Origin of the sequence: Parahaliea mediterranea (genome assembly GCF_003402235.1) — a bacterium.
Classification (GTDB): domain Bacteria; phylum Pseudomonadota; class Gammaproteobacteria; order Pseudomonadales; family Halieaceae; genus Parahaliea; species Parahaliea mediterranea.
The window spans coordinates 1,198,223-1,255,893 of record NZ_QEWO01000001.1 but is presented as its reverse complement, the minus strand read 5'-3'; the positions used below and the strand labels follow the sequence as shown (position 1 = coordinate 1,255,893).

Here is a 57,671-nt window from a genome sequence, read left to right as displayed (position 1 = left end):
GGTCTGCCGCGAAGGCCCAGAACACCGCCAGCATCATCACCGAGGCAATGCCGAGCCACACATAGAAGGCAACCGCAACGCCGAGGCTGGCGCTCCAGGCGGCGGCAAACAGCAGCAGGTTGAGGGCGAAAAACAGCATCGTGCTGCGGTAAAGAAAGTGTTTTTCGCCACTGTCGCGCACCCGACGGTAGACGGCGGCGAACAGCGGCACAATCAGCATCAGCAGCACGGCCTGCACGGCGGTGGAGTAGGTTTTCAGTTCCGCCGAGCCCTCCGCCAGGATCATCGGTTCGCGGATGACTTTCAGCAGGTAGTAGGCGAACATGATGGCAAACGACTGCAGGCACAGACGCTTGGCGGCATAGCCCTCACCCGGCCGCAGGATGGTGAACAGCGAGAAAAACCGTTCTGTGCGTGTAAATCGGCGGGGCATGCAGTGCGTCAGGTGGCCGGGCGTTGTCTGGCAGTATAACGCGATTCCCCCGGGTTGCAGGGCGCGCCACCGCGCATGCCAACCGTCACATTCCCCCGATAACAGGAGCAAGCAATGACCAGAGCAGTACGCATCACCGCCGCCGGCGGACCGGAGGCAATGACCCTGGCAGACATCGAACTGGAAGCACCCGGCCCCGGCATGGTGCAGGTGGAAAACCGCGCCATTGGCCTTAACTTTATCGACACCTACCACCGCAACGGGCTCTATCCGCTGGCGCTGCCCACCGGGCTTGGCACCGAGGGTGCGGGTGTGGTCACCGCCGTGGGCGAAGGCGCAGACCTCGCGGTGGGCGACCGGGTAGCGTACTGCTCCGCTGGTATCGGCAGTTATGCCGATGCCCTCAACCTGCCTGCGGCCCGCCTGGTCAGGATTCCCGAAGGCGTGGATTTTGATACCGCCGCCGCCGTGATGCTGAAGGGCCAGACGGTGGAGTATCTGCTGCAGCGCTGCCGGCCCCTGGCGCGTGGCGACACCTGCCTGTTTCACGCCGCCGCTGGCGGCGTCGGCCTGCTGTTTGGCCAGTGGGCCAGCGCGCTCGGGGCAACGGTCATCGGCACCGTCAGTTCCGCCGCCAAGGCCGAACTGGCCCGGGCCAATGGCTATGCCCATGTCATTAACTACAGCGAGCAGGACGTGGCCGAAGCGGTGGCGGAGATCACCGGCGGGGCCGGTGTGCCGGTGGTGTACGACGGGGTGGGGCGCGATACCTTTGCCGCCTCCCTCGCCAGCCTGCAGCCCCGTGGGCTGCTGGTCAGCTTCGGCAATGCCTCGGGCGCGCCGGAGCCGGTGGACCTGCAGCAACTGGCCCTGGGGGGCTCCCTCTATGTAACCCGCCCGACCCTGGTGACCTACACCGGCACCACCGAGGAGCTGCGCGACTCTGCCGCCGCTGTCTTCGAGCGGGTACTGGACGGCCGCCTGCGGGTGGAAATCCAGCAGCGCTACCCGCTGGCGAATATCGCCGACGCCCACCGGGACCTGGAGGCCCGCCGCACCACGGGCTCCACGGTCATCGTGCCGTGAACCGCTGGCGCGAGCCGGTCACCCTGCAGGGCGATCTGGTGCGGCTCGAGCCCCTGTCGCAGGGCCATGCCGAAGCCCTGTTTGACCAGGGGCGCAGCGAGGCGGACTGGGCCTACATGCCCCGGGGGCCGTTTACCGACCTGGCCGATACCCGGCGCTGGATTGACGAGGCGCTCGGCAATCCCGGCAATCCCGGCAGCCCCAGCGGCTCCAGCTACCTGCCCTTCGCTATTGTTGATGTTGCCAGCGGCCGCGCGGTGGGCAGCTCGCGCTACCTGAATATGCGCCCGGAGCACCGCGGCCTGGAAATCGGCTGGACCTGGCTGGGCGCCGACTGGCAGCGCACCGGCGTGAATACCCAAGCCAAGTTCCTGCTGCTGGAATACGCCTTCGAGGGCCTGGGTTGTATACGGGTGGAGTTCAAGACTGACGAGCGCAACCTGCGCTCACAGCGGGCGCTGGCGCGCATTGGCGCCGTGCGCGAGGGGGTGCTGCGCCAGCACATGGTGGTGCAGCAGGGCTACCGGCGCAATTCGGTGTACTTCAGCGTGCTGGACGACGAATGGCCCGCCACCCGGGCGCATTTGCTGGCCCTGCGCGGCAGGGCCGGTTGAGCCAGGGGCCTACTGCACCAGTTCGTTGTCGCTGAACATGCCCTCGAACAGGGGGCCGCTCAGGTAGCGCTCGCCCGAATCCGGCAGGATGGCAACAATGGTCTTGCCGGCGTTTTCCGGCCGCCGGGCCAGGCGGTCCGCCACCGCCATGGCGGCGCCAGAAGAGACCCCGGCGAGGATGCCCTCCTGCTGCATCAGCTTGTGGGCCCATTCAAAGGCCGCCTCGTTGCTCACCTGCTCCACCACATCCACCATGTCCAGATCCAGGTTGGCGGGCAGGATGCCAGCGCCAATGCCCTGGATTTTGTGGGGGCCGTGGCTGGGCTCCTGGCCTGCCTTGGCGGCGCTGATAATGGTGGAGCTGTCTGGCTCGACCGCCACTGTGGTGATCGCCTTGCCGCGGGTGTGCTTGATGTAGCGCGAGATGCCGGTGAGGGTGCCGCCGGTGCCAACCCCGGAGACAAGAATGTCGATACCGCCGTCGGTGTCGTCCCAGATTTCCGGGCCGGTGGTGGCCTCGTGGATGGCCGGGTTGGCGGGGTTTTCAAACTGGTGGGGGCCCCAGTATTTGGCCGGGTCCGAGGCGAGGATTTCCTCGGCCTTGGCGATGGCGGCGGGAATGCCCTTGGCGCCCTCGGTGAGGATGATGTCCGCCCCCAGGGCCTTCATCAGCTTGCGGCGCTCCAGGCTCATGGTGCTTGGCATGATCAGGGTGCAGCCGTAACCCCGGGCGGCGGCCACAAAGGCCAGGGCAATGCCGGTATTGCCGCTGGTGGGTTCGACAATGGTCATGCCGGGCTTCAGGCTGCCGTCCTGCTCGGCGGCGTTGATCATGGCCGCGCCGATACGGCACTTGACCGACATCGCCGGGTTGCGGTTCTCCAGTTTGACGAAAATATTGCCCTCGCTGATGCGGTTGATGCGCACCAGCGGTGTCCTGCCGATGGTGCCTGCGTTGTCCTGGTAGATATTGGCCATGTGTCGTCCTCCTGGTGAGCGCCGGGCGCCGCAGGGCGCCGTGAGAGCTGCAAGGGTAGACCCGGGCGGGGGGCATGTCCACGCCCCGGGCCGGGTGCAGCGCCCGCTGAAAAAAATTGTGAAGGATGGTGGAACTTCCCCTGCCGGGGTGCGTCTGAGTAGACAGTGGTAAGACGGTAACCCTCTGCCGGCCAGGGTCAGACAGCCCCGCCAGCACGCAGAGGCCCCATCAGGTCCAAACCCCCTGGAGATAGTTTCTATCTCTGTTCCAACCGGCCCCCTGGGCCGGTTTTTTTATGGCTGGCGATTCATCGCGGCAAGAATCGACGCGCCCGTCTGCGGCCCCACCAGGGTGGCAATGAGCGCGCCCCGGGTATCCAGAATCAGGGTGGTGGGCAGCACCACCGGGCGCGGTGTGCCGAGTTCGGCGGCGGGGTCGGGGATGATGGGAAAGTCCACCCCGAGTTCGGCCACCTGGGCCGCCAGTGCCTCGCCGGTCAGGCCGTCGTAGTTCACGCCCAGCACCTGGATGTCGCCGTGCTCCCGGTCCAGGCGGTTCAGCTCGGGGATTTCCTCAATGCAGGGTTTGCACCACTTGGCCCAGTAGTTCACCACCACCCACTGGCCGCTGTAGCTGGCAACGCCAGCTGGCGCGGCCGAGTCGCCCTTGCCGCAGGCGGCCAGCAGGGTGACGAGCAGGGCAATAACGCAGGTTCTCATTCTTCAAACAGCTCCACGAGGTTCATGTTCATGTTTTCGCGCTGGTGGCTGCGCTCATTGCGCAGCAGGTGATAGGCCCGCTGTTGCCAGTCCAGTTGGGCGTCGATGGCCTCCCGGTCCAGGGCGCGCTCGTCGTTGACCCACTCCTTGACCTGCCAGAAGCTGATGGTGTGCAGGTCGCGGCACAGGAAGTAATTGCCCCGGTGGTTCTGGGCAATCAGCTTGTGCTGCATGAAGATTTCCCGCAGGAAGCGCCAGGTTTCGCTGTCGAGCCCCTGCACCACTTTTATGCGCCCGCTCAGCAGTTCCAGCTCGCGCACCGGGCGGCCGCTGCGCTGGCGGGTCCAGAACAGGTACAGCACATCCAGGGCCTTGAGCACCGTGGGCCGGGCGGCCTGGTCAGAGTTCTGGTAGGAGGACAGGCTGTGCACAAAAATCGCCCCCAGCAGCACGATGTTCCAGGACAGGTAGATCCACATCAAAAACAGCGGCACCGCGGCAAAAGCGCCGTAGATAAAGGTGATGCTGGAGCCCGCCACCAGTTTGGCAAACAGGGTGCGGGCGAGGTTAAAGCCAAGGGCGGCCAGAAAGCCCCCGGCCAGCGCATGGCGAAAGGGCACCCGGCAGTTGGGAACGGTGACGTAGAGCAGGGTAAAGCCCGCGCCGGTCAGCAGCAAAGGGGTCAGGCGCAGCAGCAGGTCGGCCACGCCGATAACGTCGTAGTCCTCCACGAACAGGGCGGCGGCGGCCACCATGCCGGGAATGCCCAGGGCCAGGCCGATGGTGATGGGCGCCAGGCTCAGCACCGCCCAGTAAATGAGGAAGCTGGACAGGGCGCTGCGGTTCTCCCCGGTGCGCCAGATCAGGTTGAAGGCGCGCTCAATATTGCGCAGCATCAGCACCGCCGTAATCACCAGGAACACAATACCGAAGCCGGTGAGGTTCTTGGCCTGGCGGGAGAAGTCCTCCAGGTAGCCTTCCAGCTCGGTGCTGGTGTCGGGCAGCAGGTGCTCGAACATCAGGTCCTGCATGCGCGTTTCCAGGCCGTCGAAGGCCGGCACCGCCGAGGCCATGGTGTAGAGCACCGTCATCAGCGGCACCAGGGCGAACAGGCTCATGTAGGTCAGGGCCGCGGCGTTGTCGGTACAGCGGTCGGCACCGAAGCGCTCCACCAGGTAGGGGATGCGCGGCCAGAGTTTTTTGATTTTTGCTTTGAGTGCGTCCATGGGCCGCATTATGGCACGGGGCACGCGGGGCAACGAGGGCGGGTTGCGCACGGGGTTACAGAGGGGGTTATAGAGGGGGTTATAGAGGGCGAGATAGAGGATGCTGTAGAGCGCACGGCCGCCAGATCGCCCCGCGCCTTTGTTATACTCGCGGCCTTTCGACCCTGCGGAGACCGACGTGACCGACATCCAGATCTACCACAACCCGCGCTGTTCCAAGTCGCGCAATACCCTGGCCCTGCTCAACGACAAGGGCATCGAGCCGGAGATCATCCTGTACCTGGAAACACCGCCGGATGCCGCCACCCTGCGCACCCTGCTGGGCAAGCTCGGTATGACCCCGGCGCAACTGGTGCGCAAGGGCGAGGATGCCTACAAGGCGCTGGGGCTGGGTGCCGACAGCGGCGACGAGCAGCTGCTGGCGGCCATGGCGAGCCACCCGAAGCTGATCGAGCGGCCCATTGTGGTGCGCGGCGAGCGCGCCGTGCTCGGCCGGCCGCCGGAGAACGTACTGGATTTGCTGGGCTAGCGCCGCATGACGACCCCCTACATTCTGGTGCTGTACTACAGCCGCCACGGCGCCGTGGCGGACATGGCGCGCCAGGTGGCGCGCGGGGTGGCCACGGTGAATGGCATGGAGGCCCGCCTGCGCACGGTGCCGCCGGTGTCCGCCGACTGTGAACAGAGCGGCCCGGAGATTCCCGACGACGGCCCGCTGTACTGCGAACTGAACGACCTGCGCGACTGCGCCGGCCTGTTGCTGGGCAGCCCCACGCGCTTTGGCAACATGGCGGCTCCGCTGAAGTACTTTCTGGATGGCACCTCCGAGCTGTGGCTCAGCGGGGCCATGATCGACAAGCCCGCCGCCGTGTTTACCTCCACCTCCAGCCTGCACGGCGGCCAGGAGAGCACGCTGCTCAGCATGATGCTGCCCCTGCTGCACCACGGCATGGTCATGGCCGGCCTGCCCTACAGCGAGGCGGGCCTGCTCAGCACCGAATCCGGCGGCACGCCCTATGGCGCCTCCCACTGGGCCGGCAACGACAACAGCCGCGCCCTGGATGACACCGAGGCGCACCTGTGCCGCGCCCTGGGGCGGCGGGTGGCAACACTGGCGGCGAGGCTGGCATCGTGAGCGCGGTGGCGCGGTCCGGGCTGTCCAGGGCCAGCTGGCAGATAACCTGGCTGGCCTGGACGGTGCTGTTTGGCCAGCAATTGCTGGATGCCTGGCTGCAGCAGGTGCCCTGGATAATCTGGCTAGGCAAGCTGCTGCCGCTGCTGCTGTTTTTGCCCGGGATGTTGGGCGATAAGCTGCGCAGCTATATCTGGTTGTGCTTTGTGAGCCTGTTGTACTTTATCGCACTGGTGGAGCGCCTTTTCGCAAACCCCGGCAGTGCCCTGGCCATCGTTGGTATGCTGGCGGTGGTCAGCCTGTTCTGCGCCGCCATGCTGTATGTGCGCTGGCGTGCGCGCGAGCTGCGCGGCAGCGGCGCCACACCAGCGCGCCGCTGATGGCCGTTTACCGTCATTGATCGGAGACAGAGAATGAGCAAACCCTCGGCCCTGCGCCGCCTGTTCGGCGGCTTGTGGAACTTCATTACCCGGGTGCGCGTGGCCCTGTCCAACCTCCTGTTCATCGCCGTGCTGGTGCTGCTCTACCTGCTGTTCAGCGGCAGCGGGCCCACACCGCTGCCGGCCAAGGCCGCCCTGCTGCTGAACCCGGTGGGCGTTGTGGTGGACCAGCGCACCCCGGTGGACCCGATGCTGGCACTGGTGGGCGACCCGAGCCCCGCCAGCGACGAGGTGGCGCTGCGCGATATTCTCGATGCCATTCGCTTTGCCGCGGATGACCCGGGCATTACCGCCCTGGTGCTGGAGCTGGACGGCCTGCTGTCGGTGGGCATGAGCAAGACCCTGGAAATCCGCGAGGCGGTGGATGCCTTTCGCAGCAGCGGCAAGCCGGTGATCGCCCGCGGCGACTACTTCACCCAGGACCAGTACCTGCTGGCCAGCCAGGCCGATACCCTGATCCTGCACCCCTTTGGCGCGGTGGCCATGGAGGGCTTTGGCAGCTACCAGAACTATTTCCGCGACGCGCTGGAGAAGCTGTCGGTCAACGTGCATGTGTTCAAGGCCGGCGAGCACAAGTCGATCGCCGAACCCTTCGTGCGCAATGACATGTCCCCCGGCGAGCGCGAAATTACCGCGCGCTGGCTGGGGGATTTGTGGCAGCGCTATACCCGGGAAGTGGAGCAGCGCCGCAGCCTGGAGGCCGGCGCGGTGAACGCCTACGTCAATGGCTATGCCAGCGCCCTCAAGGCCCAGGGCGGCGATACCGCCAAGGCTGCACTGGCGGCGGGGCTGGTGGATGAGCTGATGCCACATCACCAGTCCAACGATTACCTGGCCGGCATTGTGGGCGCGCGCGACGACGAAGAGCGCTTCCAGGCGGTGCCCTTTGAGCACTATGTGGGCCGCAAGCGTGGGCCGGACCTGCCCCAGCCCGATACCGATCACGTGGCGGTCATCACCGCCGAGGGCAACATTCTGCCCGGCGACCAGCCCCCCGGCACCATCGGCGGCGAAAGTCTGTCGCAGCTGATTCGCGACACCGCCGCGGCAGACCGGGTGAAGGCCATTGTGCTGCGCATCAACAGCGGTGGCGGCAGCGTGTTCGCTTCCGAGGTGATCCGCCAGGCGGTGCTGGCCACCCAGGCCGACGGCCTGCCGGTGGTGGTGTCGATGGGGGCCATGGCGGCCTCCGGCGGTTACTACATTGCCGCCAGTGCCGACCGTATCTTTGCCACCCCGGCCACCATCACCGGCAGCATCGGGGTGTTTGCCGCCATTCCCACCTTCGAGGAGCTGATGGGGCGCCTTGGGGTGAACACCGACGGCGTGGGCACCACGGCGCTGGCCGGCTCCCTGCGCGTGGACCGGCCACTGAACGAGCAGGTGGCCAGCGCCCTGACCAGCTCGGTGGAATTTACTTACCGCAACTTCCTGCAGCTGGTGGCGGAAGGCCGCGACATGAGCGTGGAGGAAGTGGACGCGGTAGCCCAGGGCCGGGTGTGGAGCGCCGCCGACGCCAAGGCCAACGGCCTGGTGGATGAGCTGGGCTCCCTGCGCGAGGCCATTGCGGCGGCCGCCGAGCTGGCGGGGCTGGATGCGCCGCGGGTTGAGTACGTGAGCAAGCCATTGTCACCACGGGAGCAGCTGCTGCAGCAACTGGCCGAGCGCAGTGCCGGCCTAAACCTGCGCAGTGCCGCCGGCTTTGCGCCGGCCAGCCGGATGGGCCAGACCAGCGCCGCCCTTGACCTGCTGCTGGCGCCCCTGAACGAGGCGGCGGAGCTGATGGCGTCGCTGCGCGACCCCGGCCACCTGTACATGCGCTGCCTGGCCTGCGCCGCGCCGCTGTAGGGTTGGGTGCTTGCTGGGGATAGGGGCTGGGCGTTAGCCAGGGCTTTTTACAGGGAGTTGGCCGGGACGTTAGCCAGGGCTTTTTCCGGGAGATGGCACGTAAAAAAGCCGCTGGCCGGTAACGGCCAGCGGCAGGATGCACCCCTCAGGGCTGGTATAGCCGGGTGTCGAGGTTGTCGGCACCGCTGATGGTGAGCACCGCACCATCGCCTTCGATGCTGCCCACGGATACCAGCGCCTCCCAGTTCAGGCAGTCGCTGGCCAGGCTCAGGCGGTAGAGGTTCACCGCGCTGTCTGCCGCGCTCAGTTCGCCACTGCCGCTGCAGGGGCTGCTGAGGGTCACACTGCCATCGGCGCCGATGCTCAGTTGTGTCAGGCCGCCAACGCCGTCTTCCCGGGCATAATCGCCCTCGGGCGCGGAGCCGGCAGCGCTGTCTGCCGCCAGCGGCGCACTGGCCTCACCGGACAGGCCATTGACGCGGACGGTGGCGCCAAGCACCTCGTCGTCGATGGCAAAGGTGAGTTCCACGCTGCTGCCATCGCGGCCATCGCGCCCGCTGAAGTGCAGCTCGCCGGCGGATTCGCTGGTGTCACCCCACAGTACGATATCGGCCACTTCGTCGTCGTCGCTGTCGATGGCAACGGCGGTGACGCCATCCCTGGCCAGGTTCACCGTCAGCAGCGCCAGGTTGCCATCATCAGTCACGATCTGCCCGCGGTAGATGCCGGTGCTGTCCAGATCGGTAACCTCCGGCGGCGGTGGTGGCTCCGGTGGCGGCGGGGTGTCCGGGCGGCTGTCACTTGAGTCGCTGCAGGCCCCCAGCAGCGCGCAGGCCGCCAGGGCAGTGATCAAATACCGCATTATTCACCTCCGGCGCTGAGGTCGCGCAGTTTCAGCTGCAGCAGCTCGCGCTTGCGCAGGCCGGCGGTGAAGTCGCCATCCATGGTGGTGATGGTGACGTAGCCAGCGGCAGACATGCTGGTTTCGTCGTTCACATCCAGGCCGGCGGCGGCAAAGTCCTCGATGGTGGCGTCGGGGTTGTTGGCCAGTTCGTTGGCCAGCGCCTCGTCGCCCAGCAGGCTGGCCAGGCTCACCAGGCCATTGAAGGCAATATCCACACCGCCGGCGTCATTGGCGGTGGGGCCGTAGAGGATGTCGGTCCGGGTGCCAAGGGTGGTGTGGGCGATACCGCGCACCGGCCCGGGCGGGTTGTTGATGTTAAGGGCCGTCAGCGGCGGCAGCAGGGCTTCACCGGCTTCGCGCTGTTCTTCCAGTGCAGCCACCACCTCAACCACCAGGTCGGCCAGCTCGGCGACGCTCATACCCGCTTCACCGCTAAAGCGGTTGTGGCTCACGGCAATGGCCGGAATGCCCGACAGTACCGCGCCCACCGCCGCACCCACGGTGCCCGAGGAAGTGGCGGTACTGCCAATATTCTGGCCGTCGTTGATGCCGCTCACCACAAGGTCGATATCGGTACCCTTCAGGCGCTGCAGGCCCACCAGCATGCTGTCCTTGGGAGTGGCGGAGATGGTGATGGTTTCGTCTTCGGCGCCCTCGGCCGGGTTGGCGGAAGGCACCCGCACGCAGTAGCGATTCTCTGCCCCGGTAGGGCCGTGGAAGCCGACGTTGCTGATGTCGTAGCTGCTGCCAATAGCGGTGGAAATGGCGCCACCCCGGCCGCTCTGTTCGCCGGCGGGGGCGTACATGGTCACGGAGTGGCCAGCGGCTTCCAGGGCGTCCATCAGCACATTGATGCCCTCGGCGTTACAGGAGTCGTCGTTGGTCACCATGATATTGAGGGACCAGGCCGGTAGGGCAAGGCCCAGGCCCAGGCCGAGGGCCGCGGTGGCAATCCCGCGCCGCAGGGGGTTGAGGGGAAGTACTGGCATTGTGTTGTCCTCTTTATTGACTGTTATGAGGTGCGGCATCCGGTCGCAAGCGGGCGCAAACAGTACCGCACCCGGCCAACATCCCCCGAATCGGGCTCTGTGGCCTCCGGTTTTGCAAAAAAAGAGAAGAAAAACGTGAAAGAAGCGGGCCTTAGCCCTGCTGCTGGTACTGCCGCGGCGTCTGGCCCACCAGGGCGCGAAACTGTTTGTAGAACACCGATTCGGAATTGAACCCACTGCTGAGTGCGATATCGAGCATGGTGCGCTCGCCGGGCTGGCTGCTGCGCAGCAGGGTTTTGGCGGTCTCTATCCGGTAGCCGTTCAGGAAGCTGGCGAAACTGCAGCCCCCCACCTGGTTGATGGTCTGGCTGAGGTGGCTGGGGGGCACCGCCAGCTGGCGGGCCAGTTCCCCCACCTTGAGCTGGGGTTGCAGGTAGGGCTGGCTGTCCTGCATCAGCGCCTGCAGCTGTTGCCACAATTGTTGTGCCTGCTCGTCGCCCAGGCTGCTGGTTTCGTAGCGGGCCTTGGTGGCCTTGCGGTCGGCCCGGGCACTGCGGCTGGCGTGAAAGACAGAAGGGTCAAGCACCGCGAAGAAGGCGATCAGGTAGCTCATGCCCACCGTAAGGGTGATGGACCACAGCTGCTGCGGCCAGCCAATGGTGCCGGGCAGCCAGCGGCCCATGGCAAACAGCAGCCCCGGCAGGGCCAGGGCGGTGCAGCCCCACAGCAGGCTGGCCAGCCAGCGCAGGGCCGCTGGCGGCAGCTCGGCCTGGCGGCGGGCCCGGCCCAGCAGGCGCAGGCTGATGCCCAGATAGGCCAGCAGATGGAGGTAGCAGAGCACCCCGATGGTGTGCGGATAGCGGGTGGCCAGGGTCGTGCCGGCCACGGCGTCCAGCAACAAAAGGGCAAAGGGCAGGGTGTGCCACAACTGCGCGCGCCGCCACTGGCTGTCGTGGTCAATGCGGGCCCGGGTATACAGGTACAGGCCGGGGCCGAGCAAAAAAATACTCAGGCTCAGGGGCAGCAGGGGGCCCAGCCATTGGATGTCCGGGGCGTGGCGCGCCATGGTGGATAGCTGGTACACCGTTACCAGCCCCATCAGCGCCGCCAGTTGCTGATTGGCGGCGGTGTGCCGGTTGGGCGGCAGGGCCAGCGCCAGGGTGATCAGGGCGCCCAGCAGGGCGCCGCTGGCGGCGATCAGGCTGGCCAGTCCCACGGGCTGTTAGGCCCCCGCGCTGGGGCTCGCCGCGCCAGAGTGCTGGCGGCGCTCGTTCCAGCGCGCCAGGTCGTCGAGGATCATGTACAAACTGGGCACCAGCAGTAGGGTGATCACTGTGGCGAACACAATGCCAAAGGCCAGCGACACTGCCATCGGCACAATTTCCTGGGCCTGGGCGCTGCGCTCCAGCAGCATGGGCGCCAGGCCGAAGAAGGTGGTGAGGGAGGTCAGCAAGATGGCCCGGAAGCGGGTGGTGCCGGCGTCCATGACTGCCTGCAAAGGGGCAACGCCGTCGCGTACCGCCTTGTTGATGTAATCCACCAGAATCAGGCTGTCGTTCACCACCACGCCGGACAGGGCGATAACCCCCATCAGCGACATCATCGACAGGGGGTAGCCGGTGATCCAGTGGCCCACCACGGCGCCGATCACGCCAAAGGGAATCACCCCCATGATGATCAGCGGTTGCAGGTAGGATTTGGTGGGCACCGCCAGCAGGGCGTAGATGCCAAACAGCGCGAGGCTGAAGCCGATCATCATGCTGCGGGCCATTTTCATTTCTTCTTCGGCCATGCCGGAGATGGCCCAGCGCAGGCCGGGGTACTTCTCTATCAGCTCGGGTATGACCCGGGCCTCGATATCGGCCATCACGCGGCCGGGTTCAACCAGATCTTTGTTGGCCTCGGCGGTGACCTCGGCGGCCCGCTGGTAGTTGATGTGGGTGGCCTTCAGCAGGCCCTGTTCCACCCGCAGGCGGGCTACGGTGCCAAAGGGCACCTCGCTGCCGTCCGGGGTGCGGATGAACATGTCGTGCAGGCTGCTCACCGTTTCCCGGTCGGCCCGCGGGTAGCGCACCATCACGCGGATTTCGTCAATGCCGCGCTGGATGCGCTGGGCCTCGGCGCCGTAAAAGGCGTGGCGCACCTGGCTGGCCAGGTCGAAGCGGGTCAGGCCAAGGGCTTCGCCCTCGGGCAGGATGTCGATATGGAATTCGTCCCGCGTATCGCTGGCGCCGTTGCGGATGTCGTACAGGCCCTCGTAGTGGCGCAGGGCTTCCTCCAGTTCCTGGGAGGCGGCGCGCAGGGTGTCGAAGTCGTTGTGCATCAGGTCGAAGGCGATGGTGGGGCCAAACTCCGGGCCGTCGGCGCTGGAGATGGCCAGTACCTCGGTGCCGTGGATGAAGCCGATCTTGTCCCGCCAGCGGCGCTCGATTTCCCGTGTGCTGATCGAGCGTTTGTCTTCCTTGGTCAACTCCACGTCGATGCCGCCGGACACCCGGCTGGCGCCGTAGGCGAAGATGTGTTTCACCAGCTTTTCGCCGCCGTGGCTGCGCTGGTGCTCGGCATCTACGTCCTGCAGGGCGCGGGCCACTTTCTGGATGGCCTCCAGGGTGCGCTCTTCGGGAGTTCCCTCGGACATGGTGACATCGGCGTGCAGGAATTCGCCGGGCACGTCCGGCGCCAGCACGGTGCGCACCACGCCCCCCACCAGCAGGCCGGCGCACAGGATCAGGCCGGCGATAAAGGTGGCCAGGGTCAGGTAGCGGTTGCGCACACAGCGCGCCACAAAGGGCGTGTAGCGCTGGTCGATAAAGGTTTTGAGCCAGCCGTTGATGGCTTCCTGACGGTGGTCGATGTACAGCAGCAGGCGGTTGCGGGTGGGTTTGCTGTGGGCCAGGTGGGAGGGCAGAATCCACTTGGACTCCACCAGCGAGAAGGCCAGGCACAGAATCACCACCCAGCCGCAGGCGGCGGGCATGGCGGCGAACATGCCCTCCATGAACAGGGTGGGGGCAAAGGCCACGATGGTGGTGAGCACGCCAAAGGTGGCGGGAGTGGACACCCGGTACACCCCGCGAATCACGTTGTCCACGCTGTGGCCGTGGCGCTCGGTTTCGGAGTAGGCGCTCTCGCCCATGATAATGGCGTCGTCCACCACAATCCCCAGCACCAGAATAAAACCGAAGATGCTGATCATGTTCAGGCTGGCGTGAATGTAGGGGGTGTTGATCATCGCCATGGCCCCCAGGAAGCACACCGGAATACCCAGCATCACCCAGAAGGCCAGCTTGATTTCCAGGAACAGGGCCAGCACCAGGAACACCAGCAGGGCGCCCATGGCGAGGTTGCTGAACATCATGCCCAGGCGGCCTTCCAGGTAGAAGGTGATGTCGGACCAGGGCTCCAGCACCACGTTGTCGGCCAGGGTGCGGTTTTTCTCTTCCAGATAGGCCTTGGTGACCCGGGCGGTGTCGATGATGTCCTGCTCGCCCATGGCGTACACCTGGATGCCGAGGGAGTAGCGGTTGTTGAACAGGGCAAAGCCCTCGGCTTCCTCGAAGTCGTCCTTCACGGTGGCGATGTCGCCCAGCAGCAGGCGGGTGCCATCGGCGTTGGTGCGCAGCACGATGTTCTCGAAGTCCTGCTGCACGTAGGCCTGGCCCAGGGTGCGCAGGGCGATATCGCCGTGCTCGGTGCGCACCGAGCCGGCGGGCAGATCCAGCGACGAGGCGGAGATGATGTCCGCCACCTCGCCCAGGCTCAGGTGATATTCCCGCAGCAGCTGCTCGGAAATTTCAATGGAGATCTCATACTCGCGGGCCCCCACCACCGTCACCGAGGATACCTCGGGGTAGGTCAGCAGTTCCCGGCGCACTTCCTCTGCCAGGGTCTTCATGCTGCGTTCGCCCAACTCCCCGGAAAGCTGCAGGGTGATGGCCGGAAACTGCAACTCCGGCTGGCTGATAATGGGTTTTTCCGCTTCCTCGGGGAAGAACAGGATGGCGTCGATGCGGTTCTTGACGTCGTCCATGAGCTTGTTGAGGTCGGTGCCTTCCAGCGGCTCGATCATCACCCGGGCGTGGGATTCCAGCGCATCGGACTCCACCCGCTTGATGCCGTCCACATCGTTGATGGCTTCCTCGATCTTCAGCACGATGCCCTGTTCCACTTCCTCCGGCGGTGCGCCGGGGTAGGACATGTTGATGAAAATCACCTCCAGGTCGAAGGCGGGGAACATGGCGCGCTGGATGGTGAATGCGCTGCCAAGGCCCACCACCATGATGATGATCATCAGCAGGTTGGCGGCCACCGGGTTGCGCGCGAACCAGGCGATGATGCCCGTGGGCACGGCGTTTGGGTCCTGCATCAGGCCTCCGCGTCGGGCGCCGCGGCGCTATCTCTGCCGGCGGCACTATCCCGGGCGGCGGCGGGCGTATCGCGCTGGGCGGCTTCCACCGTCGTCGCCTTGGGCAGTGCGTCGGTCTGGTACTGCTGCCGCAGTTGCGCCGAACTGCGGCTGGAGACCACCTCCACCTCGGAGCCCGCCAGGGAGGTGTCCAGGCTGGTGAGGGAGACACGCTCGCCGTCTTCCAGCCCGGCGGACACATACACCAGGTCGCCGCCGGTGCGCAGGATGCTCACCTCGCGGTCGCGCAGGCGGTTGTCGCCATCCACCACCCACAGGTGGTTGCCGGCCCGCATCACATAGCGCGGCAGGGCCACCAGGTCTGGCAGGGCGCGGCCGCGGATGTTGGCGTTGACGAAAGTGCCCACCCGCAGGGGCTCGCGCTGGGGGTCCTGCAGGGCGTAGGGGTCTTCTATGCGGGCGACGGTATAGAGCACCCGGGAGCGCTCGTCGAACACCCCTTCGCTGCGGTGCAGCTGTGCCGCCCAGTGGTTCACCACCCCGCCCACGTCGGTATACAGGTCAATCTCGGCGCCCTGTGGATACACGCCCAGCCCCGGCAGTTCCAGGTACTCCAGCTTGCCCTGGGGAATGGGCAGGCGCACCTCGGCTACATCCACGGAGATGATGTCCGCCAGCGCTGAGCCGGGGCTGACGTACTGGCCGAGTTCCGCCGACTTGGCGTTGATAAGGGCGTCGTAGGGCGCGCGGATCACGCTGCGCTCCAGGTTGTCGCGGGCGGTGCTGAGGTCGGCGCGGGCCGCCAACAGCTCGGCTTCGGCCTGCTCCAGCTGCGGCTGGCGCAGGTACAGGGCCTTGGCCTCGTCGCTGCGCTGGCTGCCGGCGGGCAGTTTCTTCCACTCCCGCTCGGCCACCTGGGCGCGGCCCTTCTCCTGGGCCAGCAGGCTCTCGGCTGAGGCCACCGCGGACTGGGCCCGCAGCAGGGCGGTCTGGTAGTCGCGAGGGTCAATGCGCAGCAGCACGTCGCCGGCGGCAACGAAGCCGCCCACGTTAAAGGCGTCGGAAACTTCGGTAATACGCCCGGCAACCTCGGCCACCAGGCGGGTGCTGCGCAGGGGGGTCACCGTGCCCTGGGCCTGCACGGGAATGCGGATCACCTCCTTCACCGCTGTGGCCACATCCACCGTCACCGGCACGTATTTGGGTTCGGCAATCTCGGTGGAGGGGCGGGAGGCATACAGCAGGAAGGTGACCGCCAGCGCGGCTGCGAGCATGACGAAGGAAAGGAATGCTTGTTTTTTGCTCAGAGCCACTGGGAATCCAATAAGCAAACCCCGCCGTAGCGGGGGTTGAAAAGAAAGATGTTTTATACCACAGGCCGCCGGCGGCGGCTGTGAAAAACTTGTAATGCGGCGCGGCCTGTGCCGCGCACCGGCTCAGGCCGCGCTGGGCGCTTCGTCCTCTTTTTCGGGGCGCGGCATGTGCACATCCATCTGCGGGAAGGGAATGCTGATGCCCTCGGCGTCGAAGCGGGTTTTCACGGCTTCGTTGGTATCCCACAGCACCGCCCAGTAGTCGGCGGATTTCACCCAGGGGCGCACCAGGAAGTTGACCGAGGAATCGGCCAGCGCACCCAGCGCCACCACCGGCTCCGGCTCGGCCAGCACGCGGCTGTCGCTGGCCAGAATGCCTTCGAGAATCTCCTTGGCCTTGCGGATGTCGTCGTCGTAGGAAATGCCGAACACCATGTCCACCCGGCGGGTGTCGCGGGCGGAGTAATTGGTGATGTTGTTGGACAGGATGGAGCCATTGGGCACGATCACTTCTTTGTTGTCCGGGGTGGTCATGGTGGTGGTAAAAATGCTGATGCTTTCAATCACCCCGGTGGCGCCACCGGCTTCCACGAAGTCACCCTTGGTGAAGGGGCGGAACACAATCAGCATCACCCCGGCGGCAAAGTTGGAGAGCGACCCCTGCAGCGCCAGGCCAATGGCGAGGCCAGCGGCGCCGAGCAGGGCAATCAGCGAGGTGGTGTCTACCCCCAGCTGGCTGAGGGCGGCAATCACCACAAACAGCAGCAACACCCAGCGCATGATGGAGGTGAGGAAGCGCACCAGCACCTCGTCCATGCCGCGCCGTTGCATGAAGCGCTCGACCGCGCCCACCAGAATGCCGACAACGATGCGACCTATAATGAATATGATCAGCGCAAGGGCGATTTTGATACCCCAGGGGATCACGTAGGTTTGCAGCAGGGTGGTTGGGTCGATCTTGTCCATGAGTCGGCTCCTGGCGAGGGGTTGGCGAAAACAGTGCCCTGAATATAGCCAATTTGGCCAGTGCTGCCCAACCGCGAACGGTGAAGCGAGTCGCATTGAATGCCATCAGGACTGCAAAAGGCGCAGAAAAACGCGGTTTTTTTGCGTCTGCGCCATTAAAGCCTGTGATCCTAGCGGGTTGCCACCGCTGGCGCCACCGTGGCAACGCGAAGGCCGTCGGTGGCGCGCGGCAGGCTGGTGGCCAGTATCTGGCTGCCGGCGGGCAGGGCGCCGGTCTGCACCAGCACCTCAAGGGTGCCATCGTCGCGGCTGCGCTGGCCTACCGGGGTTACCTCCAGCGCGCGCAGGCGTTCGTTCTCGATCAGGTAGATGCGGCGGCTGTCGTACAGGCTCTGCACCGGCAGCGCCACGGTGTCTGGCACCGGCGGCAGTGCCAGGCGCAGGTTGAGGGCGCGGCCCAGTTCGGGCTGCTCGGCCGCCGCCGGCAGGCGGAACAGCCCGTCGATGCCGCTGTGGCCCTTCTCCACCGCCGCAGCCAGGGTTTCCAGTGGCAGGGCTATGTCGCTACCGCTGCCGACGGTGTAGGCCGCAAGGGGCATGCCGCTGGCCAGGGCCTGCTTGATGGCATCCAACTGGTTGCCGGGCAGGGCGGCCCGCACCCGCAGGGCGTCGGTGTCGTACAGGCTGAGCAGGGCCGAGCCCGGCTCCACCCGGTCGCCGGGGGCGGCGCTCACCGCCGAAATGCGCCCGTCAAAGGGCGCGTGCACCCGGGTGTCGGCCAGGCGCAGGGCGCGGTCATCGCGCTGGGCACGGGCCCGGTTCAGGGCGGCCTGGGCACTGGCCAGGCGCTGGGGGTGTTTTTCCACCCGGGCCTGCTGGCGGGCCAGTTCAATGCCCTGGCGGGCCACCTCCTGCAGGGTGTTCTCCATGTGCTCGGTGGCAATCAGCTGGCGCGCGTTCAGGCCCTTGAGACGCTCGGCCTTGGCGCTGGTGAGGCTGTACAGGTCTTCCATGTGCGCCAGCACCCGCTGTTCGGCGCGGATATCCGCCTGCAGGGACGCCAGGGCAGATTCCGCATCGGCCAGATCCGCCTCGGCCTGTTCCAGGGCCAGTTCGGCGTGGGCCGGGTCCAGGCTCACCAGCAGCTGGCCACGGCTCACCCGCTCGCCCTCGCGCACATGCACAACCAGCACATCGCCGCTGCTGTCGCTGCGCATTTCGGCGTGGTGGGGGCTTTCGACCCGGCCAAACAGCATCAGCTCCGGCGACAGGCTCTCGGTGCGGGCGGTCACGGCGGTCACTGGCCAGGCCTTCTCTTGCACCTCGGGCAGGGGCGGCTGCGGTGCGGTGGCCAGCAGGGCGGCGCTGGCCACGGCGGCGCCGCCCAGGGTGAGCAACAGCAGGCGGTTTTTGCGGCTGATCCGGGCCAGTGCGCCGGCCAGGCGGCCAGGTGCCTGTCGCAGGTGCTGTTTGAAGGCGGTCATTGGGTAACTCCTGCCATATCGGATGAGGGTGGGGTGATCACGGTGCCGCGGCGCCGCTTCAGGCGCTGCGACAGGCTCTCCAGCAGCGACAGCACCGCCGGGATGGTGAACAGAATCAGGGTGGAGCCGTACAGCAGGCCAAAGCAGATGACCACCGCCAGCGGCGCCATCACCTGGCCGATGGGGGAGCTCTCCAGCATCATCGGCGCCAGCCCCAGGGCGGTGGTGAGGGAGGTGAGCAGCACCGGGCGCAGGCGCGAGCGGCAAGCCCGCAGCAGGGCTTCGTTCACCTGCTGGCCGGCGTCGCGCCCGGCCTTGTAGGCGTTGATCAGGATGATGGAGTCGTTGACGATCACCCCGGTCAGTGTGAACAGGCCCATGATGGCCATCGCCCCGAGGTTGAGATCCATCAGCTGCAGGCCGGCCAGGGCGCCGGTAAGGCCCAGGGGAATGGCCAGCATCACCGCCAGTGGCCAGCTCCAGGAGGCAAAAATCCAGGCCAGGATGAGGTAGATCAGCAACAGGCCGATCACCGCCCCCAGCAGCATGTCCTGGAAGGTTTCTGCCTCATCGGCAGAGCGCTCGCCCAGGCCGTAGGTGACGCCGTGGCGGCGGGTGATCTCGGGAATGGCGCTCTCTTCCAGTTCGGCAATCACCGCCATCGGCGTGTTCTGCTTGCGGTCCACATGGCCGTACACGTTGATCACCTGGCGCGCGTCCCGGTGGTTGATGCGTTCGATACCGCGGCGGGTGCTCACCTGGGTCACGCTGGACAGGGGCAGCACCGCGCCGGTGGGGGTGCTGATCGGCAGGCGGTTGATGCTGGCCAGGTCAAAGCGCTCCCGTGCCGGCAGCGACAGACGCACCTCCAACTCGGCCCGGTTCTCGGTGAATATCTGCAGCCGGTAGCCCTCGTAGGCGGCGCGCAGCTGGCGGCCGATGTCGGCGCTGGTCAGCCCGGCGGCGCGGCCTTCGGTGGTGAGGCTGAACACCCACTGCTCCTTGCCGTAGGGCAGGTCGTCGAACACGTTGTTGACCCCGGGCATGCGGTTCAGGTGGCCGGCCAGTTCCTCGGCGGCGGCCTTCAGGCTGCCCACGTCGGCGCCGCTGAAATAAAGCTGCAGGTCGGGCCAGTTGTCCTCGCCGTTGCTGAACTGCAGGGTCTCCACATAGGGGCTGGGTGTGATGCGCTGTTGCCAGGCGGCGGAAAACTCCGCCAGCGACACCGCGCGTTCGTTGGGCGGCACCAGTTCCACCCAGATGGCGGCGTACTGCGGGCCGGTGCGCGTCTGCTGCTCCAGAAAGGCCCAGTTGCGCTGGGGTACGTGGGTAACGATGACGCCGCCGCCGAAGGCCGCGTTGGTGGCCAGCAGGGAGCGCTCCATATCGTCCAGCACTGCCTGCTTGTCGGCTTCGCTGGCGCCGGCGGCAAACTGCAGGTAGGCATCGGCAAACTCAAAGTTCAGGTTGATGTTCAGTTCCGGTTTCACCCGGCCACTGGCCAGCAGGGTGAGCGCCACCACAAAGGCTCCCAGCGACAGGGCAAGCACCGAGCGGCGATTGTTGAGCGCGCGCAGCAGCAGGGGGCTGAACAGGGCATCGCGAAAATGCGCAAAGCGGCGGTCGAAGGCGGCGCGAAAGCGGGACGGCTTGCGTTGCTGCTGCATGGCGGCAAAGCTGTGGCGCAGGTGCCCGGGCATAATCAGGAAGCATTCAATCAGCGAGGCGATAATCACGCAGACCATCAGCAGCGGTATTTCGCGGATGAACGGCTCGTCCATCACAATCAGCGGCAAAAAGGCCGCCAGGGTGGTGAGGGACGAGGCCATCACCGGGGCGAACATGTGCTGGGCGCCCTGGGCGGCGGCCTGTTCGGGGCTGGCGCCGGCCTCAAAGCGCGCCAGGGCGTGCTCGCCCACCACAATGGCGTCGTCCACCACAATGCCCAGGGCCATCACCGCCCCCACCAGGCTGATGAAGTTGATGGACCCGCCTAAAAAGTGGAACACCGCCAGCGCACCCAGAAAGGACACGGGGATGCCCGCCGTCACCCAGCCCGCCACACGGGCATTGAGGAACAGATACAGGGTGGCGATCACCAGCAGCAGGCCGCCGAGGCCGTTGTTGACCACCAGCATCAGGGTCTCCCTGGCGAAGCGCCAGGCCTCCAGCCAGATCACGCTCTGGATGCCCTGCTGCTCCAGCGAGGCGCGGTTTTCGGCATACCACTGATGCAGAATGTCAGCCTCGTCCATGATGTCCGAGCCGGAGGCGCGGCGCAGAATCAGCGTAATGGCGGGCTTGCCCTGGTACTGCAGATGGCGCTGGTGATCGCGCTCGCGGCGCTCGATCTCGGCAATATCACCCAGGCGCACCAGGGTGTCATCGGCCGCGGTGCTGATGGGCAGCTCGGCAAAACCCTGGGCGCTGCGGCGCTGCTCCAGGCTGCGCAGTTTGCGCTCCAGCTGGCCACTGCCGGCGCTGCCGGCGGGCACATCGGCGCTGTTATCCAGAATGCGGCGGGCGATCTCGCCCAGGGGCAGGCCCAGGGTATACAGGGTCTGGCTGTCCACCTGGATGGCGATTTCCTCCTCGGGCACACCGCGGAATTCGATCTGGTCGATGCCCCGGGCCAGCAGCTGGCTCTCGATGTCCCGCGCCAGCGGCGCCAGCTCGCTCAGCGAATCCGTGCCCGCCAGCAACAGGGCGGCCACGGTTTCTAGGCGCTCACTGATGGTCACCACCGGCGTTTCCATATCAGCGGGTAAATCGCGGGTCTGGGCGACCTGCTGCTTCACCCGGTCACTGGCCAGGCCCATATCGGTGCCGCGCTCGAATTCGAGCTGGATACTGCTGTGGCTGTCCACCGTGGTGGAGGTCAGGCTTTTCAGGTGCTGCAGGCTACGCAGCTGGTACTCCACAGGCTGGGTGATCAGCTGCTCCACGTCCTCCGCCGCCGCCCCCGGCCAGCTGATGTCCACCGAAACGCTGTGGCTGGGCTGCGGCGGGTTCAGCTGCACCGTCAACTGGCGCAGGCCCCAGATGCCCGCCAGCACCAGCATCACCATCAACAGGTTGGCGGCCAGCGGATGGCGGGTAAAGGTATCGATCAGGTAATGCGCGCGGGTCTCAGTGCCGGGCGACGAAGGGCTCATGTCGGTTTCCCCTGTAGGTGTTATACCTGAATATATCACCGCATCACTGGCGATCTTCAAGGCGCCTGCGGGGAGTTGAGTGGTTTGTGCGATGAGTGGCGTCTCGCAGGGAAATTGGTGGTCGCGCTACACTGGTGGCCGATACCGGCAGGCTTTCTCAACCTGTCGTGAACTATGTGAGTTCTTATGGTTTTTAATCAGGACATCGTCTTTATCCACATTGGCAAGACAGGGGGCATGAGCTGTGCGCACTACTTGCTGCAGAATCTCTGCCCGCCGGTGTACAACTGTCATGTGGAAGCCGATATTGAGGCTGCCAGGTACGGATACCGCGAGAGCCAGGTTGTTCCGGTGTTGAATGTGAACAGGCACTGCACCCTCGCGGCTGCCGAGCAACACATCCTTCGGCTGACCGGCGTATCGACGGCGGATAGACGAGTCTTGGCGGTGGTGCGAAACCCCTATGATCTTGAATACTCTTTCTATCGCCATCTACAAAAAGATGACGTCATTGAGCGACGGAAAAAAAATGACAGCGAACTGGTAGCGCTCGCCCAGGGAGATTTTGGCGCGTTTGTCAAACATGCCGGCTACCACCGGCCAGGGCTTCGCCAGGAGGACTATTTCATGATGGGCGGGGTTGTACCGCCGAATGTTGAAATTATCCGGTTCGAGAATCTCGAATCAGCGTTTCGACAAGCCGTGCAATCATGTCTGCGCGACGGGGCGTGTGGTGAGTTTCGTCGATTGAATACAACAGCCTACAGCGACAGTGTGGACAAGCATCTCGACCGAGAAACCAAAGCGACTATTTATTTAAAGCATAAGTACATTTTTGACCATTATTACCCCGATGAAACCCCCTAGCCGGAGCCGCATCAGGGCGGCGCTGGGCTGATGTCCCTCTTTTAAGGCTGAGCAATAATGAATATTTTTTTATTAAGGCTGCCTTGTTTGTGTCTTTTGGTGTTATAACTCCGTCTAAGGCTGTTCTCTTCCCCCGTGACGTGTCTTTTTAGTGCTGGCCGCCGGCGGGGGCGGCGCTCTGCCGCGCAGCGACAAGGAGATGGAACTGCAGTGACGAATGATACAAAACACACCCTGGCGCGTCGTCGCCTATTGCAGGTCGGTGGCACTGCGATGATTGGTTTTCCCATGCTCAACTTTGGCTCTTTCCGGGTATTTGCACAGAGCGATACCCGCTACAGCCAGCGGGCGATCGACCTGGTCGCATCCACCCAGGTATTTGACATGCTGTCGGCGCCGTATTCCTACGGCGCAATGATCGAAGCTTCACTGGACGAGCAATCCGGGCGAAGCGATGGCTTCGCAGTGCCGCCTGAACTGATGCAGGACGTGCTGACGTCGGGAGTGGATGTGCTGCATCCCGCGGTCGGCGTCAGTGGTGATCAAGCCATGGCTTTCATTGCCCGTATGAATGCGCTGGTGGCCGAGCACCCGGAACAACTCGCGCGAATTGATGGCATCGCAGACCTTGAGCGGCTGGCCAAGGGGCAACGTGTGGGGCTGATCCTGGGCATACAGAATTCGGATCATTTTCGTAGCCCCGACGATGTAAACGTGTTTTATCACTTGGGACAGCGGATCAGCCAATTGACCTACAACCGGCAGAATCTCCTGGGCAGTGGGGCTACTGATCGCGTGGATGGGGGGGTGAGCTCGCTGGGTGCGCAGGTGATCGAGAGAATGAATGGACTTGGTATGGCTGTGGACGTGTCCCACTGCGGTGACAAGACCGTGTTGGATGCCTGCGATCTCTCTTCCAGGCCTGTCCTGATAACACACTCCAATGCCCGCCAGCTGGCGGGAGGGCATGTACGCGCCAAACCCGACGTTGCCATTAAGGCGATGGCTGGCACCGGCGGTGTAATGGGCATTGCGGCGGTTCGCCAGTTTGTCAGCGCCCGGGAACCCACCACCATCAAGCACTATGTTGATCACATCGAATACGTGGCGAAGCTGGTTGGTGTAGAGCACGTGGGCATTGGGTCCGACCAGGATATGCATGGCTACGACAGTATGTCGGCGCAAGCACAGCAGGCCATTCGAAGTGGCTATTCGTCCAGTTACGCCTTTCGGGAAAAGATAGATGTGGATGGCTTTGACCATCCCCGGCGAGTGTTCGATCTGGTGCAGGAACTGATCAGAAGAAAGCGATCCGACAGCGATATACGCGGAATATTGGGCGACAATTTTAAACGCGTGCTGGGCGAAATATGGAGTGCCTGAAGCGCTGGTGCCGAGGCGTGGCCATCTCGCTATGGTCCGCCGGCGCCGCTGCCGGGGCCGCAATGGCCCCCGATGTCAGTGATCCGGTAGTCGTTGAAGCCTTTGTTGACGGCGCGGTCAGGCAGGCGATGCAGGATTTGCATGCCTCAGCCGGCGTGGTTGCTGTCATGAAAGGCGGCAAGGTTATCCTGCAGAAGGGCTACGGTTATCAGGATATTGACCGGCGTATTCCGGTCAACGGGCGCGACAGTCTGTTCCGCGCGGGCTCCATCTCCAAGCTGTTTACCTGGATTGCAGTTATGCAACTGGTTGAGCAGGGCAGGCTGAGTCTCGACGCCGATGTGAATACGTACCTGCGTACCTTCGTCATACCGGATACCTTTCCCGGTCAGCCGGTTACATTGCGCCACATCATGACGCACACGGCGGGTTTTGAGGATGGCGCGCTGGGTTATCTGATCCTGGATGATCCAGCCGGTATCCGGCCTTTGGCGGCATCGCTGGCACGCTACCAGCCAAGGCGGGTAACGCCACCGGGCGAGCGTGCTGCCTACTCCAACTGGGCGTCGGCGCTGGCTGGACTGATCGTTGCCAACGTTTCGGGGATGACATTCAGTGATTATGTTCAGCGCAATATCTTCGATGCGCTGGGCATGGCCCATGCCAGTTTCCGCGAGCCCTTGCCGCCAGAGCTGGACAAGTTGATGACGCGGGCTTATGCCTTGCGGGCCGGGCGCTATGTGGAGAAGCCATTTGAGATTATTTCCAACTTTGCGCCCGCGGGTGCGGTTTCGGTATCGGCGCATGACATGACCCTGTTTGCGCGTGCCCTGTTGAACGAAGGCAGTTGGGAGGGGCGACGCATCCTGCGGCCAGAGACGTTGCAGCAAATGCTCGACGAAGGCTACGTCAAAGATCCGCGTTTGCGCGGTGTAGGGCTTGGCTTCCTGAAGCGCGAGTTTGGCCCAGACGGCTTTAACAGCTTTGGCCACGATGGCAACACATTTGCTTTCAGCTCCCACTTCTACCTGTCCAAGGCCGAGGACTTCATGCTGTTCTCCTCGTTCGCCGGACCCGGTGGGAGGCAGGTGTCCAAGCATTTTGTGAGCGCCTTCTACAGCTATTTTTACCGCCGTCCTGTGTCGCTGATTGAGTCGCCGATTGAGCCGCCACAGGAGCTCGCCGCACGAGCAAGAGCTTACGCGGGCGTTTATCACAGCTCCCGTAGCAACTATTCAACATTGGAATCTATTTTGCGCTCAATGGGGGGCACAGAGGTGATGACCAGCCCTGATGGCGCGCTGCTGATTGATGGTGAGCGCTACGTTGAAGTGGGGCGCAACCTGTTTCGGGAAGAGCGTGGCCCCGAGCGTATCGCCTTCCAGGCTGATGGAGCCGGTGGCATCGCCGGCTTTGTGCGCGACGGCGACGGTGTGGTCGAGTACTACCGGGCACCCTTCCCGGATACCTGGCGATTCAACATGATGGTGATGGGCTGCCTGGTGCTTGTGGCCTCGTTGGTGCTGGTGCGCGCTGCTTATCGATGCTGGCGGCACCGGTCACCGGGGCTGGCGGAACAGCGAGTAGAGTGGGTGTCATTGGCCGTTGCCGTGTGTGCCTTGTGTTTCTTCCTGTGGGCAGGACTTGGTGTTCGCGGTGGGGTGTCCGCCATGCTTTATGGGTACCCCCTGGCCATCAAACTGGCGCTGTTCTTCCCCCTGTTATTGGTGCCACTGGTGTTGTGCCACTGTTACCTGTCCATCAGGGTTTGGCAAAGCGGGCTACTGGCCAGTGGGTGGGCGCGGCTCTGGCACACGATGGTGTCACTGACGGGCTTGTTGGGTTTGTGGTTCTTCCAGCATTGGAACCTGATTGGATTCAATTACTTTACTTGAGCCACTGGGGTTGGCGGTAGCGGTTGCGGGTGCCGCATCGGGGGATTGGGTGTAACATAACCGGCTCATTGGCAGGGTAATCCACATGGGCCGCACAACCGCTGGCAGCAGTAATGCGACGCGCAAGCGTTCGGAAAAACTCACATTTATCGAGGAGTCGCGGCGACAGCAGTTCCTGGACATTGGCGTGCGCTTGTTCCGAGAACTGGGCTATGAGAAGGCCTCGCTCGCCCGTATTGCGAAAGAGGCCGGGGTCAGCAAAGGCGTGGTGTTGTACCACTTCAGCAGCAAGGCCGAACTCGGCAAAGCGGTGCTTTCCAGGGTCTTGAGGGGGTATAGCGAATTTTTGTGGGCGCGCGTGGATATTGAACAACGCGCTAAAGCCAAGCTGCTACAGATACCCATCGCCAGCCTTGAGTATGTGGCGGCGCATCGGGAAGATTATGCGCTCTACGTGGATGTTATTGGCTGCTTCGGCCAGTTGGAAGAAAAGCGGGAATTTGTTGCCAGGGTTAGCCAGCGCACGCGCGAAATGCTGGTGGCGCTGATTCGCCAGGCACAAGAAGAGGGCGAGGTGGGCGAGGTAAACGCTGCTGCTGTCGCCGATGTCATTCAGGGTGCGCTGGATGGATTGATGGAACTGTACGCCGTCGACCCGACCTCAGTGGACCTTATCGCCGCAGGTGCGGTGCTGGCCACAATGCTTGAAAGCGGGCTGTCGGCGCGCTGACTGCCCGCTCCTCCGGCTGGCCGCTATCCCTTACTGTAGGCCGGGTCACGCTTCTGCAGGAAGGACTGTACGCCCTCGATAAAATCCGTGCTGGCGAACACTTCCAGATTGCCCGCCACTTCAAGCTCCAACATCTCTTCCAGCGATGTGTCGTAGGTTGCTGCCAGGGCATGCTGGATAAGCTGAATGCTCAGGGGGGAGTTGTCGCGCAATCGCTCCGCCAGTGCCCGGGCATCGGCAAGCAGGGCGTCATCGGCGCTGATGCGGTGGATCAGGCCGGCGCTCAGTGCGTAGTCCGCTGAGTATTTGTCACCTGTGAGCAGCATTTCCTTGGCCCGCGCCAAGCCGATGAGACGCGGTAGAAAGTAGAGCACGCCATTGGTCTGGAACAACCCCCGCTGCGCCTCGGCAAACATAAAGTAGGCGTTTGATGTCGCCAGGCGAAAATCACTGGCCAGGGCCAACTCCAGCCCAACGCCGACAGCAAAACCATTGAGCGCAGTGATAGTGGGTTTATTGGTCCCGGCAAGCAGACGCGTCAAATTTTGCAAACGTGCGAGCTGAGTCGCCTGGTGAGTCGTGTCAAAAGCCTTGTCGCCGGTGAGCTCGTTGAGATCCTGGCCTGCGCTAAAGGCTTTGCCCGTGGCGGTAAGAATGAGTACCGCGGCTGCGTCGTCGTCAATAAAACGCTGCAGCAGATTCTCCAGCGTTGCGTAATCCTGCTCCCGGAAGGTGTTCAGCTGATCCGGGCGATCCAGCGTGATGGTCGCGATACGGTTGTCGACAGAATAAATCATAGATTCCCTGTTGCCTGTGCTGTGAGTAGCAGTTAGCATTACAACACAAAACTGACCGATGGACAAAAAAATAACCATCGATCAAATCGGCGGCGCTGCTGGCGTCGGCGAACATGGGAGGCAAGCAAGGTATGACAAACACGCAGCGCGTGATCGGCTTACCCGCCGCCATCTTTACCCTGGTGGGGTTTGTGGTGGGGGCGTCGATTTACACTGTTCCGGCGGAACTGGCGTCATCGTCAGGTGCCGGGGTACTGCTGTCATTTGCAATTGCGGCAGTGTTGGCCGTGGTCGGCTGTGTTCCCACTATCCAGTTGGCGTGTGCCTTTCCCGTTGCCGGTGCCGGCTACGTTGCTGTGCGTGAACTGTTGTCTCCCGCCGCGGGTGTGGTTGCCGCGTTGGCGGTACTCACGGCGTCGATAGTCGCGGTTGCGCTACTTGCGCACGGCTTTGCCGCTTACGCGGTGGCACTTTGGCCGATGTTTGACGGACACGCCCTGACGCTGGCCGTGAGCCTGGTGGCGGTGCTGACCGTGATGAATCTCGCCGGCACGCGCACCGCCGTAGCGGCTCAGGTGGTTATGTCCCTCGCCTTTATCTTGGTGTTGCTGGTCTTCGGTATCCTGGGGGTGCAGGGCGACGGCCTGCGGCAGCACGCTGCGGTGTCGGTCAATACCCTAGGCGCGATCGTGCTGGGCATTGTTCCCGCCTACTTCTCGTTCCTGGGATTTACGCTTATCGGAGAGCTTGCGGGGGACATGCGCACGCCCGAACGCACCCTGCCGCTTACCCTTGGCATCGGCTTTGCGCTCATTCTGATCATTTATCTGCTGGTTACCTTTGCATTGCTGGCTGGCTCATCCCAGCAGCAACTTGCGCAGGCCGTGGCACCGGTTATGACAGTGGCGAGCGGCATTGCCGGAGAGCGTTTTGCGCAGCTCGTCGCGCTGAGTGCCTTGCTGGCAGCGGCGACCTCTGTCAACGGCGTACTGATGATGGTGTCTCGCGATGTGCTGTTGCTGTCGCGCGATGATGTGTTGCCTCGCAAGTTGGGTGCTACCTCGGGAGAGCAGGATACGCCCCGGCCAGCCATCGCGCTCATTGGGCTGCTGTCATTTGCTTGTATAGCGGTTGATTCGAGTATTCAGGCGTATGCCATTACGACGGTTATCGGCTTCGTTGTGTTTCAGACGCTGTCAGCCGTTGCAGCCTATTGGCTACCTCGGCGCGCGCCCCAAACCTATCAGCAGGCCAGCTACCGATTTTCCGAAAAAACACTGCGTTGGAATGGCGGTGCGCTGGTCGGCGTTTCACTGGTCATGCTGGTGCTGGGTGTTCTTTCGGCGCCGATGGAAGTCGCGTCCTATGTCGCGGTCATGGCGATTTTGCTGGTGTTGCTCACCCCGCGAGTGGGGCGCAACGCAAGCCCGGTACGGATTGACGAGAGCCCGCGTCGCAAAGCCGGGTTTACACAATAACGACAGTGATTTTCTCTGAGTGGAGTTTGAACATGAGTCATGCAACAACTACCCGTTACCTGAGTACGGCGGTATCACTAATTGCTCTGTTTGGAGCTATTCAATCAGCCAGGGCGCTTGAAGGCGGTACTGTTGCGCTGGAGGAAGTGATTGTGACAGCGCAGAAGCGTGAGCAGTCCGCCCAGGACATCCCAGTCAGCATTTTTGCCATCACCGGCGAAGGCATGGAAGCGCGCGGTATTCTGGCGTTGGAAGATCTGAGAGACCAAACGCCCGGCCTCGAACTGGTGTCCACCAGCCCTGGAAAACTGTCGGCCGCCATCCGGGGGGTGACCTCCACCGACCATGGCCTGGACGGTACGGGGGTGGTCGGCTACTACATTGATGAGGTTCCCATTTCTGCCTACGCAGGGTCGCTGCCCGAAGTTGCCATGTGGGATGCCCAGCATGTGGAGGTGTTGCGTGGTCCGCAGGGCACCCTGTTTGGTGAGGGCTCCATGGCGGGAACAATTCGGGTAATCAGCAACAAGCCGGATGCCAGCGCACTGTATGGTCGTATTTCGACACAGTATCAATCTGTTGATGGCGGCGATGGTGGCTGGGGCGCCAAAGGTGTGCTTAACCTGCCGCTCAGTGACAAGTGGGCGGCGCGCATGTCATTCACCCTGCAGGATCTGGGCGGTTGGGTGGACGCGCCTGAAATTGACAAGGACGATACCAACACTAACGAATCGCTGGATGCCCGCCTTGGCGTCCGTTATCAGGGCGAGCGCGCTACACTGGATTTTGCCTACCTGCACCACGCTATCGATCTGGGCAACACCTGGGGCCAAACCTCACCCAGCACCGTTGAGCCGTCGTCGGTGGAGGTGGTTCCCGGATCGGGCCTTACCTTTTCTCCGATCCAGGAGCTGTCTACCCTGGAAGATGAATACGATATCTTCAATATCACCCTGAACTATGACTTCGATGCGTTCTCGCTGGTGTCAGCCTGGTCCTACTTCGATCAGGACTCTCAGGAAGAAACCGATCTGTCGCCCAATGATGTATTGTTCTTTGGTGTGCCGGGCACTGCGCGTTCCAGTGAACGCGGTATTGCCGAGGAATTCACCCAGGAATTGCGCCTGCAGAGCAATGGCGACAATCGCCTGGATTGGCTGGTCGGTGCTTTCTACAAAACATCCGAACGCGAATTCTCCGATGCATTTTACTTCCAGATTCCCGCCTGGGATTTTGAAGAGTTCACCACCCTAAAACCCTACATCGATCGCAAAGCCTGGGCGGTGTTTGCTGAACTGGACTACGCCTTGAGCGAGCGATGGTCCGTGCAGTTGGGTGGCCGCTATTACGAAGATGACATCGAACGCTACAGTATCGAGGACGACTCAGTGATTTTTGGCACGGTGGCCGGTGTCAGTGAGAAAGTTTCCGGCAGTGCCGATCATTTCAGCCCCAAAGTGACCCTGACCTGGCAGAATGACCATGCGCTGCTCTACGCAACCATTGCCAACGGCTTCCGCTCGGGGGGCATCAACGAGGTGGCCTCTCTCTATCCCGAGGAAGTGTCAGCACTGGTTGGGCCGGAGGAACTGTGGTCCTACGAAGTGGGGGTGAAGAGCACCCTGGCCGATGGCGCGGTGACCCTGAACGCCTACCTGTATCACAACAGCTGGGACGACATCATACTGGGACTGGCCACATCTGATTCGCTCTATGCCTACCGGGATAATGCCGGCGAAGCGTCTTCTACCGGCGGCGAGGTGGAGTTTGCCTGGGCTATCAATGATATCTGGCGTTGGTCCGCCAATGCCTCCTACGTTGATTCCGAGATCAAGGATGATGTTTTCGATAACTTCGGCGAGGTTATTGTGCAGTCAGGTGCGTCGATCGAGAACATCCCGGAGTACACCGTGGGCACGACGCTCGATGCCCGCTGGCCAGTGGTCAACAACTGGGAGGCAAGCGCTGTATTTACCTATGCCTACCGTGACCAGACCTTCTCGGATTCGCCCAACACCCCGCGCTACCAGAACGATGCCTACAGCATGATGAACCTGCGCCTGGGGCTCGATCGCGGCGATTGGGCGGTATACCTGTTCGGTCGCAACCTGGCCAACGAGGAAGCCACCACCCAGCGTTGGAGCCCAGGTTTTAATAGCCCCCTGGTGTACTCAAACTACATCCAGCCGCGCACGCTGGGTATTGAGCTGCAATACAATACGTTTTGACAGGATCGAGTCCCGGGTGTCGGTGGCACCCGGGACTCGTGCGTGATGGGAGTAGTCGATTGACCGACACAGTAGATTTTTCCTGCCCTTGGCAGTATCTCGCGCATTGGGCGCACCAAACACCGAATGCCGAAGCGGTGATCCAGGGCGAGATGCGTCTCAGCTATGCGCAGCTCGCACGGCGTGTGGAGGCCATTGCGGTGGCAATGGCAGCTGCCGGGATTAAGCCTGGGGATCGCGTGGCGACCCTGTCAGGGCCGTCTATCGCCTTTGTGGAGACGTTTCTTGGAGCCAATCGCCTTGGGGCGATCTGGCTGGGGTTAAACCCGAAATACCAGTCGCGGGAGCTGGTACAGGTACTGCGTGACGCAGGCCCGAGCCTGGTATTCTTCGAGCCTGGTAGCGCAGCCATTGATGACACCACTGCCATGCAGGCAGTGGTGCATGAAGCGGGGCTGGATGACTGTCAACTGGTGGCGTTAACCCGAACCGGTGGCGCACCTGCCCTGGATGTCTGGATTGATGCGCACCCGGTGCGTGCTGTGCCGGCCGAAGCTGATGCATCTGATGGCGAACAGGCCGCAGTACTGGTTTATACCTCGGGCTCTACAGGCGTTCCCAAGGGCGCCATGCTAAGTGGCGCCGCCATCAATCGATTTGCACGCCGGCAGAACGTGTTGTGGCCCCTCTCGCCGCACCGAGTACTCAATTACTTTCCCATCAATCATATCGGCAGTCTGGTGGATATGTTCGCTCCCTGCCTGGTGGCCGGTGGCGCCATGGTACTCATGGAGCAGTTCGATCCGCTCCAGGCGCTGCAATGCATCGAGCGTGAAAAGCTGACGCTGTGGGGCTCTGTGCCCAGCGTATTCATGTTACAGCTGGCCTTGCCGCAGATACACGAGATCGACCTGTCCAGCCTGCAGTTGATTGTTTGGGAGGGCGCGGCGATGCCCGTGGAGGTGGCCAGGGCGCTGCGCGATATCTGCCCTCGTTTGGCCACCAACTACGGCATGACAGAGACCACCAGCGCCATTACCGCCTTGCCTCCGACCGATGACGTGGCGCTGCTCACACAGACGGTGGGCCGTCCCTTTCCCGGCGTGAGTGTGCGCCTGTGCGACGAAGAGGGATGCGTTGTTCCCCCCGGCCAGGTCGGGGAGGTGTATACCCGCAGCGATCAGTTGACCCTCGGCTACTGGCGCAACCCGGCAGCCACCGAGGCGGCGTTCACCCAGCAGGGGTGGTTCCGTACCGGCGATATCGCCATCTGGCGGAGCGATGGCAACCTGTGCATCGTGGGGCGGGTAAAGGAGATGTATAAGTCTGGTGGCTATAACGTGTATCCGCGCGAAATCGAGGCAGTGCTGGAAGAACTGGACGGCGTCAGCGCCGCTGCCGTGGTCAGTGTCGAAGATGCGCTGTGGCAAGAGGTTGGTGTGGCCTTTGTCTGTGCACCGCAGGGCCAGGTTGCAACACAGGTTCTGGAGCAGCACTGCCGCGCCCGCCTGGCAAACTACAAGGTGCCAAAGCACTTTCGGGTAGAAGTCAGCCTGCCCCTGCTGCCCATCGGCAAAATCGATAAGGTGAGCCTGAAAGCGCAGGCCGGACGCCTGTTCGGGCAGGACGAGGTGGGTGGCCACAGTGAATAGACGCATCGCAAGACGCTTCTCCACGCTGCTACTTGCCCTGTTGCTGGCGTTCGTCAGTGCAGCGGCCACCACATGGTTTTTGGTCGAAACTGGCAAGCAGATGAACCGCAATTCGCTCTGGCTCAACGTTGACGGTGGCGGGATAGACGAGTCCGGCTACCTGACACTCGGCGGTGCCCGGCAGTTTGTCCGTATCCGTGGTCGCGACATTGACAACCCCCTGCTGGTGGACCTGCACGGCGGGCCGGGGGGGGCGCTGACCTCGATGACCCACCGTATGCTGCTGCCGCTCACCGAGTATTTCACCCTGGTGGAATGGGACCAGCGCGGCGCTGGCCGGTCCTATGGCGATGCCGCGACTGCAGAAGGCGTGGGCTTTCAGCGTATGGTCGATGACACCATCGCCTTGCTGGAAAATGTCACCGAACGCTTCGGGCAGCCACAGGTGGTGTTGGTCGGGCATAGCTGGGGTACCAACCTGGGCCTGAAGGTGATTGCCCAGCGCCCGGACCTGGTTTCGGCCTATGTCGGCGTGGGCCAGGGGCTGGGTTGGCAATCAGGGTTCGATGAGAGTCGCAGGCTTATGACCGAGGCGGCGCGCGAACAGGGCGATGCCGAAACCCTGGCGGCATTGGAGGCTATACCCGCTCAATGGCCGGAGGCGGCCGAGGGGGGGCAGTACATTGAGCAGATCCAGCGCCACCTTGGCAAATTCTCAACCTCAATTTACGCGCTGCGTGATCCACAGGACTACTTGCATTCCCACTTGATGCTGGATGCGGTGTTGTCTCCGGACCTCAGCTGGGCTGATCTGTACCGCAAGTTCTTCCCGCCACCCCGCTCACCCACCACGCAGGCGTTGCTGCTGGATCTCTATGACTATGAAGTGTCCTACCCGGAAGACTACGTCTTTGAGGTTCCAGTGTTTATTTTTCAGGGTGAACACGACTGGCAAACCCCCACTACGTTGGTGAAGCCGTGGTTTGAACGCGTGCAGGCACCGGTGAAAGAGTATGTAGCTTTCGAGCATTCGGCCCATTACGTGGTCAATGAAGAACCGGGTAAATACCTGTACAGCCTGGTCAGCAAAGTGCGTCCGCTGGCAATGAAGGCGCTGGAGGCTGGCCGCTAGTGGGTCGGGATGTATTGGCAGGACAGGTGTCGGGAGGTTGAGGTGAGGCTGAAAAAAGCCATAGCCGCAGGGGCGGCGTTGATGGGCGGCGCGCTGGTGGTGGTTGTGCTAGTCGCCCAGTTCAGCTCGCTTCCGGGTGAGCAGGTGACACCTTCTGGCGAGCAGCGTAATCAATCGCTGTATGTCACCGCTGACGATGGCACCGCTATTGCCATTGATGTGTGGTTACCTGAGTCACTGGCTGCCGGCGAGACCGTGCCGGCGCTGATCGCTGGCACCCGCTACTGGCGCGCGCAGCGGGTTACCCCGCTGGGGCGCCTGCTGCACTGGCTGGGTATGGCGGCACCTGGGGTTTTGCCCGGTGAGTATCCGGCGTTTTTCAACCCCCGCGGTTACGCCGTGGTGACGGTGGATGTGCGTGGTACCGGCGCGTCCTACGGTGTACACCGGATGGAGTATTCACCCACCGAGATAGCGGACTACCGTGCGGTGATCGACTGGATCGTGTCGCGGGGCTGGTCAAACGGCAAGGTGGGTGCGCTGGGCGTGTCTTATGTTGGTACCTCGGCGGAACTCATGACAACAGTGCAGCACCCCGCTCTCAAGGCGGTGGCACCGCTCTACAGTGATTTCGATGCGCAGTATCACCTGGCAACGCCGGGGGGCATCTACCAGCCGGGTTTCATCGCCGCCTGGAGCGATGCTGTTTCGGCGATGGATCGCAATGATGTCTGTGCCCTGGCCTGGCCTGGGGCAAGCGGATGGCTGGCTGCACTGCGCTGTAGGCTGGCAGGACACCTCTACGGTGGTGTGAAGCCGGTGGATGGTGATGCGAGGGGCGCCCGGCTCGCCCAGGCCGTTGCGCAGCACAACACGCCCGATGTGCAACAGGCGGTGCGCGAACTGGAGTTTCGCGATTCTCCCTATGCCGACACCCCCTGGACCATGGCAGATTCCCAGGCCTACGCGCGTCGGGCCGATATCGAGCGTTCCGGGGTGCCGATGTTCGTGATTGCTGGCTGGCTGGACGCGGCTACCGCGGATGGTGCGCTGGCACGTTATACCCATTTCAGCAATCCGCAGAGCTTGATCCTGGCGCCGTTCAGTCATGGCGGTGATCACGACACCGATCCTTTTGCTGACATTCACAGGCCACCGCTGTGGAGCTTCGACGAACACTATGGCGCGGTAGAAGCCTTTTTCGCCTACTACCTGAAAGGCCGTGGTGCGCCCCCGGTAGAAGGTATCCGGTACCACATTATGAACGGTGGTGGTTGGCGCTTCAGCGAGGTTTGGCCGCCGCTCCAGCGTGACCGCTGGGACTACTACCTCGCTGGTGATCAACGCCTGCAGCCGAAAACACCGGTTGTCAATGGAAGCCAGTCCCTGGCTGTGGATTTTACCGCCAGCACCGGGCTGCAGACGCGCTGGCACACCCAGTTGGGCGGACCGGACGTTGTCTATACCAATCGGATTGATCAAGCCGGCAAGGTGCTGCGCTTCCAGGGCGAACCGCTGGCGCGGGATATCGAAGTGGTGGGTAATGTGCAGCTCAGCCTTTATCTCAGTGCCTCGGTTGCCGATCCCAATCTCCATGTCTACCTTGAGTCAGTGGGCCCCGATGGTAGAGTGACCTATGTCACTGAGGGCGTGTTGCGCGCCATTCATCGCAAGGGAGTGGACGTTGATGTTCCCTATCGCGTGGATGGGGCAGGGCGTAGTTACTTGCGTCGCCATGCGCAGCCGCTTGTGCCAGGAGAGGTCGCGCGCATCGACATGACGCTGTATGTCACCGCGATGAGATTGACCGAGGGCTCGCGTTTACAGGTGGCTTTGGCCGGCGCGGACACCGGTGCTTTCGAATCGCGCAACATCGATCATCAACCCCGCCTTACCCTTTACCATGGCCCGGACTATCCATCGCGGATATCGCTCCCGGTTATGGTGGGCGATATGCCGGCCGGTTCTGCACAGCGAGTGCTGCGGTAACGGCAGGGATGTTTCGGGACGTATGGCGGCAAGCAATCGTTCACCGGGGGAGCAAACACCAATGATGTTCCAAAGCTCGGCCTCATTACTCACGGTGGACACTCCCTGCCTGGTTCTGCATGGCGGGAAGATGGACCGCAACATAAAGCGCCTGCGCACGCACCTGGGTGCTGATGGGCCGGCATTGCGTCCCCACCTGAAAACCGCCAAGTCGGTACCCGTGGCGAGCCGTGTGATGGGCGGCGTGATGGGGCCGGCCACGGTGTCTACACTGAAAGAGGCAGAACAGTTTGCCGCCGCGGGAATCCGCGACATGATCTATGCCGTGGGCATCGCCCCAGGCAAGCTGGACCGAGTAGTGGCATTGCGCGCCTCTGGCATAGACCTGGCCGTGATCCTGGACACACCCGAGCAAGCCTTGCTGGTGGTGGATGCCAGTCAACGCGCTGGCATCGCCATTCCCGCCCTCATCGAAATTGACAGCGACGGGCACCGTGCCGGCGTGGCGCCGGCGGACACGAATACCTTGCTGGCCATTGCCCGGCTCCTGTGTGATGGCGGAGCTGAACTGCGTGGTGTTCTCACTCATGCGGGAGGCAGTTACCAGGCTCGCAGCCCCAAGGATTTACCTGCCTGGGCTGAGCGTGAACGGGCCGCGGCGGTAAGTTGCGCGGCCACTTTGCGGGCCGCAGGTTTGCCCTGCCCGGTGGTGTCGGTTGGCTCCACGCCGACAGCCTTGTTCGGCAGGGACTTTTCCGGCGTTACAGAGGTCAGGGCCGGCGTCTTTGTGTTCTTTGATCTGGTGATGGCCGGCATTGGTGTTTGCCAGGTCGACGACATTGCGCTTTCCGTTCTGGCCACGGTGATCGGGCACCAGCCGGCGCGCGGCTGGGTGCTTGTCGATGCTGGCTGGATGGCACTGTCGCGTGATCGTGGAACCGCCGGACAGGACATCGATCAGGGCTACGGCCTGGTGTGCGACATCCATGGCAGGCCGTGCGACGACCTGATTATTGTCGGCGCCAATCAGGAGCACGCAATGATTGGGGCGCGCGATGGTGGGTTTAACCCTTTGCTGGATCTGCCCATCGGTACGCGAGTGCGTATTCTGCCCAACCATGCGTGTGCCACGGCAGCGCAGCACGACCACTACCAGGTGGTGGAAGAAGGTAGCCTGAATGTGGTGGCCAAGTGGCCGCGCTTTGGTGGTTGGTAGCTGGCCATCGTGCCCCTGGTGCTAATTCAGATTTTCAGATCCTGCGTGTAAAACTGCTCGTGAGTGAAGATGGCATTCAGTATGCGTTCCTCGCTTTGTGAGAGTGTCGACAGAATGGCCTCCTGGATCTTGCTGGTCTCGTCGCTTTTCATGACATCCAGTAGCAGGCCCTGTTGCTCACTGGTGTAGGGCAGGTGCCCGCGGCTTTTGAGGTAAAGCCAGTAGATGCGCATGGCGGTATCTTCCAGCTGCCGCGCCCATTCGAGCATGAGTGGGTAACCTGCTTCGCCGCACAAAGTGAGGTTGAGCTCCTTGTTTCTCTTGAGCATTTCAAGTGCCGTATCGTCATCGGTAATGGGCCGCGTTGTCTCAATTTTGCGATTGAGATCCTTGAGTTTTGCGTAATCGAGATTGGCCGCGGCCAGCGAAAAAGTCTTGGGCAGCAGAATCTTGCGCAGGGTGAAGTTCTGCTTGATCTCCAACAGGGTGAGCGGCGCTACTACGGTCACCCGTGGAGACAGGGGGATCAGGAAGTGCTGGGCGGTCAGGCGCTCGATCAGGTTTCTCGCCAGTGTGCGGCTGAAGCCAAACATGTCACAGAGAATGTTCTCCGACACTTTTTGGCTGGGCGCTAGCTTCTGGGTAACGATGGCGTCCATGACTCGCTGCGCGGCTTCGCTAGCTTCGTCCTTTATGGCTGGCTTGTCTTTCAAAGTGGGGCTCCTCGGGGCTTTTGTGCAGTGATAACTCAAGCGCTGCCCAGGATCAATGGCAGTCCACAGGAACATCATCCATCATGGCTGCCAAAAATAATAATAAACCAGCCATAAATTACTTGATAGATGAATATGGCTGTACTAATGTTGTCGCAAGCATTGGGAAAACCGGCGCTTCGCAGGCATGACCTGCCTGGGCTGTGCTTGTGCGATAGCCCGTTGACCCTGTACCCACAGAAAGAGAGATAACGATAAATGTCCAATTTGATCGGCAGCAAACCTTTTCCCCGCCTGGCGTTGTGTATGGCTGTTTCGTTGTGGGCGCAAACCGCTTTTGCGGCGCTCGATATTGCCATCGTCGGTGGCCGCGTGGTGGACCCGGAAAGTGGCCTGGATGCCGTGCGCAATGTCGGTATCGAGGACGGCCGCATTGTGGCGGTCAGCAGCGAGCCACTAGAGGCCGAACGTATCATCGATGCCGGGGGGCGTGTTGTGGCGCCGGGATTTATCGATATGCATGCCCACGGGCAGTCGATTCTGGGCGGGCGCGTGCAGGCGCTTGATGGCGTCACGACGGCATTGGATCTGGAAGCGGGTTCGTTACCCATTGCCGACTTTTACGCCCAGGCTGGCATTGAGGGGCGCCCGATTAACTATGGTGTCTCGGTGAACTGGGCTTACGCCCGCATCGCGGTATTCCAGCAAACCCAGCCCGAAGCCAATCCTGGCTGGTTCTTCGAACACTTCGGCTCGCTGGAATGGCAGCGCGACCTGGCCGATGACACCCAGTTACAAGCCGTTTCCGACATGGTCGAACAGGGCATTCGCGAGGGCGGCCTTGGGGTGGGAGTATTGCTCGGATATGCCCCGGGCACCGGGCGACACGAGTACTATCAAATCTCCGCGCTGGCCGCTGATTACGACGTGCCGACCTTCACCCATGCGCGCTATCTGTCGATGATCGAGCCAGAGAGTTCCTTCGAGGCGATGGCAGAAATTGTTGCGGCTGCTGCGGGTACGGGCGTGCAGGCACACATCGTTCACCTTAACTCGATCAGCTTGCGTGACATTGACGCCATCGGCGCGTTGCTTGCCGGCGCTCGCGAGCGTGGGCTGCGCATTAGCACCGAGGCCTATCCCTATGGGGCCGGCTCGACGGGCATTGGCGCGGCCATGTTCCGTGGGCCGCATTGGCGCGAACGCATTGGTGGTGCCACCGCGGCGAGCTTTGAAGTGGATGGTGAGCGGCTGGATGAAGCGCGCCTTGCCCAGTTGCAAAAAGAGCAGCCCGGCAAGGAGGCAGTGATTCACTTCCTGGAAACCGAACGGGCGGCGGATCAGGCTTATCTCGATCAGGCGGTCCTGTTTCCTGAAGGGGTGATCGCCTCCGACGGCATGGGCTGGATGGCGGGTGACAAGCCGGTGACCGATACCGCCTGGCCACTGCCACCAACGGCGCGCAATCACCCGCGCAGTGCGGGCGCGTATTCCCGCTTCCTGCGCCAGTATGTGCGCGAATCGGAAAAGCTCTCCCTGCTCGAAGCTATTGAGCGGGTGAGCTACGGTCCGGCCCGTATCCTGCAGGATGCGGTGCCGCAAATGCGCCGGAAAGGCCGGATACAGCCCGGCGCCGACGCCGATATCGTGGTGTTTGACCTCGCCGAAATCACCGATAACGCAACGTATGCGGAGCCGGCACAGGTGTCCACTGGCTTCGACTATGTATTGGTTAACGGTGTGCCACTGGTGGATGGCGGCCGGCTCGACACCGCTGTCCTGCCTGGCAAGGCCATCCGCAATCCGGTGCGAGACACGCCGGTGCCGGGTGACAGTGGTGTGCGGCGCTAGGGGAAGCATCCATGGCCTGGTTTAGAACCTACGTACTACCGGGGCTGATCTTCCAGTCGGTGATCATCGGCGGAGGCTACGCCACAGGCAGAGAGCTCATTGAGTTCTTCTTCCCACAGGGGCCGTTGGGCGGCGTGCTGGGCCTGCTGGTTTCGGCGCTGGTTTTCGGTGTGGTGCTTGCCGCTGGTTTCGAGTTTGCCCGTGTCACCGGGGGCTACGATTATCGCCACTTCTGCCGTTCCCTGCTGGGCCGGGGCTGGCCGGTCTTCGAAATGGCCTTTTTTATTCAGTTGTTGCTGATCCTGTCGGTGATCGGCTCTGCGGCGGGGGAAATGGCCCAGGCATCGCTGAAGCTCCCCACGCTGTGGGGCACTGCCATCTTGATGCTGCTGATTGCCATCCTCACCTTCAATGGCTCCGAGGTGATCAAGGTGGTGCTGTCGGCCTGGTCGCTGGTGCTTTACAGCGTGTACTTGCTGCTATTTGTCCTGGCCTTTGCCAGCTACTCTGGCGTAATAGCCGATACCTTCCTCGGCGAGCCGCTGATGGGGAACTGGGCGGCCAGCGGCGTGCTTTACTCCGGTTATAACCTGGCGGTACTCCCGGCGGTACTCTTTGCCGTCGCCCACCTTCGTTCGCGTCGGGAAACGGTAGGAGCAGGCCTCATGGGGGGGCTGCTGGCGGTCATTCCGGCGCTGCTGTTCTACATCGCCATGATGGCCTTTTATCCCGAGATCGGCGAACAACCGCTGCCGGCGACCTTCCTCATGGCGCAACTCAATAGTGGTTGGCTGAATGTGGTATTCCAGATTGTGGTGTTCGGCACCTTCATTGAAACCGGTACCGCCCTCCTGCATGCGGTCAATGAACGCCTCAGTGCGAGCGCGCGTGAGCGAGGTGGAGAACTGTCGCGCTTTGCCAGGCCGTTGGTGTCGCTGGCTTTTCTGCTGATCGCCATGTTCGCCAGTGAAGTGGTGGGCATCATCGACTTGATCGCAAAAGGGTATGGCTTGCTGACCCTGGTGTTCATCGTTGTGTTGATTGTGCCACTGCTGACGCTGGGGCTGGCCAGGATCGTTCGCGCGCCGGATCCGGCGCTGTGAAACGGCAAGTGAAACAACGGGCAGTGAGTGGTCATACCGACCGCATACCGAGCTCAAGTACTACTCAAGGATATCTGTATGAAAGTTGTTGAGATGCGCTCTCCTTACCTGATTTTTATAGGCAGCGAGTCGCGAAAAACCTACGCGAAAACCGGGGCCGGCCTGGTGCAGTGGCGCCCGGAACTGTGCCGGGGCCAAATGCGCCTGGCTGCCGATGCGCTGGACCTGGGCCTGGCTGACATGACGCTTGAGGAGGCTGCCAGCGCCGGTGTCCGTTCGCTGGTCATCGGCACCGCTACGGTCGGGGGTGATATTCCGGAGCAATGGTATCCGGTATTGCGACAGGCCCTGGGCCTGGGGATGGATTTGGTCGCTGGGGCGCACAAGCGCTTGGCCGATGTGCCGGGCCTGGCGGAACTGGCAGCGGCCAATGGTGCCCGGTTGATCGATGTCCGGGTTCCTCCTGCAGCGCTGCCCGTGGGCAGCGGGGCCAAGCGTCGGGGCAAACGTCTGTTGATGGTGGGTACCGACTGCGCTGTGGGCAAGAAATACTCGGCGCTGTGTGTCGAGCGCGATATGCGCGCGGCGGGTATGAAGGCTGATTTTCGTGCCACCGGTCAGACCGGCATCATGATCGCCGGCTGCGGCGTGCCGATGGATGCCGTGGTGAGTGACTTCCTGAGCGGCGCCGCCGAGATCCTTTCACCGGACAACGACGCCGATCACTGGGATGTCATCGAGGGGCAGGGTGGGCTGTTTCATCCGGGCTATTCCTCTGTCAGCACTGGCCTGTTGATCGGCTCGCAGCCCGACGCCTTCGTGGTCTGCCATGAAGCCGGGCGTGAGCGCATCTCCGGCTGGGAAGACTTCCCCCTGCCCAGTATCGAAGATGTCATCGCCCGCACGATTGAATTGGGCGTGTTGGTTAATCCGGCGATTCACTGTGTGGGGGTATGCGTGAATACCTCGGCACTGCCGGCACCGGAACGCGAGCACTATCTTGCCGAGCTGGGGCAACGCCTGAACCTGCCCTGTGTCGACCCGCTGATCGACGGCACCCTAGCCATTGTTGACAGGCTCCGCTAGGGAGCTGAACACCGAATACCAGGAGAACAAACCATGCAGTTCACTATTGACGTTAAGCGCTTGCCCCTGCGCATTCCGTTCTCGATCACCGGTTATACCTTTGAGCACGTAGACGCTTTACAGGTCAGCCTGACCCAGGACGGCGTGAGTGGCCGTGGCGAGGGGATTGGCATCTACTACCTGGACGAGACGGCAGATTCCATGCGGGCGCAATTGGAGTCCATCCGCAGCGATGTGGAGGGTGGTATTGATCGCACATCCCTGCTTGAGCGACTGCCGCCTGGCGGCGCCCGCAATGCCCTTGATTGCGCGCTGTGGGATTTAGAGGCGAAGCGTTCAGGTACAGCTATCTGGGAGCTGCTGGCGCTGCAGCCCAGGCCACTGGTAACAGTAGCGACCGTCGGAATCGGAACCCCAGAGCAGATGGCCGAGGCGGCCCTGCGCTACGCCCAGTACGACAAGATCAAAGTGAAACTGAGCGCGGATGAACCCATCGCCCGCCTGGAGGCGATTCGAGCCGCGCGCCCGGATGCCAGCATCCTGATTGATGTCAATCAGGGCTGGAGTTTCGATGAGCTACGCGAGTATGCCCCGGCCGTTGCCCGTCTCAATGTGGACATGATCGAGCAGCCTCTGCCGCGGGGCGGTGATGACATCCTGGAAGGCTATCGCAGCCCCGTGCCGCTGGGTGCAGACGAATCCTGCCTCAGCCTTGCTGAGTACGCCAAAGCTGCCCGTTGTTACGACGTGATCAGTATCAAACTGGACAAGTGTGGCGGCCTGACCGAAGCCCTGCAGATCGTCGACAACGCACAGCGTGATGGCAAGGAGCTGATGGTGGGCAACATGGTCGGCACGTCCCTGTCCATGGCCCCCGCCTTTGTGGTCGGCCAGCACTGCCGTTTCGTGGACATCGACGGTCCGCTGTTACTGGAGGGAGACATCGAACACGCCCTCGACTATGCAACCGGTGGTGTTGTTGGGCTGCCGAGCCCCCAGCTGTGGGGCTGATCTTGCCGCGCAGGTACATCTAATACAGTCATGAGGAGTCTGAGATGAGAACAATAAAATCCGAACAGGCACTGGCGGTCGGTCTGGCACTGATGAGCCTGGCGGGCACTGCCCAGGCTCAGCAGCGAACGGAGCCGGCAACGGCCCCGCCGGTGCTGGAGACAGTACTGGTCACCGCGACCAAGCGAGCGACAGACCTGCAGAGCACTGCAGGCAGTATCTCGGCACTCGGTGCTCAGCAGATTGATAATCGGTCCCTGGTGGGGATGGAGGACTACCTCGACGCACTGCCAAGCGTGAATTACATCGACCGTGGCGTCGGCGAAAACCAGATCATTATTCGCGGTATTGGGCTCGCCTTTGGCGAGCGAGCAACCGTGGGTTCGTACTTTGGTGAGGTGCCACTATCCAACCCGATTATTTCTACGTCCAGCGACATGAAGCTGGTCGACATGGAGCGTATCGAGGTGCTGCGAGGCCCCCAGGGCACGCTCTACGGCGGTGGCTCCATGAGCGGCGCAGTGCGCAATATTCCCAACGCTCCCTACCTCGATGAATTTGAGGGCAGGGTTGCCGTGGACTACTCATCCACCGATGGGGCCGACGGTGGCAATGGCGATGTGACCGCCATGCTGAACCTGCCGCTGGGTGATGAACTGGCCCTGCGCCTGGTTGGCTATCGCTTTGACAACGCGGGATACGTTGACCTGGTCAGTACAGAATTGCTGGAGGATCGCTCAGCGGCCACCGGCACACCGGTGGCAGAGAAAGAAGGCGTCGGAGGTAACCGCTTTACCGGGGCGCGCGCCTCGCTGTTGTGGCAACCCAGCGACGAACTGGATGTGACCCTGATGGTCGCCCACCAGGAACTGGAGGAGGATGGCCGCAACGACGTGACCCTCTCCCGTCAGGCCTATGAAGCCTCGGCGCTGGCAACTGGCAAGGAGTTCAAGACCGACGAGCTCAGCCTGTTTAACCTACTGGTGAACTACGACATGGGCTGGGGCACCCTCACTTCTTCGACCTCGTGGGTAGACGGCAAAACTGCCGATTCATCCGACCTGGGGCGAGTCATTGATTGGGCAGCGGTAGGGTTCAGCGAGCGCGACAAGGAGGGGCTGGTGCAGGAGTTACGGGTGGCCTCGCAGTTTGACGGCAAGCTGCAGGTAACCGGTGGCCTTTACTACGAAGACTTCGAATCCTTCGAGCGTTGCTGCTGGCGCTGGACGGGTGATGATCCCAGCCTCAATCCATTTGGCACAGAAAACCTGCGCACGGTGAATACGTTGTCGACCATCGACCAGGTAGCGGTGTTTGGTGAGCTGGATTATGCGCTAACCGACGCCCTGGTGCTGACGGTTGGGGGGCGCTGGTTCGATTATGAGCGCGACGACGATATCGATGAATCAGGGCCCCTGGCGGCTATTCCCAACCAGCTTTCGACAGCCGAATCGGACAGCCGATATAAAGCCGGTATCGACTATCAATTGCACGACGACGCTCTGTTGTACGCCCTGTGGTCGGAAGGTTTCCGTCTTGGGCTTGGTGTTGCCACCGCGCCGCCGACAATCTGTGATGTCGACAACGACGGGCTGATGGACGGCACCACTATCTCCCTTGGTTCATCCAGCATTGATTCAGATACCACTGAGAACTTTGAACTGGGCGGAAAATTCAGTTTCTGGGATCGGCGAGTGAGTTTGAACAGTTCGGTTTATCGCATTGATTGGACAGATATCCCGGTCGGCGCGGTGGGCTCAAACCCTGTCTGTTCGGCCACGGTGAATGGGGGCGAAGCTCGCTCCCAGGGCGTGGAACTGGAGGCCCAGGTGCTGTTGACCAGCAGCCTTAGCCTGCAGCTCGCAGCGTCCTATACCGATGCTGAGTTCACCAACAACCAGGGGGGCAATGAAGGCGAGCGTCTGCCCATGTCGCCGGAGCACAACGGCTATGTCGGCCTGCACTATGACTTTTTGCTGGCGCAATACCCAGCCTTCCTGCGCGCCGACGCCACCTATGTGGGTGCCTTCAACACCGGTGCAACGATTCCTACGGAGTCGGGCGATTACGTCACGGTGGATCTCAACGCCGGTATCACCGTGGACAATGTCGAGCTCAAGTTCTACGCCTCCAATCTCACCAATGAAGATGATGTCACGGTGGCCTTCTTCCTGGACCGTGGCTGGCGCCTGCGGCCACGCACCCTGGGGGTTCAGCTTGCCTACCGCTTCTGAGCCATGGCAGTAGCCCTACCAACCGGCGTGGGCGGCGGCGCCGCCCTGCCAAGACTTGATGAGAGAGACCGATTTATGAAGTACGGCATGGTAGTTGTTCTGAGTCTTTTGTTTGCCTGGTGCGGCCCATCGGTGGCGCAGAATAGCAAAGGCTCAGAGCGTATTGCGCCCCGCGATTTCCCGCTGCTGGGCATGCAGGCCTTCAGCCTCGATTCCGAGGTCATGGAGCGGCGCTATGACATTATTGTGCGCTTCCCCATGGCCTATTTGCAGAATCCAGAACAGCGCTTTGCTGCCCTGGTCATCACCGATGGCAATCGCTTCTTCGGTGGTGCGGCAGCGGCGCTAATGGCAGTCGAGGCAGAACTTGAGGAACCGATGATACTGGTGGGTGTGGGGACACCCTTCGAAGAGGGGCAGGCAGCCTACAATATCCGGCGACTCTACGAGTTTTCACCGCCAGGCTGGAACCTGAAAGATCCCTTCGGCCAGACAGTGGCACAGACCTGCAAGGAAAACGATGTGCCGCGACGGGAGTGTACCGGTGGTGCTCCGCGTTTCCTGGCGTTTCTATCGCAGGAGTTGTTGCCCTTCCTGGCGGGTGGGCTGCGGGTTGACCCCCAGCGGCTGACGCTTGGTGGTGTATCTGCCGGGGGTTACTTTGCCGCCTGGACGCTGTTCCAGGAGAACTCGCCGTTTAGCAACTACATCATCTCCAGCCCGGCAATGGCCTACGGCGATGGCGAGATATTCCGTGTTGAGTCCCGCTTTGCCAGTAAACAGAATGACCTGCAGGCCGGCGTTTATCTGGCCTCGGGATCGCGCGAACTTGCCGACCCCTATCTGGAGGGCGTGGGCCAGGTGGCCAGCGGCCAGGCGCGTCTGGGGGGCGTGTTGCAGTCGCGTAACTACCCGAGTTTGACTTTGCACAGCGAGATCCACCAGGGCCTGGGTCATCTCGACGTGATTCCCGTGTCCTATGCCCGTGGCCTGCGGCTACTGTTCGGAAAGCCTTAAAACCACTGTTCTGATGAGGAGGCACTGACCCGTGCATTGGATCCTGAGCTTTTTACTGGTAGTTCTCAGCGGTGCGGCGCTACATACCCGGGCGGCCGAATCGCTGGCTCAGCGCCTGGACGGCCTGGACCCATTTGTCGAGGAGCTGCTGGCCTTGAGTCTGGTGCCGGGCGCCGCCGTCGCGGTAGTTGCGGGTGACAGCCCACCCGTGGTGCGCGGTTATGGCCGTCGTATTGCCGGGGGTGAAGTGGATGTGGATGGCGATACAATCTTCGCCATTGGCTCCATGACCAAGCATTTCACCGCGACCGCCCTCGGCCTGTTGGTGACGGAACAAAAACTGCGTTGGGATGACCCACTGGCGCGCCACCTGCCTGGTCTGCGCTTCTCTGACCCCTACCTGACGGCCAACCTCAGTGTGGAGGATGCACTCAGCCACCGCAGCGGTTTAGCGCGAGCTGACCTGTTCTGGTTTGCCAGACCCGGGTTGGCCCGTGATGAGATGATGGCGGCGATCGAGCACCTACCGCAGGAGCAGGCCTTTCGCGCCAGTTACCTGTATAACAACTTCCTGTACCTGGCGGCGGGACAGTTGATACCACAACTGGCGGGGGCCAGTTGGGACGAATTCGTGCAGGCGCGCCTGCTTCAGCCGCTGGCCATGCATCGCAGTGGCAGTTCCCTGGCGGCGCTGGAGCAACTATCCAATGTCGCCCAGCCGCACTACCTGACGCCGACTAGCGCGGTGACTACCCGCTATTTTGACCTGGCGCATGTCGCGCCCGCAGGTGCTTTGTACTCAAGCGCGACAGACATGGCAACCTGGTGTCAGGCCCAGCTTTGGCCCGAGGAGGCAGAGCAGCAAGTGCCCGGTTTGGTCAGTGCAATGCAGGCCACCCGCGAGCCGCGCAACTTCATGCCGCTGGATGTGGCGGCGCGGACCGGCAATCGCTACAAGAGCTACACCCTCGGTCTTGAGCGCATGAATTACGGCGATCAAAACACCGTGTATACCCACGGCGGCGCGATCCAGGGCATGGCCTCCAACATTGCGTTTATCCCGGATGCGGGTGTTTGTGTGGCGGTGCTGACCAACGGTGAAACCGGCTCTGGTGTGCGCTATGACATAACGCGCTGGGTACTGGATCGCCTGCTGGGTCTGGCTCCCGCCGACTATCGCAGTGAGTTCCTCGACAACCTGCATCAGCGGCGTGAACGTTATCGTGGGGCCGGTCAGCTGCATGCGGCCAGCCACGACCCGGCGGCCACGCCTGCGGTGCCATCCGAGGCATTGGTCGGTCGTTACCGGCACCCCCTGTATGGGGAGATGTCGGTGGCGCTGGAATCTGGCGCGCTGCGCACTCAGTACGGTACGGCCTTTCGCGGTGAATTACGGCCTCATGGAGGTATCACCTTCGATGTCCTGCCCGATGACCCGGTGCGGCGGCAGGTGTCCCCGGCCCCTTTCAGTCTAAGTGTCAGCACAGAAAAAAGCGGGGCGGTGGAGTCGGTTCTTTTGCAGATGCCCGGTCCACAACGTGAGGGCATCCGCTTTCAGCGAGTGGAGAGTCCGCAATGAGCCCGACGCTGCCGAGTAGCAAAATCAGTGGAGACCTTTACGAGTGACCATTACATCGAGAGAACATGGCCTTCAGGCCGCACTGCGCGGCCTGCTTGCCGCAGCCACCTGTTACCTGTTGCCTGTGGCGGCGCTGGCGGCACCCGTTTACGACGTGCTGATCAGTAACGGTATTATCTACGACGGCAGCGGGGCGCCGGGTGTCGCCGGCGACATCGCGGTCAGCGGCGACCGCATTGCCGCGATTGGAGACCTGGATGGCGCCAGCGCGACATTGGTGATCGACGCCGCCGGCCGGGCAGTGGCCCCCGGCTTCATCAATATGCTCAGCTGGGGCGCAGACGCCCTGATCGAGGATGGCCGCGGTGTGTCAGATATCACCCAGGGCGTCACCCTTGAAGTGTTCGGCGAGGGCTGGTCGATGGGGCCACTGAACGAGCCGATGAAGGCCATTAGCCGCGCCCGGCAGACCAATATTCGCTATGACATCGAGTGGAATACCCTCGGAGAGTTTCTCGATTATCTGGAGTTGCGCGGTGTGTCGCCCAATATCGCGTCCTTTGTCGGTGCAACCACTGTGCGGGTCAAGCACCTGGGCGCCGACAATCGCCCTCCGAGCGACGCGGAGTTGGAGGCCATGCGAGCGGATGTCGCGCAGGCCATGGAGGAGGGCGCCATGGGGCTCGGCTCGGCATTGATCTATCCGCCGGGCTCGTTTGCCTCAACCGAGGAGTTGATTGCGCTGACCGAAGTGGCCGGTGAGTACGGCGGCTACTACATGGCCCATATGCGCTCAGAGGGCGATCGCCTGTTGGAAGGCATTGAAGAAATGCTCACCATTGCCCGCGCGGCAGAGGCACCGGTGGAGATCTATCACCTCAAGGCTGCCGGGCGTGACAACTGGCCGAAAATGGACCAGGCCATCGCCACCATCGAAGCGGCGCGCGAGCAGGGGGTCGACATCCGAGCCAATATGTATACCTACATTGCCGGCAGTACCGGGCTCAGTGCGGCAATGCCGCCCTGGGTGCAGGAAGGCGGTGTCGAGGCCTGGATGGCCCGATTGCGCGACCCCGCCCTGCGCCCGCAGTTACTGCGTGAAATCGAGATGCCTGGCGACAACTGGGAAAACGTCTACGTGGCCTCAGGCGGTGCAGACAATGTGCTGCTGGTGGGTTTTCGCAAGCCAGAGTTGCGCCAGTACCTTGGCAAAACACTGGCCGAGGTCGCCCGGATGCGTTCCCAGACCCCGGCGGAAGCCATTATCGATCTGGTGGTGGAAGACAATAGCCGGGTAGAAGCTGTGTACTTCATGATGTCCGAGGACAACCTCAAGAAGCAGATCGAGCGCGACTGGGTAACCTTCCAGTCTGATGCGCCAGTGTTGGCGCCAGAAGGCGTTTTCCTCAAACAGAGCGTCCATCCCCGAGCCTACGGCACCTTCAGTCGTCTATTGAGCAAGTACGTGCGAGACGAGCAGGTAATTACCTTGTCCGAGGCGCTGCGCCGGCTCACCTCCCTGCCAGCCAGCAACCTGGGTATTGGTGATCGCGGGCTGCTTCGCAAGGGTTACTACGCGGATATTGTGGTGTTTGACCCGGCCGCCATAACCGATCACGCCACTTATACCGAGCCGCATCAGCTGTCGACGGGGGTCGATCATGTACTGGTGAATGGCGTGCCGGTATTGCGCAATGGAGTGCACACCGGGGCAAAGCCCGGCCGTGCAGTGCGCGGGCCCGGTTACCGCGCGGCGGACCGGTCATGAGCGCTGGGGTAGGCCTGGTCGGCTTCTCCACCGAGCCGAGGCGGCAACAGACCGGATTGAAGCTTCATATCATCACCACTGGTGGAACCATCGACAAGATCTACTTTGACGCCAAGAGTGACTATCAGGTCGGTGAGCCGGTAATTGGAGCATTGCTGGTAAGGCTGGGCGTGGGATTTCAGTTCACGATGGAATCCGCCATGCGCAAGGACAGCCTGGACATGGACGGCGCCGACCGGAGCAGCATTCGCGGGCTTGCTGAGCGGTGTGAAGCAGATTACATCCTCATCACCCATGGCACCGACGGCATGGTTGCCACCGCCAAAAGCCTTGCCGGCATTCCCGGCAAGCGCATTGTGCTGACCGGGGCCCTGCAGCCCGCCGCGTTTTCCGGGTCTGATGCGGTGTTCAACATTGGCTGTGCCATCGGCGCACTACAGCGTGTTCCGCCGGGTGTTTACGTGGCAATGAATGGCAGGATTTTTGACGCCAACCGGGTGGTAAAAAATGTGGCAGCCAATCGCTTCGAGGACCTCGAATTGCCAAATGGCAAGTAATTGCGCTTTCAACCGGTGATATAAACCAGCGCTAGTGCCGCCTTCTCGATATCGAAACGTATCTGTGCAATGCTTCGCCATCGTGGCTATTGCTCACGGGTCAATACGGTTTGGAATACGGGAGGAAGTAGGTGGCCTCGAAGAAAACGGCAAGGAAAAACAGCGCTGCGGATGTGACACCGCCAGCCAATATGATCGGGCGCCGCCTTCGGCAATTGCGTAAGGACCACGATTGGACCTTGGCCGAAGTGGCAGAGAAAACAGGAATATCAGTGGGCACGCTTTCCAAGCTGGAACACGGAAAGACCCAATTGAACTTTACCAGTGTCAACAAACTGGCCAATGGGCTCGGTTTGCCAGTGACCGACCTGACCAATCCGGTCAGTGCTATGCAGGGGCGCCGGGCAATTACCCCGGGTGGACAGGGGGCGGTGTTTGAGGCTCTTGATATGGAGTACGAAGTGCTGTGCAGCGATGTGTCCAACCACCAGCAGGGGTACCTCAAGGCTGTGGTGAAGTCGCGCGTCTTTGATCCGGAACTCCCCTGGCATCGCCACCATGGCCAGGAATTTCTTTACGTCCTTAGCGGCAAACTGGAACTTCATACTGAGTTGTATCAACCCGTGCAGTTGTCCGCCGGCGACAGTATCCTATTCGACTCTTCCATGGGTCACCATTACGTTTCGCTGGGGCGTAAAGATGCCCACATCCTGATGAGCATGTCGCTGGAAGGCTATCAGAACGTGTCCGATATTTTCCGCACCTGAAAGCGGGATAAGCAGAAATTTCTTTTTGGGATATACATTTCGAAAACGAAATAGATGCTACAATGGCAAGCAGGCGCTGATTCGACAGCCCCTGTACACATTCAAGCAACCCAAGAAGAGATGTGCCCATGGCTACACCCCAACCCGTAGGAAATGACATCGTTTTGCCAGATGGCAGTAGGGCCCCATTGTCTGCCGCATACCGCAGCGCAGGTTTGCTGTTTACCTCTGGCCAGTTGGCCTTCGACCCGGATGGCGCACTTTGCACCGGCAGCATCGCTGAGCAAACACGGCTTTGCCTGGAAAATATCCAGCGGCTTCTGGCCCTGGAGAATCTTCAAACCACCAGTATCGTAAAAATCACGGTCTGGCTCACCGATACCGCCGATTTTCAGGGCTTCAACGCGGCCTACCGGGAGTTCTTCGGTGAACACCGGCCGGCACGCTCCACCGTGCAGGCTGATCTCATGCTGCCTGGCGCCAAGGTGGAGATAGAAGCCGTCGCCGCGTACTGACACATTCCCGGGAGTTACTCACCCCGCCACTCGCCATCATTCCGATTGGTTGTTTTCGAATTATATTTTCGTAAACGAAAAATTTATGTAATATACCTGCTATGCCCAATCATCGCAGGAGGTCGGTTTGGTGGAAACGTTCGATATCATTATCGTCGGCGCAGGCATGGCAGGTGCATCCGTTGCCGCAGAGCTCTGCGACGGTAATCGAGTATTGCTGCTGGAGCGGGAGGAACAGCCTGGCTATCATGCAACCGGTCGTTCTGCTGCGGCCTACATTCCTTCCTACGGGGCTGACAACCTGGCCCTGCACTACCTGACGGCTTGCAGCCGGAGCATCTTGCAAGAGCCGCCCTCGGTCTTCCGGGTGCCGACTCTGTTGCACCAGCGCGGCCTGTTGTCGCTGTGCACTCCCGCACAGAAGGCCCAGGCCAGTGTGGACTTTGATCGCTTGCGAGCGACTTTTGCCGGTATTGCCCAGGTCGACACGGCATTCATTCGCCACAGCATTCCCCTTATTCGTGACGAGTATGCGTCCAGCGGCTGGTTTGAACCCGATGTGCACGATATCGACGTCCACGCCCTGCACGAAGGCTATCTCCGCATTTTGCGCCAGCACGGGGGCAGGCTGGTCAATAATGCAGAAGCGGTAGCCATCGAGCGCCGGCAACAGTGCTGGCAGGTACAAACCCGGGACACTGTCTATTCAGCGCCGCTACTGGTCAACGCTGCTGGTGCCTGGGCCGATCAGGTAGCCAGGCTGGCCGGGGTAAATCCGATTGGCCTGATGCCCCTGAGGAGAACCGCGGTGTTGCTGCAACCTCCGCCGGGCTGCGAGGTGTCCGGCTGGCCTCTGATAATGGCAACGGATGGCTCCTTCTACCTTAAACCCGATGCCGGGCTGATCCTCGCGTCGCCCGCGGACGAGCACTTGTCCGAGGCTTGCGATGCCCGGCCTGAGGAACTTGATGTGGCCTATGCCGTTCACTATGCGCAGGCGGCATTGCGGCTTGAAGTCCGCCGGGTTGAACACAGTTGGGCAGGGTTGCGCAGCTTTGTTGCCGATCGCAGCCCAGTGCTTGGATATGCCAATGACGTCGATGGTTTCTTCTGGCTAGCGGGACAGGGTGGTCATGGTATTCAGATGGCGCCCGCGACGGCCAGGCTGGCCGCTGCGCAGATTGCGGGCAGTGGCATTCCGGCAGATCTTGCGGCATTGGGGTTTGACCCGGCCTGGGTCGCGCCTGGCCGTTTGTAAAGGAACGTTAGAACTTGCGTGAACGGGTGACGGAATTTTCTAATAAAGCAAAAACTTTCTAAAACGAAAAAAGCATGTTACTGTGGATGTCGATTGATTCAGCAAAGCTGCAGATAAAACCAATTCCCCATAGAGGAAGCAAAAATGACATCTTCAACGCTGAATGCGAAGCACCTTGCTGCTGCGATTGCGCTGCTCACTGCAGCTCAACAGCCTGCTTATGCCGAGCGCGCAACCAGTACGGCGCTGGAAGAGGTGGTAATCAGCGCATCTCGCATCAAGGAATCAGGCTACGAGGCACCGACACCGGTAACCATGCTGGGTACCGCAGATATGGAGGCCCGTGGTGTTACCAACATTGCTGATCTCGTCAATGAGGTCCCCTCATTCAGCGCTTCCCTGAGCCCGCAATCGTCCACACTGAACTCGCGCCAGAACGGCGTAAGCGGCCTCGATTTACGCGGGTTGGGTGCAAATCGAAATCTGGTTTTGGTCAATGGGCGACGCCATGTGCCTTTTGATGAGAATGGCATTGTCAACGTGGCGGCCATACCCGCAGTGATCATCAAGCGCGTCGACATTGTAACCGGTGGTGCCTCGGCGGCCTGGGGTACCGATGCCGTGTCGGGTGTGGTGAACATTGTTTTCGATGACGAACTGGAAGGCGCAAAGTTTGATGTACAGGGCGGCCGCTCTACCAAGGGTGATGCCGAAAATCAGCGCGTCTCTGCAGCCTACGGGCAGCAATTTGCTGATAACCGCGGCCACTTTGTGGTTGCCGCGGATGTTTTCAACAACGATGGTGTGCCGGCTTCCTCAGCCAGGAGCTGGTCAAACGAGCACTGGGCCATTCTACGTAACCCGGATGACACGGGCCCCAACGACGGTATTCCCGGACAGATTATCCGGCCCGGCGCTGCCTTGTACCTTGGCTCGCCCAATGGCGTCACTCTGGGAGATGGTTCATCCCCGATTGACAACCTGGAGTTCATGCCCGATGGGAGCGCGATCCCGCGTGAACTTGGCGCTTTCTCCAGCGGTACACACATGATCGGTGGTAGCGGTTCCTACCTTAGTGACAATACCGCCCTGGATATACCGGTGGAGCGCAGTGCTTTGCTCGGCTCGGTGCGCTATGACCTCAGCAACGCAGTACGTTTTTTTGGCGAGGGCAGTTACACCACGACTGAATCCAATGGAGCGTTGATTGACGCTTTCAGATTTGGCGATCCAGTCATTTTGTCGGGCAACCCCTTTCTTCCGGAAAGCGTGCAAACCACCATGGACGAGCACGGCATTGCCGCGTTCCCTCTGTACCGAACCTTCGAGGACTTTGCACCCATTGCCTCGGTCTCTGAAAACAAGAACAAGCGATTTGTTCTAGGTTTTGAGGGAGATTATGGCGATAGCGGGTGGTGGGAAGCCTACTACCAGTACGGCAATGCCACTTTCACCAACGCGCAGCCCCGCAATCTGCTGGTCCAGAACCTGCGTTTTGCGGCCGATGCAGTGCGCGACCCGAGCACGGGTGACATCGTTTGCCGGGCCAATGTGGGCGGCGCTAATGGCGCCCCCGGTTGTGTCCCGGCTAACCTGTTTGGTAAAGGCTCCCTTAGCCAGGGTGCTATCGACTACATTACCGATACCGGCAGGTCGCGCACCAAGCTTGACCAGGATGTGTTCTCGATCAGTACCGGCGGCGATATCGTGGAGGGGTGGGCAGGGCCGATTGTCGCCGCTTTCGGTGTCGACTATCGCGAAGAATCGCTGGATCGGACCGTCAGCGAGAACGACCTCAACTCTGCCTTCATCATTGTTAATGCCAAGCCCCTTGATGGCAGGATGGATGTGACGGAAGCTTTCACCGAGTGGGCCATTCCGCTGATTTCCGGTAGCCAGAGCCTGGATTTCAACACGGCGGTACGCTGGGCGGACTATAGTTCAGTGGGTAATGCTACCAGTTGGAAAACGGGCCTGGTTTATCAGCCATTGGATTCGCTAGTGTTTCGCGGAACGGTGTCGCAGGATATTCGGGCGCCGAGCATTGGTGAGCAGTTTCTTGAAGCGACTCTGCTCTTTGGCAATGTGACCAATCCGTTTACCGGCAATACTGATGCTATATCCCGGATACTCGTGGGCAACGAGAGCTTGGAGCAGGAAGAGTCGAAAACCAGAACGGTCGGTGTTGTCTGGTCCCCGATGGCCGTGGATTTCAAGGTGTCGCTTGATTGGTACGATATCAGTATCACCGACGCCATCGACAGATCCACCGACCAGCAGATTGTTGACCGTTGCGCGGAGGGTGACAACAGCATGTGCCAGTTGATCTCCTTCGATGATAGTCAGAACATCATGGAGGTGGTCAATCCGCTACTGAATCTCGGCTCTCTCGATGTTGAGGGACTGGACTTCTCGTCTACCTATTCTGTCGCTTTGGCAGGCGGTACGCTGGGCGTCAACCTGCTGGCCAGCTATCTGCTTAACAAGGAAGTCGATGTCTCCGGAACCAACCCGGTAGATGTGATCGGTGAGATGGGGCTGGTGACCAACTTCGGTGCACCGGAAACACGCTCTCGGTTAGCGCTTTCTTACGACCGCGGTCCCTGGGGCGTTTACGGTCAGATGCGTTACATCAGTTCGGGCAAGTACAATCCCAACTGGACTGGTGAAGAGTTGTCAGCCGCTGACAACAGTGTTCCCTCTGTCACTTACTTTGACGTGTCGGGTTCCTACCGTTTTAGTCTAAAGGGCCTGGACAGACTGGAACTCTACGGTGGTATCACCAATCTGGGCGATAAAGAGCCACCGATGCTGCCGCGCAACTTCATCAGCAACATTGCAACCAATGCGATGCACTATGATGTTATTGGCAGACGATACTATTTGGGTTTGCGTGTGGCACTCTAGCAAGCCCTGTGAGTGTTGGTGCGATGCCGACGAGGTTGGGTATTTCACCACGCTCAGTACACACCGGTAACACGATTGCGATTGATAGTAACAACATGTCTGGATAGCTCGGCTGACACCGTGTGGGCCCTGGTCAAAAGAAGCGATACTCTGCTGTTTGTGTCCCGCGGCGTTCTCGGTTTCTCTGGTGCCCTGCGCCTTCCTGAGCAATGGCAGCAGGGCGCCACGGAATCGGTGCGCCTGCGGTTTTTTGGCATCATCCCCGGTTGGATGCACACACTGACGTTTGTGGAGATCTGCGATAGCCAGCGGTGCCTGGTGACCCAAGAGGGAGGCGGTCTGGTGGCGGTCTGGAATCACCGAATCCAGGTGAGCACGGGCCTGCAGCAAACCTGTATCTATACCGACGACGTGGAGGTGAGGGCTGGGCTGTTCACGCTGCCGGTGTGGCTTTTTGCCCAGTTCTTTTACCGTTACCGGCAGCGCCGTTGGCGTATTTTGGTGCGGAGATTTCAAACGGGATCTACCTGTCCCTAATGTCCGAGTCGGTGTCCTGCTGCTGTGATGGCTGAACCTTATACGCGCGCCGGGCGCAGCGGTACTCGGCGCGCGTGCTCGTCTACAGGTGCTTAGTAAAAAATGGTATTACGCTGGCAAGGGCCAGGTTGACGGGTTCGTCTTTGTCATAGAGATCGTAGTGTGACCAACCTTCGGCCACCACGATATGTTTTTCTGTGGATGCAGCGCGGCTGTAGATTTCCCAGCCGTCCCGGTAGGCCCCGAATCCGCCGGGTTTGTCGCCAATCACTACCATCAACGGTTGAACAAGCAGCGTTTCGGCATGCAGGAAGGCATCCCAACCCATGGCAGCGCTGTTGAAGGAAAATAGGCCGCTGGTGGCGCCATTCGGCTGTTGGCCTCGCGGAGTCTTGTAATAGTCGGTGGCTTCTAGCACATCGATATCGCTGATTCCCGCCTTTCGTCCCGCAGCGACGGACTCAGGTAAGTAGTTGATGATATGCCGTTCGCTGCCCCGCGCCTCTGCGGTTCGCTGCCTGCCCATGGCTTGCAGTGCTGTAACGGGCTTGAATTCGCTGAACCCCTCGCGCATCAGACGTCCGAAGTTCACACCCGTGATGGAAGTCAGTGCCTTGATGCGGTGGTCAGTGATGGCTGCGTGGACGGTGTAGGCACCTCCGCCGCAAACACCGATCGCGCCAATCCGGTCGCCGTCGACAAAGGCCAGTGTTGACAAGTAATCAATAGCGAAACGGATATCGGAAACCCGAATGGACGGGTCTTCAATGAACCGTGGTGTGCCGCCGCTCGCTCCCTGGAAACTGGCGTCGAAAGCCAGGGTGACAAACCCAGCCTTGGCCAGGGCGTGTGCGTAGATGTTGCCGGAGGTTTGCTCCTTGCAACTGCCTATCGGGTGTGTGCTGACGATGGCGGGGTAGGTAGCGGATTCGTCGAAGTCAGGCGGAAGATAGAGGTCAGCGGCAGAATCCCAGCCTAGGTTCTGGTACGTGACGTGTTTGGTGCTAGTCATGGTTCACCTCAATGCGGTTCGAAGTAGATAGCGGACGGATGTGTTGCGTGCAGGCAGGTGCCGTTTCAGAGTTTGGCCTGGAAAAACGCGCCCAGAGCTGCTACCGCTTCATTAACCGCTGCGTCGCCATCATACAAATCCATGTGATTTGCGCCTTGCACCAGGTGCAGGGATTTATCTTGGCTGGCGGCGCGGGCAATCAGATCTTCGCTCATCCACTTGCTGCCCGCTTCGCTGCCCGCAACGCAGAGGGTGGGCTGGGTCAGGAAGGCCTCAGCTTTGTGGTAAGCGTCGTAGGTGATGATCTGGTTCAGGTTGCGTGCCAGGGTAAAGCCAGGTGCGTTTGGGTGCTGGCAGCGCGGTGTGTGGTAGTACTCCCACGCCTGTTCCAGTTCTGCGTTCGGTGCATCCTCCCTGCGCAGGGGGGCCAGCGGAATGGTGGCCAGGTCCGGGCTGTTGGCATCGTTGGTGCGGGCCTGGGAGCCGTGCTCCAGCAGGCCAGCGGCGTCGGCGTCTTTGATAGTATTTTCCCAGCCATTGCGAAACATCTGGCCGATATTCACTGCGCTAACGGTGCCAATGGCCTTGATGCGACGGTCGTTGATGGCGGCATTGGCGGTGTAGCCGGCGCCGGCGCAAATGCCCATCGCCCCAATGCGGTCGCGGTCGATGTAGGGCAGGGTGGTGAGGTAGTCAACTACGGCGCTGATATCTTCGGTACTGATGTGCGGGTTT

The 57,671-nt window shown here is 61.8% G+C and carries 46 protein-coding genes (2 of these 46 running past the window's edge); 30 read left to right on the top strand and 16 right to left on the bottom strand.

The genetic code is table 11. The features are described from left to right. On the bottom strand, positions 1-433 hold the start of the coding sequence (locus DDZ17_RS05310; RefSeq protein WP_116364855.1) for an ATP translocase. 1,208 nt of this gene lie to the left of the window's left edge; 433 of the gene's 1,641 nt are visible here — the first part of the coding sequence; its start codon is at positions 431-433; its stop codon lies beyond the left edge, outside the window. A 114-nt stretch (positions 434-547) separates the two neighbouring features. Between DDZ17_RS05310 and DDZ17_RS05305 the strand changes: the two genes are divergently transcribed. Next, positions 548-1,519 (top strand): quinone oxidoreductase family protein, encoded by a 972-nt coding sequence (locus tag DDZ17_RS05305; RefSeq protein WP_116364854.1) that lies wholly within the window; start codon positions 548-550, stop codon positions 1,517-1,519. Then, positions 1,516-2,133 carry a GNAT family N-acetyltransferase gene (locus tag DDZ17_RS05300; RefSeq protein WP_116364853.1) on the top strand — a complete coding sequence of 206 codons (618 nt, stop codon included), beginning with the start codon at positions 1,516-1,518 and terminating at the stop codon, positions 2,131-2,133. Before DDZ17_RS05305 ends, DDZ17_RS05300 begins: the two co-directional genes overlap by 4 nt. Positions 2,134-2,142: 9 nt before the next feature. Here the strand turns inward: DDZ17_RS05300 and cysK are convergent, their stop codons facing one another. The 3 genes from cysK to DDZ17_RS05285 form a co-directional block, all read right to left on the bottom strand. Further along, positions 2,143-3,111: a cysteine synthase A gene (gene cysK / locus DDZ17_RS05295; RefSeq protein WP_116364852.1), complete on the bottom strand. Its 969-nt coding sequence runs from the start codon at positions 3,109-3,111 to the stop codon at positions 2,143-2,145. A 294-nt stretch (positions 3,112-3,405) separates the two neighbouring features. Further along, positions 3,406-3,831, bottom strand: a complete 426-nt coding sequence (locus tag DDZ17_RS05290) for a TlpA family protein disulfide reductase (RefSeq protein ID WP_116364851.1) — start codon at positions 3,829-3,831, stop codon at positions 3,406-3,408. Beyond that, complete coding sequence (locus DDZ17_RS05285; protein WP_116364850.1) at positions 3,828-5,057, bottom strand: YihY family inner membrane protein; 1,230 nt, start codon at positions 5,055-5,057, stop codon at positions 3,828-3,830. Before DDZ17_RS05285 ends, DDZ17_RS05290 begins: the two co-directional genes overlap by 4 nt. Before the next feature lie 178 nt (positions 5,058-5,235). On the opposite strand from DDZ17_RS05285, the gene arsC reads away from it, so the two are divergent. The 4 genes from arsC to sppA are packed head-to-tail and all read left to right on the top strand — an operon-like array spanning position 5,236 to position 8,477. Beyond that, the gene (gene arsC, locus DDZ17_RS05280; protein ID WP_116364849.1) at positions 5,236-5,586 is read left to right on the top strand and encodes an arsenate reductase (glutaredoxin); all 351 of its coding nucleotides are present in this window, start codon (positions 5,236-5,238) and stop codon (positions 5,584-5,586) included. A gap of 6 nt (positions 5,587-5,592) precedes the next feature. Continuing rightward, positions 5,593-6,192 (top strand): NAD(P)H:quinone oxidoreductase, encoded by a 600-nt coding sequence (gene wrbA / locus DDZ17_RS05275; protein ID WP_116364848.1) that lies wholly within the window; start codon positions 5,593-5,595, stop codon positions 6,190-6,192. Continuing rightward, positions 6,189-6,569 carry a DUF2069 domain-containing protein gene (locus tag DDZ17_RS05270; protein WP_170150154.1) on the top strand — a complete coding sequence of 127 codons (381 nt, stop codon included), beginning with the start codon at positions 6,189-6,191 and terminating at the stop codon, positions 6,567-6,569. The genes wrbA and DDZ17_RS05270 overlap by 4 nt, the downstream gene beginning before the upstream one ends. 33 nt (positions 6,570-6,602) lie before the next feature. Next, positions 6,603-8,477 (top strand): signal peptide peptidase SppA, encoded by a 1,875-nt coding sequence (gene sppA / locus DDZ17_RS05265; protein WP_116364846.1) that lies wholly within the window; start codon positions 6,603-6,605, stop codon positions 8,475-8,477. Between the two features lie 145 nt (positions 8,478-8,622). Here the strand turns inward: sppA and DDZ17_RS05260 are convergent, their stop codons facing one another. The 8 genes from DDZ17_RS05260 to DDZ17_RS05225 form a co-directional block, all read right to left on the bottom strand. After that, positions 8,623-9,339: a hypothetical protein gene (locus DDZ17_RS05260; protein WP_116364845.1), complete on the bottom strand. Its 717-nt coding sequence runs from the start codon at positions 9,337-9,339 to the stop codon at positions 8,623-8,625. After that, entirely contained in the window at positions 9,339-10,370 is a 1,032-nt protein-coding gene (surE, locus tag DDZ17_RS05255) for a 5'/3'-nucleotidase SurE (protein WP_157976461.1), read from the bottom strand. Before surE ends, DDZ17_RS05260 begins: the two co-directional genes overlap by 1 nt. A 151-nt stretch (positions 10,371-10,521) precedes the next feature. After that, positions 10,522-11,586, bottom strand: coding sequence for a helix-turn-helix transcriptional regulator (locus DDZ17_RS05250; protein ID WP_116364843.1), 1,065 nt, complete (start codon positions 11,584-11,586; stop codon positions 10,522-10,524). A 6-nt stretch (positions 11,587-11,592) separates the two neighbouring features. Next, the gene (locus DDZ17_RS05245; protein WP_116364842.1) at positions 11,593-14,736 is read right to left on the bottom strand and encodes an efflux RND transporter permease subunit; all 3,144 of its coding nucleotides are present in this window, start codon (positions 14,734-14,736) and stop codon (positions 11,593-11,595) included. Further along, positions 14,736-16,049, bottom strand: a complete 1,314-nt coding sequence (locus DDZ17_RS05240) for an efflux RND transporter periplasmic adaptor subunit (protein ID WP_157976460.1) — start codon at positions 16,047-16,049, stop codon at positions 14,736-14,738. Before DDZ17_RS05240 ends, DDZ17_RS05245 begins: the two co-directional genes overlap by 1 nt. A gap of 123 nt (positions 16,050-16,172) precedes the next feature. After that, positions 16,173-17,015 (bottom strand): mechanosensitive ion channel family protein, encoded by an 843-nt coding sequence (locus tag DDZ17_RS05235; protein WP_116364840.1) that lies wholly within the window; start codon positions 17,013-17,015, stop codon positions 16,173-16,175. 170 nt (positions 17,016-17,185) lie between these two features. Then, a complete protein-coding gene (locus DDZ17_RS05230; RefSeq protein WP_116364839.1) occupies positions 17,186-18,499 on the bottom strand; it encodes an efflux RND transporter periplasmic adaptor subunit in 1,314 nt (437 codons plus the stop codon). Further along, on the bottom strand, positions 18,496-21,654 hold the full coding sequence (locus DDZ17_RS05225) for an efflux RND transporter permease subunit (RefSeq protein ID WP_116364838.1): 3,159 nt from the start codon (positions 21,652-21,654) through the stop codon (positions 18,496-18,498). Before DDZ17_RS05225 ends, DDZ17_RS05230 begins: the two co-directional genes overlap by 4 nt. A gap of 186 nt (positions 21,655-21,840) precedes the next feature. Here DDZ17_RS05225 and DDZ17_RS05220 point away from each other — a divergent pair, with 186 nt between their 5' ends. From DDZ17_RS05220 to DDZ17_RS05205, 4 genes are all read left to right on the top strand, one after another. Then, the gene (locus tag DDZ17_RS05220; protein ID WP_116364837.1) at positions 21,841-22,521 is read left to right on the top strand and encodes a hypothetical protein; all 681 of its coding nucleotides are present in this window, start codon (positions 21,841-21,843) and stop codon (positions 22,519-22,521) included. 210 nt (positions 22,522-22,731) lie between these two features. Next, entirely contained in the window at positions 22,732-23,904 is a 1,173-nt protein-coding gene (locus DDZ17_RS05215) for a dipeptidase (protein ID WP_206613443.1), read from the top strand. Positions 23,905-23,921: 17 nt separating this feature from the next. Further along, a complete protein-coding gene (locus tag DDZ17_RS05210; protein ID WP_157976459.1) occupies positions 23,922-25,799 on the top strand; it encodes a serine hydrolase domain-containing protein in 1,878 nt (625 codons plus the stop codon). An 85-nt stretch (positions 25,800-25,884) separates the two neighbouring features. Beyond that, entirely contained in the window at positions 25,885-26,529 is a 645-nt protein-coding gene (locus tag DDZ17_RS05205) for a TetR/AcrR family transcriptional regulator (RefSeq protein ID WP_116364834.1), read from the top strand. A gap of 23 nt (positions 26,530-26,552) precedes the next feature. On the opposite strand, the gene DDZ17_RS05200 is transcribed toward DDZ17_RS05205, so the two are convergent. Continuing rightward, the gene (locus tag DDZ17_RS05200) at positions 26,553-27,392 is read right to left on the bottom strand and encodes an enoyl-CoA hydratase/isomerase family protein (RefSeq protein WP_157976458.1); all 840 of its coding nucleotides are present in this window, start codon (positions 27,390-27,392) and stop codon (positions 26,553-26,555) included. Positions 27,393-27,457: 65 nt separating this feature from the next. On the opposite strand from DDZ17_RS05200, the gene DDZ17_RS05195 reads away from it, so the two are divergent. The 6 genes from DDZ17_RS05195 to DDZ17_RS05170 all read left to right on the top strand — a co-directional run bounded on the left by DDZ17_RS05195 (position 27,458) and on the right by DDZ17_RS05170 (position 37,021). After that, positions 27,458-28,804, top strand: coding sequence for an APC family permease (locus tag DDZ17_RS05195; RefSeq protein ID WP_157976457.1), 1,347 nt, complete (start codon positions 27,458-27,460; stop codon positions 28,802-28,804). Between the two features lie 152 nt (positions 28,805-28,956). Continuing rightward, a complete protein-coding gene (locus DDZ17_RS05190; RefSeq protein WP_170150152.1) occupies positions 28,957-31,032 on the top strand; it encodes a TonB-dependent receptor in 2,076 nt (691 codons plus the stop codon). A gap of 59 nt (positions 31,033-31,091) precedes the next feature. Continuing rightward, positions 31,092-32,684 carry a class I adenylate-forming enzyme family protein gene (locus DDZ17_RS05185; protein ID WP_157976456.1) on the top strand — a complete coding sequence of 531 codons (1,593 nt, stop codon included), beginning with the start codon at positions 31,092-31,094 and terminating at the stop codon, positions 32,682-32,684. Then, complete coding sequence (locus DDZ17_RS05180) at positions 32,668-33,816, top strand: alpha/beta hydrolase (protein WP_157976455.1); 1,149 nt, start codon at positions 32,668-32,670, stop codon at positions 33,814-33,816. Before DDZ17_RS05185 ends, DDZ17_RS05180 begins: the two co-directional genes overlap by 17 nt. Positions 33,817-33,858: 42 nt before the next feature. Then, positions 33,859-35,805: a CocE/NonD family hydrolase gene (locus DDZ17_RS05175; RefSeq protein ID WP_157976454.1), complete on the top strand. Its 1,947-nt coding sequence runs from the start codon at positions 33,859-33,861 to the stop codon at positions 35,803-35,805. 61 nt (positions 35,806-35,866) lie between these two features. Next, positions 35,867-37,021: an alanine racemase gene (locus DDZ17_RS05170; RefSeq protein WP_116364827.1), complete on the top strand. Its 1,155-nt coding sequence runs from the start codon at positions 35,867-35,869 to the stop codon at positions 37,019-37,021. Between the two features lie 26 nt (positions 37,022-37,047). Here the strand turns inward: DDZ17_RS05170 and DDZ17_RS05165 are convergent, their stop codons facing one another. Further along, the gene (locus DDZ17_RS05165) at positions 37,048-37,734 is read right to left on the bottom strand and encodes a GntR family transcriptional regulator (protein ID WP_206613442.1); all 687 of its coding nucleotides are present in this window, start codon (positions 37,732-37,734) and stop codon (positions 37,048-37,050) included. A 258-nt stretch (positions 37,735-37,992) separates the two neighbouring features. Between DDZ17_RS05165 and DDZ17_RS05160 the strand changes: the two genes are divergently transcribed. The 14 genes from DDZ17_RS05160 to DDZ17_RS05095 all read left to right on the top strand — a co-directional run bounded on the left by DDZ17_RS05160 (position 37,993) and on the right by DDZ17_RS05095 (position 55,924). After that, positions 37,993-39,585, top strand: a complete 1,593-nt coding sequence (locus tag DDZ17_RS05160; protein ID WP_116364826.1) for an amidohydrolase family protein — start codon at positions 37,993-37,995, stop codon at positions 39,583-39,585. Positions 39,586-39,596: 11 nt separating this feature from the next. After that, on the top strand, positions 39,597-40,688 hold the full coding sequence (locus DDZ17_RS05155) for a YkvI family membrane protein (protein ID WP_116364825.1): 1,092 nt from the start codon (positions 39,597-39,599) through the stop codon (positions 40,686-40,688). A 78-nt stretch (positions 40,689-40,766) separates the two neighbouring features. Then, positions 40,767-41,774 carry an N-acetyltransferase DgcN family protein gene (locus DDZ17_RS05150; protein WP_116364824.1) on the top strand — a complete coding sequence of 336 codons (1,008 nt, stop codon included), beginning with the start codon at positions 40,767-40,769 and terminating at the stop codon, positions 41,772-41,774. A gap of 33 nt (positions 41,775-41,807) precedes the next feature. Further along, positions 41,808-42,785, top strand: coding sequence for a dipeptide epimerase (locus DDZ17_RS05145; RefSeq protein ID WP_116364823.1), 978 nt, complete (start codon positions 41,808-41,810; stop codon positions 42,783-42,785). A 44-nt stretch (positions 42,786-42,829) separates the two neighbouring features. Next, on the top strand, positions 42,830-45,019 hold the full coding sequence (locus tag DDZ17_RS05140; RefSeq protein WP_116364822.1) for a TonB-dependent receptor: 2,190 nt from the start codon (positions 42,830-42,832) through the stop codon (positions 45,017-45,019). Between the two features lie 132 nt (positions 45,020-45,151). Next, positions 45,152-46,036 carry an alpha/beta hydrolase gene (locus DDZ17_RS05135; protein WP_157976453.1) on the top strand — a complete coding sequence of 295 codons (885 nt, stop codon included), beginning with the start codon at positions 45,152-45,154 and terminating at the stop codon, positions 46,034-46,036. A 31-nt stretch (positions 46,037-46,067) separates the two neighbouring features. Next, a complete protein-coding gene (locus tag DDZ17_RS05130) occupies positions 46,068-47,615 on the top strand; it encodes a serine hydrolase (protein WP_116364820.1) in 1,548 nt (515 codons plus the stop codon). A 43-nt stretch (positions 47,616-47,658) separates the two neighbouring features. Next, the gene (locus DDZ17_RS05125) at positions 47,659-49,383 is read left to right on the top strand and encodes an N-acyl-D-amino-acid deacylase family protein (protein ID WP_241505788.1); all 1,725 of its coding nucleotides are present in this window, start codon (positions 47,659-47,661) and stop codon (positions 49,381-49,383) included. Continuing rightward, the gene (locus tag DDZ17_RS05120) at positions 49,380-49,940 is read left to right on the top strand and encodes an asparaginase domain-containing protein (protein ID WP_116364819.1); all 561 of its coding nucleotides are present in this window, start codon (positions 49,380-49,382) and stop codon (positions 49,938-49,940) included. Before DDZ17_RS05125 ends, DDZ17_RS05120 begins: the two co-directional genes overlap by 4 nt. A 131-nt stretch (positions 49,941-50,071) precedes the next feature. Further along, positions 50,072-50,707, top strand: a complete 636-nt coding sequence (locus DDZ17_RS05115; RefSeq protein WP_157976452.1) for a helix-turn-helix domain-containing protein — start codon at positions 50,072-50,074, stop codon at positions 50,705-50,707. A 128-nt stretch (positions 50,708-50,835) separates the two neighbouring features. Next, complete coding sequence (locus DDZ17_RS05110; RefSeq protein WP_170150151.1) at positions 50,836-51,222, top strand: RidA family protein; 387 nt, start codon at positions 50,836-50,838, stop codon at positions 51,220-51,222. Positions 51,223-51,352: 130 nt separating this feature from the next. Next, positions 51,353-52,480: an NAD(P)/FAD-dependent oxidoreductase gene (locus tag DDZ17_RS05105; RefSeq protein ID WP_241505787.1), complete on the top strand. Its 1,128-nt coding sequence runs from the start codon at positions 51,353-51,355 to the stop codon at positions 52,478-52,480. 144 nt (positions 52,481-52,624) lie between these two features. Continuing rightward, a complete protein-coding gene (locus tag DDZ17_RS05100; RefSeq protein WP_116364817.1) occupies positions 52,625-55,387 on the top strand; it encodes a TonB-dependent receptor plug domain-containing protein in 2,763 nt (920 codons plus the stop codon). Between the two features lie 120 nt (positions 55,388-55,507). Continuing rightward, positions 55,508-55,924: a hypothetical protein gene (locus tag DDZ17_RS05095; RefSeq protein WP_116364816.1), complete on the top strand. Its 417-nt coding sequence runs from the start codon at positions 55,508-55,510 to the stop codon at positions 55,922-55,924. An 82-nt stretch (positions 55,925-56,006) separates the two neighbouring features. On the opposite strand, the gene DDZ17_RS05090 is transcribed toward DDZ17_RS05095, so the two are convergent. Together DDZ17_RS05090 and DDZ17_RS05085 are read right to left on the bottom strand one after the other, a co-directional pair. Further along, positions 56,007-56,936 (bottom strand): alpha/beta hydrolase, encoded by a 930-nt coding sequence (locus DDZ17_RS05090; protein WP_116364815.1) that lies wholly within the window; start codon positions 56,934-56,936, stop codon positions 56,007-56,009. A gap of 65 nt (positions 56,937-57,001) precedes the next feature. Next, positions 57,002-57,671 carry the 3' portion of an alpha/beta hydrolase gene (locus DDZ17_RS05085; protein ID WP_116364814.1) on the bottom strand. Its footprint extends 245 nt past the window's final position, so the window shows 670 of its 915 coding nt (coding positions 246-915); the start codon falls outside the window, past its right edge — the gene reads right to left on this strand; it ends in the stop codon at positions 57,002-57,004.

What these genes read in the sequence shown, in the direction of transcription:
- DDZ17_RS05230 (WP_116364839.1), bottom strand. Translation starts at nt 18,499, where the DNA reads ATGACCGCCTTCAAACAGCACCTGCGACAGGCACCTGGCCGCCTGGCC.
- DDZ17_RS05145 (WP_116364823.1), top strand. Translation starts at nt 41,808, where the DNA reads ATGCAGTTCACTATTGACGTTAAGCGCTTGCCCCTGCGCATTCCGTTC.
- DDZ17_RS05260 (WP_116364845.1), bottom strand. Translation starts at nt 9,339, where the DNA reads ATGCGGTATTTGATCACTGCCCTGGCGGCCTGCGCGCTGCTGGGGGCC.
- DDZ17_RS05170 (WP_116364827.1), top strand. Translation starts at nt 35,867, where the DNA reads ATGATGTTCCAAAGCTCGGCCTCATTACTCACGGTGGACACTCCCTGC.
- DDZ17_RS05290 (WP_116364851.1), bottom strand. Translation starts at nt 3,831, where the DNA reads ATGAGAACCTGCGTTATTGCCCTGCTCGTCACCCTGCTGGCCGCCTGC.
- cysK (WP_116364852.1), bottom strand. Translation starts at nt 3,111, where the DNA reads ATGGCCAATATCTACCAGGACAACGCAGGCACCATCGGCAGGACACCG.
- DDZ17_RS05305 (WP_116364854.1), top strand. Translation starts at nt 548, where the DNA reads ATGACCAGAGCAGTACGCATCACCGCCGCCGGCGGACCGGAGGCAATG.
- DDZ17_RS05205 (WP_116364834.1), top strand. Translation starts at nt 25,885, where the DNA reads ATGGGCCGCACAACCGCTGGCAGCAGTAATGCGACGCGCAAGCGTTCG.
- DDZ17_RS05120 (WP_116364819.1), top strand. Translation starts at nt 49,380, where the DNA reads ATGAGCGCTGGGGTAGGCCTGGTCGGCTTCTCCACCGAGCCGAGGCGG.
- DDZ17_RS05090 (WP_116364815.1), bottom strand. Translation starts at nt 56,936, where the DNA reads ATGACTAGCACCAAACACGTCACGTACCAGAACCTAGGCTGGGATTCT.
- DDZ17_RS05140 (WP_116364822.1), top strand. Translation starts at nt 42,830, where the DNA reads ATGAGAACAATAAAATCCGAACAGGCACTGGCGGTCGGTCTGGCACTG.
- sppA (WP_116364846.1), top strand. Translation starts at nt 6,603, where the DNA reads ATGAGCAAACCCTCGGCCCTGCGCCGCCTGTTCGGCGGCTTGTGGAAC.
- wrbA (WP_116364848.1), top strand. Translation starts at nt 5,593, where the DNA reads ATGACGACCCCCTACATTCTGGTGCTGTACTACAGCCGCCACGGCGCC.
- surE (WP_157976461.1), bottom strand. Translation starts at nt 10,370, where the DNA reads ATGCCAGTACTTCCCCTCAACCCCCTGCGGCGCGGGATTGCCACCGCG.
- DDZ17_RS05245 (WP_116364842.1), bottom strand. Translation starts at nt 14,736, where the DNA reads ATGCAGGACCCAAACGCCGTGCCCACGGGCATCATCGCCTGGTTCGCG.
- DDZ17_RS05195 (WP_157976457.1), top strand. Translation starts at nt 27,458, where the DNA reads ATGACAAACACGCAGCGCGTGATCGGCTTACCCGCCGCCATCTTTACC.
- DDZ17_RS05235 (WP_116364840.1), bottom strand. Translation starts at nt 17,015, where the DNA reads ATGGACAAGATCGACCCAACCACCCTGCTGCAAACCTACGTGATCCCC.
- DDZ17_RS05225 (WP_116364838.1), bottom strand. Translation starts at nt 21,654, where the DNA reads ATGAGCCCTTCGTCGCCCGGCACTGAGACCCGCGCGCATTACCTGATC.
- DDZ17_RS05220 (WP_116364837.1), top strand. Translation starts at nt 21,841, where the DNA reads ATGGTTTTTAATCAGGACATCGTCTTTATCCACATTGGCAAGACAGGG.
- DDZ17_RS05155 (WP_116364825.1), top strand. Translation starts at nt 39,597, where the DNA reads ATGGCCTGGTTTAGAACCTACGTACTACCGGGGCTGATCTTCCAGTCG.
- DDZ17_RS05100 (WP_116364817.1), top strand. Translation starts at nt 52,625, where the DNA reads ATGACATCTTCAACGCTGAATGCGAAGCACCTTGCTGCTGCGATTGCG.
- DDZ17_RS05160 (WP_116364826.1), top strand. Translation starts at nt 37,993, where the DNA reads ATGTCCAATTTGATCGGCAGCAAACCTTTTCCCCGCCTGGCGTTGTGT.
- DDZ17_RS05150 (WP_116364824.1), top strand. Translation starts at nt 40,767, where the DNA reads ATGAAAGTTGTTGAGATGCGCTCTCCTTACCTGATTTTTATAGGCAGC.
- DDZ17_RS05110 (WP_170150151.1), top strand. Translation starts at nt 50,836, where the DNA reads ATGGCTACACCCCAACCCGTAGGAAATGACATCGTTTTGCCAGATGGC.
- DDZ17_RS05285 (WP_116364850.1), bottom strand. Translation starts at nt 5,057, where the DNA reads ATGGACGCACTCAAAGCAAAAATCAAAAAACTCTGGCCGCGCATCCCC.